This window comes from Burkholderia sp. 3C, from assembly GCF_054589155.1.
Genome location: NZ_BAAILN010000039.1, coordinates 1 through 43,160, shown reverse-complemented (window position 1 = coordinate 43,160; position 43,160 = coordinate 1). Strand labels below are relative to the sequence as shown.

The following is a 43,160-nucleotide window of genomic DNA, read 5'->3' as shown; positions in this document are numbered from 1 at the left end:
GTGTCTCGGCCCGACTGCCGGCGCGTCTGACGCGGCGCCGGCAGCGCGGGCCGGCCGCGCGGCAGGCCCGCGTGGCGCTTCAGCCCAAGCGTCGACGGTTGCGTGCCCATGAGCCTACTGTCTCCGACCGTAATACCGATGCCCGATGCGCTGCCGAACCCCCGCGGCGGCGCGGTGCTGCTTGCCGAGGCCACGCTGGCGGAGGCCAGCACGGCCTCGGGCGAGGCGCTGCTGCGTGCACTGCGCACCGTGGCGGCCGCCTTGCGCGATGCTGGCTGGCTGGCGGCGGCGCGCTATGCCGATGCGCTGGTCGCGGCTGCGCCCGTTGCGACGCCGCCCGCTGGCGGGCTGCCGAACGACGGGTTCCGGTCAGCCTTGCGCGATTTCCGCTGGGCCATCGCCCGCCGTAACCTGCGCGAGCTGGCCTGTTCGCCGGCGCTCCACGCACATCACGATGCCTTGCGGCGGCTGGCCGGCGTCGAAGGCGCGGCGCCGGTTGCGGCCGCGCCGGTCGACTGGCTCGCGCTGGCCGGCCGGCCGGTGCCGCCCGCGCGGCTGGCGGCGATCCCGGCCGACCGTCTCGCGCATCTGCGCGCCGGCTACGAAGCCGCCTTGCTGGTGGTGTTGCGCGAACCCGACGCACCGCCGGCTGCGGCGCTCGATACGCTCGATAGCTGTTTCGCGGCGCTGTCCGGCGCTGATGCCTACGACTATTGGCGGCTCGCCGGTGCCTGCCTGCGCGCCTTGCGCGGTGCGCCGGGGCCGGTGCTGCGGCGCTGGCTGGCGCGCGGCAACCTGCTGCTGCGCGAGCAGATGAATGGGGCGGAGGTCGCCGGCCCGGCGCAGGTGCGCGAAACGCTGGCGCTCGTCTGGCGCGATTTCGCGCTGTACGGCGCGGCCGCCGAGGATGCCGCCGAGGTCGAGTTGCTCAACGATTACGGGCTGACGGTCGACTGGCATGTGGCCGGCTCACAGGCATCGGAGATGCTCTGGGAAGTCGATGCGGCGCGCGCCGAGGCCGATGCCCTGCGTGACGCGGCGGCGGTTCGCCAACTCGGCCTGGTCACGGTCAACGGACACGCCTACGAGGATTTCCTGCAGACGGCCGACGCGTCGATGGCCGACCTGACCGTCACGCCGGCCACGGCCGACGCCTCGCAGGCCTGGCGGGCAGCCGCCGCCGCCTTTCGCGTCGGCGCGGCCGCCGCGGCGCTCGGCCTGGGCCAGACGGCGCTGATGGCCGATGCGCTCGCGCTTGGCTGGCGCCGTATCATGCACGGCCACACCCCGGCCGATGGCGGCGCGGCCTTGTCGGCCGGCTCGGACGGTTTGCGCGCCGCGCTCTACAAGATCGCCGCCGGGGTTGCGCCGCCCGACCTGTTCGCGGCGCGCGAGGCGCTGGCCGCCGCGCTCGAATCGGCCTGAGCGTGCGTGCCGGGCAGGGCGTTTTCGATCGTTCCCCATCTGCGGTATCGGGTGAGTGCGCGGTTGCGAGCGTGGGGGAAACGCAGCGGCAACGCCGGCCCCATTGCCCGATTCGCCGCACAGCGCCGCGCGCCGGCACGCCGTCGCCGCCGTTTGTTGGCCCATCGCGAACGATCGCCCGATGCGCCTGCATCGCGCCACGCCACGCCCGCCGGTCCGCCTCGCGCGCGTGATAGAGTGCGACGTGATCTGTCATATCGATTCTTGCGGCGCCCGTTGCGCGGCAAGGTCTTTGCTAAAATTCAAACCATGCCAAAGAGTTCCGATCGCATCAATCTCACCAACCAGTTCCTGATCGCGATGCCGAGCATGTCCGATCCGACGTTCTCTGGCACGGTGGTCTATCTTTGCGATCACAGCGAGCGCGGCGCGCTCGGCCTGGTCATCAATCGTCCGACCGACATCGATCTCGAGGCGCTGTTCAAACGCATCGACCTCAAGCTGGAAATCGAACCGCTGCTGCATATCCCCGTCTATTTCGGTGGCCCGGTGCAGACCGAGCGCGGCTTCGTGCTGCACGAGCCGGTGGAAGGCAGCAGCTACAGTTCGTCCATGTCGGTCGAGGGCGGGCTGGAAATGACCACCTCGAAGGACGTGCTCGAAGCCGTGGCCTCGGGCCAGGGCCCGAAGCGTTTCCTGCTCACGCTCGGCCATGCCGGCTGGGGCGCGGGCCAGCTCGAGGACGAAATCTCGAAGAACGGCTGGCTGACCGTGGACGCCGATCCGCGCATCGTGTTCGATACGCCCGCCGAGGAGCGCTTCGAGGCCGCGCTCGGCCTGCTCGGCGTGTCGTCGACGATGCTCTCGGGCGAGGCGGGCCACGCATGAGCGGTGCGTCCGCGCGCGAAGCCACGCTGCTCGCGTTCGATTACGGCGAAAAGCGCATCGGCGTGGCCGTCGGCAATACGCTGACGCGCACGGCGCGTGCGCTTGTCATCGTTCCCAACCTGAATCGCGAGTATCGTTTCCAGGCCGTCGGCGAGCTGCTCGCCGAATGGCGGCCGGACGCGCTCGTGGTTGGCCTGCCGCTGCACCCGGACGGCACGCCCCACGAGATGACGCAGCAGGCGAAGCGCTTCGGCAATCAGCTGAACGGCCGCTTCAACCTGCCCGTGAGCTGGATCGACGAGCGTTATTCGTCGGTCGAGGCCCGTGCGAGCCTGCGCGCGCGCGGCGCGAAGGCCGACGCCATCGACGCCGAAGCCGCGCGCGTGATCCTTCAACACTACCTCGACCAGTTGCCCGATCATCATGAGTTCCATTGACGCCGAAGCGCTCTATCTCACGCTGCTCGACCAGATCCGCGGTGCCTACGGCGAGGCCGCGTTCGCGGCGGCCGACGGCCCCGTGCTCGCCGGCATCCACAGCGGCGGCGCGTGGCTGGCCGAACGTCTCGCGCGCGATCTGAAGGCGCCGGGCTTCGGCGTGATCAATGTCGCGCTGCACCGCGACGATTACGCGAAAAAGGGCCTGCACAGCCAGGCCAGCCCGACCTCGCTGCCGTTCGACGTGGACGGCCGCCGGATCCTGCTGGTCGACGACGTGCTGTCCACGGGCCGCACCGTGCGCGCCGCGCTGAACGAGCTGTACGATTACGGCCGCCCGGCCGCCGTCGAACTGGCCGTGCTGGCCGACCGCGGCGGCCGCGAGCTGCCGGTGGCGGCGCGCTTCCTGGGCGGCACGCTGGACGTGGCGCCCGACGCCACGCTGGTGCTCACGCACGACGACGCCCTGCAGTTCACTTTCGATCTCGAGGCGCGCACGCACTGAGCGAGCCTCACCCGGCGCCCGCGCCCCAGAGCGCGCGGGCGCTGCCCGCAACACGTTGGAATCACGCACATCATGACGAGCGACACTTCCGGCCGCACCGGCGCACCCGCCGCGGCCGCACCTGCCGAACGCTTTCGCCACGGCTTCCTGAAGGGCAACCCGCAGCTCACGAAAAACGGCGAGCTCAAGCATCTGCTGTCGATCGAGGGCTTGCCCACCTCGATCGTCACGCACATCCTCGACACGGCCGAGCGGTTCGTCAGCGTGACCGATCGCGAAGTGAAGAAGGTGCCGCTGCTGCGCGGCAAATCGGTGTTCAACCTGTTCTTCGAGAACTCGACGCGCACCCGCACCACCTTCGAGATCGCCGCGACGCGCCTGTCGGCCGACGTGCTGAACCTGAACATCAACGCCTCCTCCACCAGCAAGGGCGAATCGCTGCTCGACACGATCAACAACCTGTCGGCGATGCATGCCGACCTGTTCGTCGTGCGTCACGCATCGAGCGGCGCGCCCTACCTGATCGCCGAGCACTGCGCGCCGCACGTGCACGTGATCAATGCCGGTGACGGCCGCCATGCGCACCCGACGCAGGGCCTGCTGGACATGTACACGATCCGCCACTACAAGCGCGATTTCACGAACCTGCGCGTGGCGATCGTCGGCGACATCCTGCACTCGCGCGTGGCGCGCTCCGACATCCATGCGCTGACCACGCTCGGGGTGCCCGAGATCCGCGCGATCGGCCCGCGCACGCTGTTGCCGGGCGGGCTCGAGCAGATGGGCGTGAAGGTCTATCACAACCTCGACGAAGGCCTGAAGGGGGTGGACGTGATCATCATGCTGCGCCTGCAGAACGAGCGCATGAGCGGCGCGCTGCTGCCGTCCGCGCAGGAATACTTCAAGAGCTGGGGCCTCACGCCCGAGCGTCTCGCGCTGGCCGCGCCCGACGCCATCGTGATGCACCCGGGGCCGATGAATCGCGGCGTCGAAATCGACTCCCAGGTGGCCGACGGCCCCCAATCGGTGATTCTCAATCAGGTGACGTTCGGCATCGCGGTCCGGATGGCCGTGATGGGCATCGTCGCGGGCAACAGCGACTGACGCGGCCCGGCCGGCGGCGCCGCGCCATCGCGGCGCCGCGATGGCCGGCCTTCGCACTCAACGCATCCAACGCATTCACAGGCAGCGCATGAAGATTCATATCAAGGGCGGCACGCTGATCGATCCGGTCGCCGGCACCGAACAACAGGCCGACGTGTACGTCGCGGCCGGCAAGGTGGTCGCGATCGGCGCGGCGCCGGCCGATTTCCACGCGGCGAAGACCATCGACGCGAGCGGCAAGCTGGTCGCGCCGGGCTTCGTCGATTTGTCCGCGCGACTGCGCGAACCGGGCTACGAACACAAGGCCACGCTCGAATCGGAGATGGCCGCGGCCGTCGCCGGCGGCGTGACGAGCCTGGTCTGCCCGCCCGACACCGATCCGGTGCTCGACGAGCCGGGCCTCGTCGAGATGCTGAAGTTCCGCGCGAGCAAGCTGCATCAGGCGCATGTCTATCCGCTGGGCGCGCTGACCGTCGGCCTGAAGGGCGAGGTCATCACCGAGATGGTCGAGTTGACCGAATCGGGCTGCATCGGCTTCACGCAGGCCGATTCGCCGATTCGCGACACGCAGGTGCTGTTGCGTGCGCTGCAGTATGCGAAAACCTACGATTTCACGGTGTGGCTGCGCCCGGTCGACGCGTTCCTCGCCAAGGGCGGCGTGGCGGCCAGCGGGCCGGTCGCGTCGCGGCTCGGGCTGTCGGGCGTGCCGGTGTCGGCCGAGACGATCGCGTTGCACACGCTGTTCGAGCTGGTGCGCGTGACCGGCGCGCGCGTGCACGTCGCGCGCCTGTCGTCGGCGGCCGGCATCGAATTGATGCGCGGGGCCAAGGCCGAAGGGCTGCCGATCACCTGCGACGTCAGCGCCAATCACCTGCATCTGATCGACATCGACATCGGCTATTTCGACGCGCAGTTCCGCCTCGATCCGCCGCTGCGCGCCGAGCGCGATCGCGCGGCGATCCGCGCCGGCGTGGCCGACGGCACGATCGACGCGATCTGCTCCGATCACACCCCGGTGGACGACGACGAAAAGCTGCTGCCGTTCGCGGAAGCCACGCCCGGTTCGACCGGCCTGGAGCTGTTGCTGTCGCTCACCGTGAAGTGGGCCAACGAGGCGAAGCTGCCGCTCGCGCTCGCGCTGAACCGCATCACGGCCGGCGCGGCCGACGTGTTGCAATTGCCGGCCGGCCGCATCGCGGTGGGCGGCGTGGCCGACATCGTGGTGTTCGATCCGGCCGCGCACTGGCAGGTCGAGCCGCGCGTGCTCAAGAGCCAGGGCCACAACACGCCGTTCCTCGGCTACGAACTGCCGGCCCGCGTGCTGGCCACGATCGTGGCCGGCCAGGTGGCGTTCGAGCGTCGCTGACCGGAGCCTGCCCATGAAAGCGTTGCGCAAAGCGCGCCTGATCCTGCATCTGCTGCGCGGCATGGCGACCATCGCCTTGCTGTTCGGACGCGTGAGCCCGGCCCGCAAGCAGGCGCTCACGCGCGACTGGACCGTGAAGATGCTGGGCTTGTGCGGCTTGCGGCTGGTGGTGCATCACGACGAGGCGCGGCTCGATTCGCGCGCGCTGGTGATCGGCAACCACGTGTCGTGGCTCGACATCTACGTGATCAACGCGTGGCGGCCGACGCCGTTCGTCTCGAAGGCCGAGGTGCGGCAATGGCCGGTGGTGGGCTGGCTCGCCGAGAAGCTCGGCACCGTGTTCCTCAAGCGCGAGAAGCGCAGCGAGGCGCTGCGGATCATGCAGGAGCTGGCGCAGCGGCTGAATGGCGGCGAACTGATGTGCGTGTTTCCCGAAGGCACCACCTCGAACGGGCTCGACCTGCTGCCGTTCCACGCGAACCTGCTTCAGGCCGCGGTCGAGGCCGGGTGCCCGGTGCAGCCGGTGTGCATCATGTACGAGGACGGGCAGGGGCGGCAGTCGCTGGCACCGGCCTACACCGGCAAGATGTCGCTCGGGCGCTCGCTCGACCGGGTTCTGAGCGATCGGCCGCTGGTGGCGCATCTGTACGTGGGCCAGCCGATCGAGGCCGGCCCCGACCGGCGCGAGCTGTCGGCGCTCGCGCGGGCGTCCGTGATGGCGGCGCTGACCGAAATGCAGGCCGCTTCCGGCAAGCCGACAGCCGAGGCGCTCGCCTTGCTGGCGCAGGACGAACTGCCGCCGGAAGGCAGCGATGCCGCCGCTGACGCGCAGGCCGCAACCGTGGTGGCCGCCGCGCCCGACGCCGAGACGGCCACGCGACGCGACGCCTGATCGTTGCTTCGATCGGATCGATCACGGACAACAGGCCGCGCCGGATACCGGCGCGGCCTGTGTCGTTTCCGCGGGGCGCAATCCTGCACCCGTTCAAGCGCCGTTCAGCGTTTGCCGACCTGGCAATGCGCGCAACTGACCTGCGTGACGCGCCGCGCGGCCGGATCGTCGGCCAGCTCGACGGCCGATAGCTGATTGCCCCACACGCAGCCCGAGTCGAGCGCGACCAGCCGCTCGCGCAGCATCAGCCCGTTCGCGGCCCAGTGACCGAACACGACGGTCGTGTCGGCGGTGCGCCGGCCCGGCACGTCGAACCACGGCAGATACCCGTCCGGTGCCGATTCCGGGCCGCCGTTGCCGCGAAACTCCATCGCGCCGTCGGGTGTGCAGAAGCGGATTCGCGTGAACGCGTTGAATGCCACGCGCAGCCGCTCTGTCTTGGTCAGCCCGTCCTTCCAGCGATTCGGCTCGTTGCCGTAGAACGTGCGCAGCGTGTCCTGCCAGTCCGGCGCACGCAGCGCGCGCTGCAATTCGTCGGCCAGTTCGAGCGCCAGCGTCACGTCCCATTGCGGCAGCACGCCCGCATGCACCATCAGCTTGCCGCTGTCGTAATGCGCGAACGGCAGGTGGCGAACCCAATCGAGCAGTTCGCCGGCATCGGGCGCATCGAGGATCTCGGCGAGCGTGTCGCCCGACTTGAGTTGGCGGATACCGGCCGCGGCGGCCAACAGGTGCAGATCGTGATTGCCGAGCACGGCCACCCGCCGTTCGCCGAGCGCGATCACGGCGCGCAGCGTGGCGAGCGACGCCGGACCGCGGTTGACGAGATCGCCGGCGAACCAGAGCGGGGTATCGGCGGCGGGCGACAGGCGGGACAGCAATTCGAGAAAGGGGGCGTGGCAGCCCTGGAGGTCGCCGAACGCGATGGGTGCGGCTGGACCGGACACGTAGGTCATTGCTTGGAAACGAGGTGACGGTTTGACGATTCTTGACTGACTTGCGACAGACGGTATCACAAGTCGGTCGACCCCTCGACAGGCCGGGGTCGCGAGCGGAATTTGCGCAGATTCGACTTATTTTGAGATGATTCTACGAGAAAAATGCGCTCGTTTCGACATTTGTCAAGCTGTTGCAAGTTGTTAGGGGCGTGTTTTTTGGCATGACACAGGCCTTATAATTGCTGCCCTATGCGGTATGTGGCCTACAGCACGGCCATGAGCCAGAGAACTACAGATACTCGCGATTCACGGCGCGCATTCCGAGGGGTCGAATGCGGACTTTCCGCATTTTCGGCCAATCCAGACTCCGTTTTCGACAAGGGATTCCCATGATATTGGTGACGGGCGGTGCCGGTTTTATCGGCGCCAATTTCGTGCTCGATTGGTTCGCGCAATCGGGCGAGCCGGTGGTGAATGTCGACAAGCTGACCTACGCCGGCAACCTCGGCACCCTGAAGTCGCTGCAGGACAATCCGAACCATATCTTCGCCCGCGTCGACATTTGCGACCGCGAGGCGATCGACGCGCTGCTGGCCGAGCATCGTCCGCGCGCGGTGCTGCACTTCGCGGCCGAAAGCCACGTCGACCGCTCGATCCACGGCCCGGCCGATTTCGTGCAGACCAACGTGGTCGGCACCTTCACGATGCTCGAGGCGACGCGCCAGTACTGGAACACGCTCGATGCCGAGGCGAAGGCCGCGTTCCGCTTCCTGCACGTCTCGACGGACGAGGTGTTCGGTTCGCTGTCGGCCACCGATCCGCAGTTTTCCGAAACCACGCCGTACACGCCGAACAGCCCGTACTCGGCCACCAAGGCCGGCTCCGATCACCTGGTGCGCGCCTATTTCCACACGTACGGGCTGCCGGTGCTGACCACCAACTGCTCGAACAACTACGGCCCGTATCAATTCCCCGAAAAGCTGATCCCGCTGATCATCGCCAACGCGCTGGCCGGCAAGCCGCTGCCGGTGTACGGCGACGGCCAGAACGTGCGCGACTGGCTGTACGTCGGCGATCACTGTTCGGCGATCCGCGAAGTGCTCGCGCGCGGCCTGCCCGGCGAGACATACAACGTCGGCGGCTGGAACGAGAAGAAGAACCTCGATGTCGTGCATGTGCTGTGCGATTTGCTCGACGAGCAGAAGCCGAAGGCGAGCGGCTCGTACCGCGAGCAGATCACGTTCGTGACCGATCGCCCCGGCCACGACCGCCGCTACGCGATCGACGCGCGCAAGCTCGAACGCGAACTCGGCTGGAAGCCCGCCGAAACCTTCGAAACCGGCATGGCGAAGACGGTGCGCTGGTATCTCGACAATCAGGCGTGGGCCGCCGAAGTGGCTTCGGGCGAGTACCGCAAGTGGGTCGAGATGAACTACGCGCAACGCGCTTGACGAGGAGCGAAGCGATGGCACGCAAGGGCATCATTCTGGCCGGCGGTTCCGGCACGCGGCTGTATCCGATCACGCACGCGGTGTCGAAGCAACTGCTGCCCGTGTACGACAAGCCGATGATCTATTACCCGCTGTCGACGTTGATGATCGCTGGCATCCGCGAGGTGCTGATCATCTCCACGCCGCAGGACACGCCGCGTTTCGAGGCGATGCTCGGCGACGGCTCGCAGTGGGGCATGAACCTCCGGTACGCGGTGCAGCCATCGCCCGATGGTCTCGCGCAGGCGTTCGTCATCGGCAAGGAGTTCGTCGGCAACGATCCGTCGGCGTTGATCCTCGGCGACAACATTTTCTACGGGCACGATCTGGCGAAGCAGCTCGAAGGCGCCAATACACGGCAAGCCGGCGCCACGGTGTTTGCCTACCACGTGCACGATCCGGAGCGCTACGGCGTGGTGGAATTCGACAAGTCGTTCCGCGCGCTGTCGATCGAGGAAAAGCCGGTGAAGCCGCGCTCGAACTACGCCGTGACGGGCCTGTATTTCTACGACAACCGGGTGTGCGACATCGCGGCCGATATCAAGCCGTCGCCGCGAGGCGAGCTGGAAATCACCGATGTGAATTCGCGCTACCTTGAAGATGGCGCATTGAACGTCGAGATCATGGGCCGCGGCTATGCCTGGCTCGATACCGGTACGCACGATTCGCTGATCGAGGCAGCCAGCTTCATCGCGACGCTGCAGAAGCGTCAGGGGCTCGTGGTGGCTTGCCCGGAAGAGATCGCGTATCGCCGACAGTGGATCGATGCCGAGCAATTGATGAAGCTCGCTCAGCCGCTGGCCAAGAACGGCTACGGTCAGTACCTCAAAAACCTTCTTACGGATCATGTGGCATGGCCATCCAGGTAACAGCAACGGCGCTTCCCGAAGTCAAGATCATTGAGCCGAAAGTGTTCGGCGACGCACGTGGCTACTTTTACGAAAGCTTCACGGCGCGTGAATTCGATGCGCAGGTCGAGGCGGGCGTCCAGTTCGTGCAGGACAATCATTCGCGTTCGGCGAAAGGCGTACTGCGTGGCCTGCATTATCAGATCGAGCATGCTCAAGGCAAACTCGTGCGCGTGGTCGAGGGCTCCGTATTCGACGTGGCCGTCGATATCCGCAAGCAATCGCCGAATTTCGGGAAGTGGGTGGGCGTCGTGCTGTCGGACGAGAACCATCGGCAACTGTGGGTGCCGCCCGGTTTCGCACACGGTTTCGTCGTGCTGTCGGACGCCGCGCAGTTCCTCTACAAGACAACCGACTACTGGTTCCCCGAGTTCGAGCGCAGCATCATCTGGAACGATCCGGAGATCGGCATCGAATGGCCGATCGATGGCGAACCGCAACTGGCCGCCAAGGATATCGCCGGCAAGCGTTTGAGCGAAGCCGAGGTCTACGCATGAAGATCGTTGTCACCGGTGCAAGCGGGCAGGTCGGCTGGGAGTTGTCTCGCAGCCTGTCGGTGCTCGGGCAGGTGGTTGCGCTCGGCCGCGATGGCGCGGATTTGACGCGTCCTGACAGCCTCGTGCGCATGGTCGACGACCAGCGGCCGGACGTGCTGATCAATGCTGCGGCCTATACCGCCGTCGATGCCGCCGAAGCCGATATGGCAGGCGCGAACACGGTCAATTCGGAAGCGGTCGGCGTGATGGCCGAAGCGATGAAACGCGTAGGTGGCCTGTTCGTGCACTATTCGACCGATTATGTGTTCGATGGCACCAAGACCGCGCCGTACGTCGAGTCGGATCCGACTTGTCCGGTTAACGTCTACGGATCGAGCAAGCTCGACGGCGAGCGCGCGATTGCTGAAGCAGGCGGCGATTGGCTCACGTTCCGCACGACCTGGGTGTTCGCTGCGCGCGGCAAGAATTTCTTGCGGACGATGTTGCGGCTGGGCGCGCAGCGCGAGGAGTTGAGCGTGGTGGCCGATCAATTCGGCGCCCCGACCTGGGCGCGCTCGATCGCGGACGGTACCGCCCAGGCAGTTGCAGTGGCGATGCACGAGCGCCAAGCTGGCACATTCGAATCGGCGCTCTATCACATGACGTCGTCGGGCCGGACGTCCTGGCACGGCTTTGCCGAGGCCGTATTTGATGCATGGCGCAGCGCGCCGGGCGCAACGTCTCTGGCCATCAAGACGGTTCTGCCGATCCCGGCCAGCGCGTATCCGGTGCCGGCGCAGCGCCCTGCCAATTCGTCGCTTTCGAACCTTGCGCTGAAGACCCGTTTTGGCGTCGAACTGCCCGACTGGCGATATGCTGTCGAGCTGTGTGTCAAAGATTTGTTGCCTCAATGAAACCAGGAAAGAAGCGAGACAGCTTCCAACAATGCCGATAATCAGAGCATTTCTCACCACGCCCCACAGCCTCTTCGGCTCGATCGCACGTAACGCCCCGCTCATCTGGCAAATGACGAAGCGCGAAGTCGTCGGCCGCTATCGCGGCTCGATGTTCGGCCTGGCATGGTCGTTCTTCAATCCGCTGTTGATGCTCGCGGTCTATTCGTTCGTCTTCTCGTTCGTCTTCAAGTCGCGATGGGGGGCGGGCGGGGTCGATCAGGATCGCGCGCAGTTCGCCATGATGCTGTTCGTCGGCATGACGATCCACGGATTGTTCGCGGAATGCGTCAACCGTGCGCCTACGTTGATTCTGAATAATCCGAGCTATGTGAAGAAGATCGTATTTCCGCTGGAAATACTTCCGATCGTCGCGTTGCTGTCGGCGTTCTTCCACACGCTCGTGAGCCTCGTGGTGTTGTTGGCCGGTTTCGCGATTTTCCGGCATTTCATTTTCGCGACGGCGCTGTATCTGCCGCTCGTATTGCTGCCGCTGATGCTGCTGTCTTTAGGGGTTGCCTGGTTCCTGGCGGCAACCGGTGTTTTCGTACGAGACGTTGGGCAGATTACCGGCTTGTTCACCATGGTGCTGATGTTCCTGTCGCCGGTTTTTTATCCGGCGTCGGCTTTGCCGGAAAAGTATCGCTTCTGGCTTGAACTGAATCCGTTGACGCTGTTCATCGAGCAATCGCGGGCCGTCTTGCTGGCCGGTCAGGCGCCGGATTTTGCCTCGCTGGGCGTGGCGGTGCTGGGCGGTGCGGTGGTTGCCTGCGCCGGCTTCAAGTATTTCCAACTGATGCGCAAGGGGTTTGCCGATGTTCTCTGAATCGTCGGCGATCGCTGTCGAGCGCGTCAGCAAACATTTTCGCGTATTCGCCCGGCCGGCCGACCGGCTCAAGGCTGCGTTGCGCCATCGTCTGGGCGGCATGGCGAAGCTGTTGCCGGCGCGGCTGCTCGGCAGCGAAGGGCCGAGCGAATTTCACGCCTTGCAGAACGTGTCGTTTCGGGTGCAAAAGGGCGAGACGATCGGCATCATCGGGCGCAACGGCTCGGGAAAGTCGACGCTGCTGCAGATCATCTGCGGAACCTTGACGCCGTCGGAAGGGCAGGTCGTGATACAGGGGCGGGTTGCCGCACTGCTCGAACTCGGCGCCGGCTTCAACCCCGAGTTCACCGGGCGCGAAAACGTGTTCATGAATGCCGCCCTGCTTGGGTTGTCGAAGGCGCAAATCGAAGAGCGGCTCGACGACATCCTCGCGTTCGCCGATATCGGCAATTTCGTCGATCAGCCCGTCAAGACCTATTCGAGCGGTATGTATGTGCGGCTCGCTTTCGCGGTCATCGCGCACGTCGACGCCGATGTGCTGGTGATCGACGAAGCCCTGGCGGTCGGCGACGCGTTTTTCACGCAGAAGTGCATGCGCTTCCTGCGCGCGTTCATGGAGCGCGGGACGATCCTGTTCGTCAGTCACGATACGAACGCCGTGGTCAATCTGTGCACGCGTGTTGTCTGGCTCGACAAGGGGCAGGTGCGTGCGGTCGGCCCCTCGAAGGACGTATGCGATGCCTATCTCGAGGCGTTCTACGACGAACAGCACCAGACATCGGGCCGAGCCGGGCGGTCGACCGAGCGCAGCCAGGTCGTGCGTACGATCTCCGAAGGCGATGTGCGCGATCAGCGCGCGGAGCTCGTCAATGCCTCGGCCTTGCGCAATGACATCGAACTGTTTCAGTTCAACCATGACGCCAAGCATTTCGGATTGGGCGGCGCGGCGATCGAGTACGCGCGCGTGGAGGATTCGACGGGCGGGCCGCTGAACTGGGTCGTCGGCGGTGAGTTGGTGTGCATCTGCGTCGGTGTCAGGGCGTTGCAGGATCTCTCTCGTGCGATTGTCGGGTTTATCGTCCGCGATCGGCTCGGGCAGAATCTATTTGGTGACAACACCTACCTCACGACGCTGCAGGAGCCGTTCTCCGTGGCGGCGGGCGAGCACTTCACCGTACGCTTCCTGTTCCGGATGCCGGTGTTGCCGGTCGGCGATTACGCGGTGAGCATCGCGATTGCCGATGGCTCGCAAGCAGAGCATGTGGTTCACCAATGGCTACATGATGCGGTGTTGCTCAAATCGCATTCGACCAGTGTCAGCACGGGATTGATCGGCATTCCGATGCATGAAATCACACTCGAGCGCGATGCGTCGGAAGAATCAAAAGACTCCAAAGATTCAGAGGCAAAGGCATGACATTCGAAGCTCCGTTCACGGCCTCGCAGCGCCTGTCGAGTCATGACAATGCGTTCGGCCTGCTGCGCCTTATCTTCGCCACCCTGGTGCTCTGGGACCACGCGTTCCCACTGGGCGGTTTCGGATCGGACCCGATGTGGCGCTTGACGCAGGGCCAGGATTCGATGGGGGGCATTTGCGTATCGGGTTTTTTCGCAATCAGCGGTTTCCTCATTGCAAAGAGCGGCATGCAGGCAGACCTGATGCAGTTCGCGTGGCGGCGGTGTGTGCGGATTTTTCCGGCGTATTGGGCGGTGTTGATCGTCACGGCGCTGGGCGTGGGGCCCGTCATTCACTATATCGAGATGGGGACGCTGCAGGGCTACTGGACTCACGGTGTGGGCGGCGCGTTCGGATATCTCACGAACAACTGGCGACTGTCGATCGGCCAGTACGGCATCAACAACCTGCTGCGCGATACCACGCCGTATGGTCAGTCGATTTCCGAGAGCGTCTTCAACGGATCGATCTGGACCTTGGTCTACGAAGCGAAGTGTTACGTGATGATCGGCGTGTTTGCGGTGTTTGGACTCCTGACCGAGCATCGCCGGGTCCTGCTGGCTGCCACACTGGTTTCCTGGCTCGTGCTGGCGGTGCAGACGATTGATCCGGCGATGTCGGCGAAACTCGTGCATTGGGCCGGCGATCCCCACCTCGTGCAATACGGTACGATTTTTCTGATCGGTTCGAGTGCAGCGGTATGTTCGAAAGCCTTGCCGATTTCCGACAAGCTCGGTGCGTTTGCGCTGGCTGTCTATCTGTTGTCGCTGTTCAAGGGGGGCTATCTGCTGCTCGGGTATCCTGCCATGGTGTACACGATTCTGTGGCTCGCTTGCCGGTTGCCGCAGTGGGCGCGACGGATCGGCTCGAAGAACGATTATTCGTATGGCATCTACGTGTTCGGATTTTTGGTGCAGCAGTTGCTGGCGTACGTAGGCGCCTATCGGCATGGGTTTGTATTCTTCCTGGCGGCATCTGTCGTCCTGACCTATGTGTGCGCATGGTTCAGTTGGCATCTGGTCGAGAAGCGCGCGCTTGAGTTGAAAAATTGGGGGCCGGGCCAGGGATGGAAGTTATTTCGGGCCAGATTTGGTATGAAAAAAGAGGGAGTGTGATGAGCGACGTAAACGTAAGCCGGGTGGACGGTAAGAAGATCCTCGTGACGGGTGGTGCGGGTTTTATCGGTTGTGCGATTTCCAAACGTCTCGCGCCGCTCGCGTCGCGCTATGTGGTCATGGACAACCTGCATCCACAGATTCACGCGCAGGCGGTGCGTCCGGCTGCACTCGATGTCAATGCGGAACTTGTCGTGGCCGACGTGACGGATGCACAGGCATGGGATGTGTTGCTGGCGGATTTTCATCCCGACATCGTTATCCATCTCGCTGCCGAAACCGGTACGGGCCAGTCGCTGACCGAAGCGAGCCGGCATGCGCTCGTCAACGTGGTCGGCACGACGCGCCTCACCGATGCGCTGGTCCGACACGGCGTCAGTGTTGAGCACATCCTGCTGACCAGCAGCCGCGCGATCTACGGCGAAGGCGCCTGGCAGAAAGAAGACGGCACGGTGGTCTATCCGGGGCAACGCGGGCGTGCACAGCTGGAGGCTGCGCAGTGGGATTTCCCGGGCTTGACGATGCAGCCGTCGCGCGCCGATCGGACCGAGCCGCGCCCCACCAGTGTTTATGGCGCGACCAAACTGACCCAGGAGCACGCGCTGTCGGCCTGGACGCTGGCGACCAAGACGCCGTTGACGGTTTTGCGCTTGCAGAACGTCTATGGCCCTGGCCAGTCGCTGACCAATTCCTACACCGGCATCGTTGCGCTTTTCTCGCGGCTGGCGCGTGAAAAGAAGGTCATCCCGCTCTACGAGGACGGCCATGTGACGCGCGATTTCGTCAGCATCGACGATGTGGCGGATGCCATTGTGGCCGGGTTGGCGCGTGAACCGGCTCCGCTGTCCGTGTTCGACATCGGCTCCGGTGAGGCCACGAGCATCCTGGAGATGGCGCGCGTGGTGGCCGCGCATTACGGTGCGCCCGAACCGCAGGTCAATGGTGCATTCCGCGACGGCGACGTACGACATGCGGCTTGCGATCTGAGTGAATCGCTGACGCATCTCGCCTGGGAGCCGCAGTGGTCGTTGAAACGCGGCATCGATGCATTACAGAGCTGGATCGCAGAAGAACTCAATCGAAAGAACTAATCCCCATCACAGAGGTGAACGGTGCCATTGCACGACACGATTATTACCGGCCCTGCTTCGCTGCGGATTCAGTCGGTTCTGTATAACAACGCGCAAGCGCACATTGATTCGGCGCTTGAGAGCATTGCGCGTGCGGCCGACCTGGCGGTTGCCGCGGGCGTGCTGTCCTCGGTCGAGGTCGCATTGGGTGATTGCTCGCCGGAGCCTGTGTTCACACCCGAACAAATCGAGGAACGGGCTGCCAAATTCCTTCCGCAAGGTGTCGCCCGGATTCAATACACGTTCTTCAACGCGAATCTCGGTTCGGCGGCCGGACAGAACCGGTTGCTGGAGGATCTGCAAACGGAGCTCGTGCTGATCCTGAATCCCGACACGCTGGTGGCGCCGAACATCTTCGTCGAACTGGTTCGTCCGATGCACAAGCCGGACGTGGGTATTGTCGAAGCGCGGCAAGTGCCGATCGAACATGCCAAGGATTACGACGCGGTGACGGGTGAGACGAGCTGGGCCACCACGGCCTGTGCGCTGGTCTCGGCCGCCGTTGCAAAAGAGGTGAACGGATTCGATCCGGAATCGTTCTTCTTGTACTGCGATGACGTGGATTTTTCGTGGCGGGTTCGTCTGGCAGGCTACAAGGTCGTGTTTCAACCTTCGGCAGCCTTGTTTCACGACAAGCGCCTGTCGACGGCGGGCAAGTGGATCGTCGGTGGCGCGGAAGAGTATTACTCGGCCGAAGCCGCGATGATCCTCGCGCACAAGTTCTCGAACGGCGCGCTGGCGGATCGTATCGAGCGCCAGTTGCTGGCAGCGGGCAGTGAGCTCGAGCAGAAGGCGGCAAAAAAATATCGTGAACTCAAGACTGCGGGCCAATTGCCGGCCCAGATCGACCGAGACCACCGCGTGGCCCAGTTTGTCGGCGGCTATTACGCGAAACACCGCTTCTAAATCATGAATGCAACTTATCAGTTCCACTACCACCAGAATTCGGTGTATGCCAACGTCGTTGACCTGGTTCAGGAGTTCGGCGCGAATAGCGGCGTGCACCTGGATATCGGTTGCGGATATGGCGCCATTGCCGAGCCGGTGCGCGATCTCGGCCTCACCTACATCGGGTTCGACGCGGATCAGAATTCGCTGCTGAATTTGAAGGAGCGCGGTTTCGACGGGCGTCAGATCAACCTGCATGATCCTGACGCGGTGTTTGCGGCAATCGACGACGTCGTTGCCGGGCGCGAGGTCGTGTCGATCTCGATGATCGACATTCTCGAACATGTGACGAACGGGCCGCTGCTGCTCGATCGTTTGCATGATTATGCCGCGCAGCGCGCGATTCTCCTCGTGATTGCCGTGCCGAACGTCGGCCACCGGGATCTGGGCGCGAAGCTGCTGGCCGGGCGTTGGGACTACACCGAAGTCGGCTTGCTCGATCATACGCATGTGATCCATCACACTGACAGCCTGCTGGCGGCGATGGCCAAGCGCGCCGGCTGGCATCAGGTGGGCGCGCATGACTATCACCTCGAGGTGAGCGATCAGTCGTTTCCGCAAGCGCACCCGCTGTTGACCGGCAAAACGGCGGTATCGCGGTATCTGCGGCAACTGCGCAGCGCGGCGGATCCGTTCGGCACGATCAACGAGCTGGTTCGTGCCTATTTACCGGGCGCGCGTCAGGATGTGCCGATGCTGCTCGACTCCAAGGCACAAAGCACCTTCCTGTCGGTCGTGACCCGTACCCAGGGCAAGCGCCTCGGCAATCTGCGCGATGCCTTGTTGTGCCTGACGGCCCAGACCTGTCAGGATTTCGAGGTGATCATAGTCGCGCACAAGGTTGAAGCCGAACCTTATGCTGCGGTGGCGCGGATCGTGGAGGATCTGCCCGAATCCATGCGCAATCGCGTTCGCCTGCTTCGCTGTGATCATGGCGGGCGCACCGCGCCGCTGAATGCCGGTTTCGCGGCAGCACGAGGGCAGTACGTGTCGATTCTCGACGACGACGAACTGGTGTTCGCTCACTGGGTCGAGACGTTCAAGCAACTGGCCGAACGTGCCGCAGGATGCGTGCTGCGTACCACGGCGGCGGAGCAGGACATCACGTCCACGGGCGTGCGGCCCGACGGTGCGCTCGGATACCGGACCACTTCCTCGATCACGACGCCTTATCCGGCGCATTTCGATTTCTTCAACCACCTGTCGCAGAACTATTCTCCGCCGGTCTCGCTGTCGTTTCCGCGCGCGGCCTTTCAGAATCTGGGCATTCGATTCGACGAGGAACTCGATACGGCTGAGGACTGGGATTTCGAGATGCGGACGGCGTTCGTTTGCGGTGTCGAAAGCAGCCCGGAAATCACCGGGATCTATCGCAAATGGCGTTCTGGCGAATCGTCGTTCTCGATTCATTCGCCGGAGGAATGGCAGCGCGATTACGACAGAATCATCGCGAAGCACAACGAGCAATATCACATCTTCCCGCCGGGTACGATCAAGCTGATTGTTGATCAGCGCAACCTGATCCGCAAGCTCGGTTACGACGTCGCGACATTGCAGCAGACAGCGCAACTCGATATCTTGCGGCGGTTTTTCATTCGTCATCCGAGGCTGTACCGGATTGCTCGCAAGGGCTATGACAACCTGAAGATCGTTGCTCGCCGGATCGTCCGCCGGTTGGGCTGACGCGCAAGCAGGAAGAAACATGCGCTTTGATATTTCCATCGTGGTGTACCGGCAGGCGGAGGCCGTAGTCGCCGACCTGCTGGACAGCCTGGCTGCGCAAACGTGCGGTGAGGATCTCGAAGTACGTGTCCTGCTTCGCAATAACGATCCCGCCGACAGTGAGCGTTGGGATCGATTCGTGCAGACCAGCGCAGGCTATCCGTTCGGCCTGTGGTTGGTTCATTCAACAGGGAATCTGGGGTTCGGCGTCGGACACAACGCCACGTTCGAATCGTCGGATGCCCCGTTCTTCTTTGTCTTGAATCCCGACACGCGCCTATGGCCCGATGCTTTGGCGGAGCTGCGCGCGTCGATCGATGCGTCATCTGCCGATGTCGGTGCCTGGGAATTGCGCCAGGTGCCGTACGAGCACCCCAAGTTCTACGATCCTGTCACGCTGCGTACCGATTGGGTGACGGGTGCTGCCGTCGTGTTCCGACGCGCGGCGTTCGCTCAGGTTTGCGGGTTCGAGCCGCGCATCTTCATGTACGGGGAGGATGTCGACATGTCATGGCGGCAGAGGGCCGAGGGCTGGGCGCTTTGCTACGTGCCGCGTGCCGTGGCCGTACACCTGACCTATTCGACGGCCGCCGAGGTCAAGCCATTGCAGATCACGCAGGGCGTTCTGGCATCGTTGCAACTGCGCACCCGTTTCGGCTCGTGGGGCGATGTGCTGCGAGGTTTCGTGTGCTGGCTGGCTGAATTCGCGAGGCGGCCACGATTCCCCGGGGCACGACGTGAGCTGATTGCCGTACTGGCTCGCTATCTCGAAAGTGCGGCCTATTTCCGACGGACCGGAGTGTCTTATCGCGCACGCGGCTTTCGTCCCGAATTTCGCTTCTGGGGTTACGGCGACCGACGTGACGGTGCTTTCTTCGCCTTGGCAACCGACCCGGTGGACAGGCGGTCGGCACCGCTGGTATCGATCGTCGTACGTACCCATCGCCGTCCGGCTTTGCTGCGCGAGGCGCTGAAGTCGCTGCAGAACCAGACCTATCCCCAACTCGAAGTCATCGTGGTGGAGGATGGCCCGGATCACAGCCGGGAGATGGTGGAGCGGGAATTCGTCGGACATCTGAACGTGCGTTACGTCGCGACGGAGGCGCATGTCGGCCGCAGCGCGGCCGGCAATCTCGGCTTGTCCCTGGCGAAGGGACAATGGCTCGGCTTTCTCGACGACGACGATCAGTTCTACGCCGATCACGTCGAGACATTGATGCGAACTGCCGGGCAGGGCACGAATCGGCTCGTCTACAGCGCATCGCATGAAGTGCCGACCGAATTCCTGCAATCGACGGCCGAATCGGTCAGTTATCGGGAAGGCCCGGTTTCGCTCAGGTACCGCCCGTATTCGCGGCGGGTGCTCTGGCAGGAAAATCTGGTGCCGATTCAGGCCGTGTTGTTTCATCGCAGCCTCCATGAAGCGTTCGGCGGTTTCGATGAAGATCTCGATCAGCTCGAGGACTGGGTGCTGTGGGTTCGTTACTCCTGCGCGACCGATTTCACGTCGGTTCTGCGCGTCACGTCCCGTTATCGTGTGCCAATGTCGAGCAAGGTCGCGCTGGGCCGTCAGGCCAGGTTGCAGGAGGCCTATGGCGTCGCATTGGAGCGGCAGCGGGCGATGCACGTGACGTTCAGCCCTGCCGAATCCGAATCGGACACGGCGCCATCCTGGCGGCAGGGTTTGACGTTGACGGTTCGCCGCATGGTGCGCAAGGCGCTGGTCCGTGCGCCGTTTTTGCGTCCTTTACTGTCGACCGAGGCAAGCTGGTGGCGAGCCATTCGAATCCTGCGCCGCCGTCTGTCGCCGCGCGCTTGAGGGCTTGCGGCCAGGCAGGGGCATGTGTTGCCCCGGCGCTGTCGAACCCCATTTTTAGCGGAAAAACTCCTGGTGCATATCGTCCCCACGAATCTCCTGACCGTATCGATCGTCGTCTACCGGATGGGTCCGGCGCAGTTGACGCAGACGCTATCGAGCCTGCTGGTTGCGCTCGGGCAACTCGATGCCGCGCGACCTGGTCAGCGGTCGGAACTGTGGCTGATCGATAACGGCGATTCGCCGGCATCGTTACCCGTGTTGGACGCTTTTCGCGCGCACGGGATCGATTGCATCGTGATGGCCGGTCACGGCAATGTCGGCTATGGACGCGGTCACAATCTCGCGATCGAGCGGGTGTCGAGCGGTTATCACCTCGTGCTGAATCCCGATATCGATCTCGATGCCGATGCGCTGGTCGCCGCACTCGATTTTCTCGATGCGCATCCCGACGTCGGCCTGCTGTCGCCGCGCGTCGAGGATGCGGACGGTCATCTGCAATTTCTCTGCCGACGTTACCCAGCGTTGCTGGACCTGTTTGTAAGAGGTTTTCTGCCGCGCTCGCTCAGGCAGCACTTCGAGGCGCGGCTCGTCCGCTACGAAATGCGAGACCGCATGACCGGTGCGGAAGTGTTCCGCGATCCGCCGATCGTCAGCGGCTGCTTCATGCTGTTTCGCACCAACACGCTCAAGCAATTGAACGGCTTCGATTCGCGCTATTTCCTCTATTTCGAGGATTACGATTTGAGCCTTCGTGCGGGCAAGGTCGCGCGTCTCGCGTATGTGCCGGCCGTGCGCGTCGTCCATCACGGCGGCGGGGCGGCACGCAAGGGCTTCGCCCATATCCGCATGTTCGCGGCATCGGCCTTCAAGTTCTATCGTCGCTTCGGCTGGAGGTGCTGGTGAGTCGTCTGCTAGTGACTGGCGCGAACGGGTTTGTTGGTCGCGCGTTTTGCCGCCGTGCGCTGGAGGCGGGGCATACCGTCTGGGGGCTGGTGCGGCGTCCGGGTGGGTGTGTCGATGGTGTTCATGAATGGGTGCACGATACCGCCGATTTCGATGGCCTGGAGGGCGCCTGGCCTGCCGGGCTGGCCGTGGATTCCGTGATCCATCTCGCGGCGCGCGTGCATGTGATGCACGATGAGGCACCCGATCCCGATGCCGCGTTCGATGACACCAATGTCATGGGTACGCTGCGCGTCGCCGGAGCGTCGCGGGCACGCGGCGTCCGCCGCATGGTGTTCGCGAGCAGCATCAAGGCGATGGCGGAGGTGGATCGCGGCGTGCCCGTTGCCGAGGACGCCGAAGCCGATCCTCAGGATGCCTACGGCCGTTCGAAATGGCGCGCCGAACGCGAGCTTGCCCGCTATGCAGGCACGAGCGGCCTCGAGTTCGTGATCGTGCGTCCGCCTCTGGTCTACGGCCCCTGCGTGCGGGCCAATTTTCTTCAAATGATGGATGCCGTTGCAAACGGCGTTCCATTGCCGCTGGCGGCGATCCAAACGCGGCGCAGTGTCGTCTATGTCGACAACCTCGCTGATGCCCTGCTGCATTGCGCTCTCGACGCGCGTGCCGTCGGCGAGTGCTTCCATGTTGCCGACGACGACGCGCCGACCGTGCCGGGTTTGTTGCGCATGGTGGGCGACGCGTTGGGCCGGCGCGCTCGGCTGTTTCCGGTGCCGGTGGCCGCGTTGACGACGCTGGGCAAATTGACCGGGCGAAGCGCGACAATCTCCCGGCTGACCGAGAGTTTGCGGCTCGATTGCAGCCGGATCGGCCGTGTGTTGGATTGGCGTGCCCCTTATACAACACAGCAGGGCCTGGACGCGACGGCCGCATGGTATCGTTCGCGCGACAACCAAAAATAGATAACATGCTCTTCGCGATTTCCGCGTGGCTCGTCGTGGCGGGGGTTGCCTTGATCGCAGCCTTTGTCTCGACGACAATACTCCGCATCCTGCTGGCCACCGGATGGGCGTGGCGCTTGGCCACCGATATCCCGAACGCCCGCTCGATGCACACCCGCCCGACGCCTCGCGTCGGTGGATGGGGGATACTGCCTGTCTGCGTACTGGCTTCGCTGATATTGGCCCCACGGCTTTGGCTGATTGCGGCGGCGGCCGCCGCGCTGGCGGCGATATCGCAGATCGACGACCGTCGCGGCCTGCCGGCCCGGGTTCGCTTCCTGGCTCACCTTGCGGCCATCGCCGCGCTGCTGTCGGCGTATCCGGTAGCCGGCGTGCCATGGTGGTTGCTCGCGGCGCTCGGCTTCGCGATGATCTGGCTGATCAACCTGTACAACTTCATGGACGGCGCGGACGGCCTGGCTGGCGGCATGGCCTGTTTCGGCTTCGGCGCCTATTCGCTCGCGGCGCTGTACGGAAACCATCCCTCCCTCGATCTCGCCATGTCGGGCGCGGCGGTTGCAGGAGCCGCGCTGGGCTTCCTGCTGCTGAATTTCCACCCCGCTCGGCTGTTTTTAGGCGATGCGGGGTCGATTCCGCTCGGTTTTCTGGCCGGTGCGCTCGGCTATTGGGGATGGCGCGACGACGTCTGGCCGATCTGGTTCCCGGCGATGGTGTTCTCGCCCTTTATTGCCGACGCAACTGTAACACTTCTGAAACGACTATCGCGGGGTGAAAAGTTCTGGCAGGCCCATCGCGAGCATTACTATCAGCGGATGATTCGAGCCGGGGTGGGTCACGGGCATACGGCGATCTGCTGGTACCTTGTAATGTTCGTCGGCATAATTGTCGCCCAGTGGGCGAAGGGCCGCCCGGAGATGCAGCAATGGGTGGCGTTGCTCGCATGGTATGGCGTTCTGGCCGGATTCGGGTTGGCAATCGATATGCGTTGGCGCCGGTTCCAGGCGCGTACTGATAATAATTCCTGAGGTCTCCCGACGATGTTGCGACGCAAGTCATCTTGGCTGTCGTTGAGCGCGTTTCTATTCGACCTGCTTGCTGTGCTGGTCGGATGGCTGTTTGCGTATCTGGTTCGCTTCAACGGGAGCGTGCCTATCGAATTCGCTCACGGTGCATTGCTGGCGCTGATCTGGGTCCTCCCTATCTACGCCTTGCTGTTCCGCGCCCTCGGCCTCTACCGCGGCCTCTGGGTGTTCGCGAGCCTGCCCGACCTGCTGCGCATCTCCAAGGCCGTGGTGGCGGGCGGTGGCATCGTGATGGCCTGCGCTGTCATGTTTCAGCCGATGCCGTTGATTCCCCGTTCGGTGTTGCTGCTCTCGCCCATGTTGCTGTTCCTGTTCATGGGCGGCGCGCGTGCGCTCTACCGCGCGACCAAGGAGTTCTACCGCTACGGCGGCCTGGTCGGGCAAGGCAAGCCGGTGCTGGTGCTCGGCGCCGGCGGCGCGGGCGCGAGCCTCGCGCGCGAGCTGTCGCGTTCCGGCGAATGGCGGCTGGTGGGCCTGCTCGACGATGAAGCGGCCAAACGCGGCCGCGAAGTGTACGGCTACAAGGTGCTCGGGCCGATTTCCGAGCTGGAGCACTGGGCGGACATCACCAAGGCCGAGCACGTGATCATCGCGATGCCCTCCGCCTCGGTCGAGGTGCAGCGCCGTGTCGCGACCTTGTGCGTGCGCGCCGGCGTGAACGCGATGGTGCTGCCGTCGCTGACCACCATGCCGGGGCAGGGCATGCTGTCCCAGATCCGCCAGATCGACCTCGAAGATCTGCTCGGCCGCGACGAAATCACCATCGACACCCCCCACGTCAACGCCTTGCTGCGCGACCGCGTGGTGATGGTGACGGGCGCCGGCGGCTCGATCGGCTCCGAGCTGTGCCGCCAGATCCTTAAGTTCGCACCGGCGCAACTGATCGCGTTCGACTTGTCCGAGTACGCGATCTACCGCCTGACCGAAGACCTCTGCGAGCGCTTCCCCGACAGCCGCGTGGTGCCGCTCATCGGCGATGCGAAGGATTCCTTGCTGCTCGATCACGTGATGTCGGCCCACACGCCGCACATCGTGTTCCACGCGGCGGCCTACAAGCACGTGCCGCTGATGGAAGAACTGAACGCGTGGCAGGCGCTGCGCAATAACGTGCTCGGCACCTACCGCGTCGCGCGCGCGGCGATCCGTCATGGCGTGCGCCACTTCGTGCTGATTTCGACCGACAAGGCCGTCAATCCGACCAACGTGATGGGCGCGAGCAAGCGGCTCGCCGAGATGGCCTGCCAGGCCCTGCAGCAATCGAGCCCGAACACGCAGTTCGAAACCGTGCGCTTCGGCAACGTGCTCGGCAGCGCCGGCAGCGTGATCCCGAAGTTCCAGCAGCAGATCGCCAAGGGCGGCCCGGTGACGGTCACGCACCCCGAAATCACGCGCTTCTTCATGACGATCCCCGAAGCGTCGCAGCTCGTGCTGCAGGCGTCGAGCATGGGGCAGGGCGGCGAGATCTTCATCCTCGACATGGGCGAGCCGGTGCGCATCGTCGATCTCGCGCGCGACCTGATCCGCCTGTACGGCTTCGACGAGGATCAGATCCGCATCGAATTCTCCGGCCTGCGGCCTGGCGAGAAGCTGTATGAAGAACTGCTCGCCGACGACGAAACCACCACGCGCACGCCGCATCCGAAGCTGCGTACCGCGAAGGCGCGCGAAGTGCCCGAAAATCTTCTCGACGAACTGTTGCCGTGGCTCATGCAGCATCGCGTGCTGGCCGACGACGAAGTGCGCCGCGACCTGCGCCGCTGGGTGCCCGAATATGCGCCGGCGTGCGGGCCGACCTTGCAGAGCGTGCCGACGCGCGCACAGGCCTGAGCCGGCCGGCGTTGCGGAGAGTCCAACAAAAAAGCGCCCCAAGGGCGCTTTTTTCACATCCGCGATCGGGCTTACTGATGATGCTGCGCGCGCGTCTTGCGCACCACCATCCAGCGCGGCACGCGGAACCGCACGATGCTGACGTACAGCCACACGTACGCGAACATGAACACCAGCACGAACGCGAACAAATGCACGGTGTGCCGCCAGAACAGCGTGGCCGGGATCACGGCGATCAGGCACAGCAGCCACAGATAGGGTGACGTCAGCGAATTGCGGCGCGTCAGCTCGTGCGCGGCGCGCGTGCCCACGGCCCAGCGCATCAGCCGCTTGTAGACGAGCATGTGCAGGTGCACGCCGTCGGGAATGCCGGGCGAGATGCCGCGAATGAACTTCTTCCGGTAGATCGAGAAGCACGTCTCGAAGATCGGGTACATGAACAGCAGCACCGGATACCAGGCCGACACCTCGCGATGCCGCATCACGAGCAGGATCGACAACTCGCCGAGCATGAAGCCGATGAAGTACGCGCCGCCGTCGCCGAGGAAGATCAGGCCGGCCGGGAAGTTCCAGATGAAGAAGCCCATGATCGCGCCCATCATCAGCAGCGACGCCGACAGCACGACCGGCTCGGACACCTGGAACGACACGTAGGCGAGCGAGGCGAACATCATGAACGCGACCATCGAGGCCAGGCCGTTGAAGCCGTCGATGATATTGACGGCATTGGCGAGCGCGGCCACGGCCAGCACGGTGACGACGGCCGAAATCGCCGTGTAGCCGAGCAGGAAGTCGAGCGGCGGCACGCTGATGCGCGTGATCGCGACCCCCACCAGCGCGAACGCGATCGCGGCGGCGGCCATGGTGCAGAGCAGCCGCGCGCGCGGCGACACTTTCTTGGTCAGATCCTCGATCAGCCCCGAGCCGAACGCCGGAATGCCGCAGGCGGCGAGGCCGGCGATGCTGCCGGCGACGGTCGGGTAGCGCAGCGCAAGCGGCACGCAGCCGATCAGCAGGCCGGCGACGATGCCGAGACCGCCGACGCGCGGCACCGGATGCGCATGGAATTTCTGCACGCCGGCGAGATCGTGGTCGATCGAGAATTTCTCGTGCAGATGCGCATAGCGGATGATGAGCAGCGTGACGAGCAGGGAGGCGAGGAACGCGACGGCGAAGCTGAGCATGGACGGGCCGGGAAACGAGGCAGGGGCGAACCGGGGCGGGCCGGAATTCGAGCCAGCGGATTATACCGGAGCGATGCGCGCGGCCGTTAGCCTGTCGGCGTTCGCGTTTTCCTTATTCGACAAGGACTTGCGTGCGTTGGCCAGGGCCGGTGCAGCGGGGCGTTCGGGCGTGTTCCGCCCAGTAAAAAGCCCCGCCGGAGCGGGGCTTTCAGCAGGCGGTTCAATCGGGGTGGAATCGCCACCCCGTCGCTCAGGCGAACCCGCGCGGGTTCCGTTCCTGCCAGCGCCAGTGGTCGGCGCACATCCGCTCGATGCCGTACTCGGCCTGCCAGCCGATCAGCTCGGCGGCGCGCGCCGGGTTCGCGTAGCACTCGCCGACGTCGCCGGGGCGGCGCGCGACGATTTCGTAGGGCACCTTGCGGCCGCTCGCGGCCTCGAACGCGCGAATGATGTCGAGCACGCTGTAGCCGTGGCCGGTGCCGAGATTGACGACGAAGCTTGCATCGCGCTGGCGCAAGGCATCGAGCGCCTTCAAGTGGCCGCGCGCGAGATCGACCACGTGGATGTAGTCGCGCACGCCGGTGCCGTCGGGCGTCGGATAGTCGTTGCCGAACACGCGCAGTTGGTCGAGCTTGCCGACGGCGACCTGCGCGACGTACGGCATCAGGTTGTTCGGCAGGCCGGCCGGATCCTCGCCGATCAGGCCGCTTTCGTGCGCGCCGACCGGGTTGAAGTAGCGCAGCGTGGCGATGCGCCACGACGGGTCGGAAATCTCGACGTCGCGCAGGATCTGCTCGGCGATCAGCTTGGTCTGGCCGTACGGGTTGGTGGCCGACAGCGGGAACGATTCGTCGATCGGCGAGCGCTCGGGCACGCCGTACACGGTGGCCGACGAGCTGAACACGAAGTGCTTGACGTTGCGCGCGCGCATGACGTTGAGCACGGCCAGCAGGCTGTCGAGGTTGTTGCGGTAATACTCGACCGGCTTCGCGACCGATTCGCCCACCGCCTTCAGCGCGGCGAAGTGGATCGCGGCCGTGATCGGATGCGCGTCGAACACCTTGCCGAGCGCGGCTTCGTCGCAGGCGTCGATCTGGTGGAACGCGGGCGCGCGCCCGGCGATCTTCGCGATCCGTTCGACGGCTTCGCGCTTGCTGTTGACCAGGTTGTCGACGATCACGACGTCGTAGCCGTTGCCGAGCAGTTCGACGACCGTATGCGAGCCGATAAAGCCCGCACCGCCCGTCACGAGGATCGTGCCCTTGTTGCTCATTGCGTTGCCCTCCCTCAGAGTGCCGTGCCGGTCAGGGCACGAATGGTTTCCCGATAACGATCGACGACGTTCGCTTCGTCGAATTCCTTCAAGACTTTTTCGCGGCCGCGCTCGCCCATCGCGCGGCGCGCCTCGGCCGGCAGATCGAGCATGGCCGCCATTTTTTCGGCCAGGCTCGTGCTGTCGCGCGCCGTGCAGAGCAGGCCGGTTTCGCCGTCGGCCACCACGTCGCGGCAGCCCGGCACGTCGGTGGCGACGATCGGCCGGCACATCGCCGAGGCCTCCATCAGCGTGCGCGGCACGCCCTCGCGATACGAGGGCAGCACCACGCAGTCGGCGGCCTCGATATGCGGACGCACGTCGTGCGCCTCGCCAAGATACTCGATCGCGCCGTCGCGCACCCAGTCATCGAGATAGGTTTGCGACACGGCGCTCGGGTTGTCCACGCCCACCGGCCCGAGCAGCGCGAAGCGCGCATGCGGATAGCGCGGCTTCAGCGCGCGCGCGGCGTCGACATATTCGCGCACGCCCTTGTCCCACAGCAATCGGCCGATCAGCACGAACGTGTAAGTGTCGCGCTCGGGCAGCGGGGCCGGCGCGAATTGCGCGATGTCCACGCCTTCGCCGTGCAGCAGCCGCGCGCGCGCGGGATGCGCGAGCAGGCGCTGCGATTCGAAGGTGGCGAGGTCGTCGCGGTTCAGGAACCACACCTCGCGCGGGAAGCGGAACGCAAACCGGTACAGCAGCTTGGCGACGCTCGCCGCGCGGCTCTCGCGAATGAACACGTAGCCGAGGCCGGTGGTGACCGCCACCGACGGCGTGTGCGCGAGCCACGCCGCGATCGAGCCGTAGATGTTCGGCTTGATCGTGTAATGGAACACGAGGTGCGGGCGGATCGCGCGGTAGTGGCGGCGCATCGCGGCCAGCATGCGCAGGTCTTCCACCGGATCGGTGCCCTTCGAGGCGACCGGCAGTTCGATATAGCGGCAGCCCATCTGTTCGAGCGGCTCGACGGTGCGGTCGCGCGGCGCGAGCACGGTCACCTCGGCGCCGCTCGCCACGAGCATGCGGATCAGGCCGTGACGATAGGTATGGATCGCCCAGGCGGTATTGCAGACGAGAACGATGCGCAGCGCGGAAACGGAACTCATGTCGAGGCGATGAAAGGGGAACGGGGGGCGCGCATCAGGCGGCGCGGCGCGAGGCGAACGAGCGGCGCTTGAGCTTGTGCAGCAGCGAATACGGCGTGACGAGATGCAGCAGGTATTTCGCCAGGCCGCACCAGTCGTAGGGGTTGCGCACGTCGAAATACCGGATCACGAGGGCCAGCGTCGACTGGATCTGCCGACGCCGTTTGGTGGCGCTGATGCCGCCTTCGTTCAGCTCGTAATATAGGCCGAGTTCGGGCAGGTTCGCGCAATCGTAGCGTTCCATTAAGCGCAAAAAAATGTCGAGATCCTCGGCGGCCCGATATTTGACGCGATAGTTGCCGACCTCCAGTACCCGCGGGATATCGAGCATCACCGACGGATGAACCAGCGGCGAGCGCGCGAAACGCGTGCGGCGCAGCCGGGCCGGATCGGCGGGCGGCGTCAGCATGAACAGCGGGCGGCCGTCGCGCGCGATCACCTGGGTCCAGGTGCCGACGCAGGCCACGCGCGGGTTGGCGGCCAGGAACGCGCGCTGCTTGACGAGCCGCCGCGGCGCGGCCAGGTCGCCCGCGTCGATGCGGGCCGCGTAGCGGAAGCCGCGTGCGGCCAGCGCTTCCATGCCGGCGGCCAGCGCGCGCTCGATGCCGCCGTTTTGCGGCATGCGCAGCACCTCGATGCGCAGGCCCGCGTGCTCGCCCGGCGCGACGGGCGGCGTGCTGCCGTCGTCCACCACCAGCACGTGCACGGGCGCAGGCTCGTCGAACGAGGCGAGCGTGCGTTCGAGATCCTCGTGGCCGTTGTAGGCGGGAATCAGCACCGCGACGTCGTCGAGGGCGCCGGCGGGCGTGGAGGAGGGCGTCATGAGCGCAGTTTTTGGCGGATGTAATAAAAATTGACCGAGGCGGCGGCGAGATAGCCGGCAGCCAGCCCGACCAACGCGCCGTACAGGCCCAGCGCGGGAATCGCCATGGCGTTGGTCACGGCCGCGACGGCCAGCGCCAGCACCCATTTCGCGAGCAGCACGAATTTCGCCTGATATTTGAGCACGACCAGATTGCCGATCGCCTCGACGCCGGCCGGCACCGACAGCCACACGGCCCAGCGGAAGATCGACACCGATTGCTCGAAACCCGGCCCGAACACGCGGCCGATGATCAGCGGCGCGAGCAGGTCGAGCACGGCCGCGCCACCGATCATCAGCGCGCTGGTCATGCCGATCAGGCGCCACACGTTGCGGCGCAGTCGCGGCACCTCGGTCACGCGGTAGATAAAGGCCGGCGCGATGGTCTGCGCGAGCAGCAGCGCCAGCGTGATCCAGTTCTCGTTCAATTGTTGAGCCGCCGCATAACGGCCCAGCTCGGCGAACGATACATGCTGCTGCAGCATCAGCCGGTCGAGCTTCAGGAACAGATACATGCAGACCAGGCCGATCCAGAACACCGTGCCGGCCGAGGCGAAATGGCGGAACAGCGGGGCTTCGATGCGCCAGCCGAGCCGGCCGCCGTGGCGGCGCCGGTAATAGAGCATCAGCGCCACCGCGATCGCGCCGGCTTCCAGCGCCCAGAGCCAGCCGTAGCTGGCCGGTGCGGCGGCGGCGCGCACCAGCAGCCAGACCAGCAGCGCCTTGCCGAGCGCGGCGAACATGCTGGCGATCAGTTGCGGCTTGCTGTACGTCATGCTCTGCAGCCAGGCGTTGACCACCCCGACGAACGGCTCGCGCAGCACCATCGTCACGGCCAGCCCGGCCAGCATCGCGCCCACCTGCGGGTCGACGAAGCCGGCGGCGATGCCGCCCCAGGTCAGACCGAGCGCCACCACCGATACCGAAAAGCGCAGCGCGAACGCACTGCCGAGCACCGCGCCGAGCTGGTCGGGCGGGCGCTGGACGATGGTGGGCACGAGAATTTCCGCGCCGCACACCCAGGTGAGCGGCGCGAGCACCAGCAGCAGCGTGTTCGCGTACTGCCATTTGCCGAACGCGTCGGGGCCGAGCGCGCGCGCCAGCAGGCCGCTGATCACGATCGCGACGCCGATCTGGGTCAGGCGTTCGAGGCCGAGCCAGACGAGATTCCGGGCGGCCCGGGCGACATCGGGGTTCGCGATGCGCGAAAGCTTCAGCATGAAAAAATTCGAATGAAAATAGGGCCGACGCCGGTTCGGCCCGGCACGCCGATTTTCTAATTTGCGGCGCTGAAACATCCACGCATTAGAATGGGCGGCTTGCGGACGAAGCCCGGGCCGCGCTTAAGCGGCCTGCCGCGCTGAGCGGCCGGGTCGAAACCGGCGATTATAAGTGGTCCGGGTTCCAACCCGACATTCACGGGGAGCGTGCCGCCGCCCGCTGGGGCGCAGGCGACGCGCCGGCCAGGCCGGCGGGCGATGCGGAGCCAATTTTTCCAAGCACGACAGAGAGTGAATCGATGATTTCCCAATCCATTTTCAAGGCGTACGACATTCGCGGTGTGATCGGCAAGACGCTCGACGCGGCCACCGCCCGCTCCATCGGTCAGGCATTCGGCAGCGAAGTGCGCGCCCAGGGTGGCGACGCCGTGGTGGTGGCCCGTGACGGCCGCCTGTCCGGCCCGGAACTGATCGGCGCACTGGCGGACGGGCTGCGCGCGGCCGGCGTGGATGTGGTCGATGTCGGCATGGTGCCGACGCCGGTCGGTTACTTCGCGGCCAGCGTGCCGCTGCCGCTGGCCGGCGGCGAACGCCGCGTCGATTCGTGCATCGTGGTGACCGGCAGCCACAACCCGCCCGACTACAACGGCTTCAAGATGGTGCTGCGCGGCGCGGCGATCTACGGCGAGCAGATCCAGGCGCTGTACCGTCGCATCGTCGAGGGCAACTTCTCCGAAGGCAGCGGCAGCTACGAGCAGCACGACGTGGCGGATGCCTACCTGCAGCGCATCGTCGGCGACATCAAGCTCGCGCGTCCGCTGAAGATCGTCGTCGATGCCGGCAACGGCGTGGCCGGCGAGCTGGCGCCGCGCCTGTTCAAGGCGCTCGGCTGCGAGCTGGTCGAACTGTTCACCGAGATCGACGGCACGTTCCCGAACCACCACCCGGACCCGGCGCACCCGGAAAACCTCCAGGACGTGATCCGTGCGCTGAAGGAAACCGATGCCGAGATCGGCTTCGCGTTCGACGGCGACGGCGACCGCCTCGGCGTGGTCACGAAGGACGGCCAGATCATCTACCCGGATCGCCAGATGATGCTGTTCGCCGAGGACGTGCTGTCGCGCAACCCGGGCGCGCAGATCATCTATGACGTGAAGTGCACGCGCAATCTGGCGCTGTGGATTCGCGAGAAGGGCGGCGAGCCGCTGATGTGGAAGACGGGCCACTCGCTCGTGAAGGCCAAGCTGCGCGAAACCGGCGCACCGCTGGCCGGCGAGATGAGCGGCCACGTTTTCTTCAAGGATCGCTGGTACGGCTTCGACGACGGCCTCTATACCGGCGCGCGCCTGCTCGAAATCCTGTCGCGCGAGACGGACCCGAGCGCGCTGCTCAACGGCCTGCCGAACGCCGAATCGACGCCCGAGCTGCAACTGAAGCTCGAGGAAGGCGAGAACGTCGAGCTGATCGAGAAGCTGCGCGCGAACGCCAAGTTCGACGGCGCCGACGAGATCGTCACGATCGACGGCCTGCGCGTCGAGTATCCGGACGGCTTCGGCCTGGCCCGGTCGTCGAACACCACGCCGGTGGTGGTGCTGCGCTTCGAGGCGAACACCGCCGAAGGGCTGGCGCGAATCCAGGACGATTTCCGCCGCGCACTGACGGCGGCGAAGCCGGACGCAAAGCTGCCGTTCTAAACGGATGGGGCAACGGAGCGGCTTGCCGTGCGGCCGCTCCGGCTGCTTGCCTCGTTCCGTGTCCTCCCGAATCCCTCCGCCATTCCCCGTTTACGAGATAAACCCGCCGACGCGATAAAATCGCGTCTTTGGGTCCGTACCGGCCTGTCCCGGTTTTTTCAGCGTGCAAAAAATTCTGATCGTGCGTGTGTCGTCGCTGGGCGACGTCGTGCACAACATGCCGGTGATCGCCGACATCCACCGGCACCACCCGGACGCGCAGATCGACTGGCTCGTCGAGGAAAGTTTCGTCGAGCTCGTGAAGCTCGTGCGCGGCGTGCGCCGCGTGCTGCCGTTCTCGCTGCGGCGCTGGCGCAAGTCGCTCGGCAGCGCGAAGACCTGGCGCGAGATCCGCGCGTTCCGCCGCCAGATCGCAGGCGAACACTACGACCTCGTGATCGACTGCCAGGGCCTGATCAAGAGCGCCTGGGTGGCGAGCTGGGCGCGCGGCCCGCTGGTCGGGCTCGGCAATCGAACCGACGGCGCCGGCTACGAATGGCCGGCGCGCTTCTTCTATAAGCGCCACGTGCCGATCGCGCCGCGCACTCATGTGGTCGAGCGCACGCGCCAACTGGCGGCCGCCGCGCTCGGCGATCCGGCGCCGACGCCCGAGGGCGAACTCGAGTTCGGCATTGACACGCATCAGGCCGCGCGGGCGCTCGCCGCGACCGATCTGAATCTTCCGGTACCCTACGTCGTTTTCGTCCACGCGACGTCCCGCGCCGACAAGCAATGGCCCGATGCCGCCTGGATCGAACTCGGCCAGACGCTGGTGCGGCGCGGTGCATCGCTGGTGTTGCCGTGGGGCAGCGAAGCCGAGCGCGCAACCAGCGAGCGGCTGGCGAAGGAGTTCGGCGCGGCCGCGATCGTGCCGCCGAAGCTGTCGTTGCCGGCGGTGGTCGGGCTGATCGACGGCGCGGCGGCCACGGTCGGCGTCGATACGGGCCTCGTGCATATCGCCGCGGCGCTCAAGCGGCCTACCGTCGAACTGTACAATTTCGCGACCGCGTGGCGCACGGGCGGCTACTGGTCGCCGAACGTCGTCAATCTCGGCTCGGCCGGCGCGCCGCCCACCCTGTCTCAGGTGAAGGGCGCGCTCGCGTCGTTCGGCCTTCTGTAACGGTGCGATCATGACCGAACCCCTGTCGGGCGCGCAGCCCGGGTCTCAAATCCTCGATATCGAGTCGGCCGACTGGCACGGCCAGCAGTTGTCGGTGCCGCGCGAGCAATTGCTCGCGGCGGTCGAAACCGGCAAGGTGCTGTATTTCCCGAACCTGCGGTTCGCCATCGAAGGCGGCGAGGAAGCGCTGCTCGATCCGGCGCTGGCCGATCCGCAGCGCAAGAACATCAGCCTCGCGCCGAACGGCGGCGCGGTGGCCGGCGTGCTCGGCGATGCGGTCACGCAATCGGCCGTGCGCGCGCTGGTGGCGCGTTATCAGCAGCAGGCGGCCTCGCTCGTCGATGGCCTGTTCCCCGAATATCGCGGCAAGATGCGCGTCGCGCCCACCAGCCTGCGGCTGCGTCAGGTCGAGACGCGCGAAACCTCGTGGCGCAAGGACGACAGCCGGCTGCACGTCGACGCGTTCCCGTCGCGGCCCAACTACGGCGAGCGCATCCTGCGCGTGTTCACGAACGTGAACCCGAACGGCGCACCGCGCGTGTGGCGCGTCGGCGAGCCGTTCGAGGATGTCGCCAAGCGCTTCCTGCCGTCGATCCGCCCGCAACTGCCCGGCGCGGCGTGGCTGCTGAATTTGCTGCACGTCACGAAATCGAAGCGCAGCGCCTACGACCATCTGATGCTGCATCTGCACGATGCGATGAAGGCCGATCTCGGCTATCAGCAGGATTGCCCGCAGCAGACCATGCCGTTCCCGCCGGGCAGCGTCTGGATCTGCTTCTCGGACCAGACCTCGCACGCGGTGATGTCGGGGCAGTTCATGATGGAACAAACCTTCTTCCTGCCGGTCGGCGCGATGGCGCGGCCGGAATGCGCACCGCTCGGCATTCTCGAACGGCTGCAACGGCGCGCGCTCGTCTGAGCGGCCGCGCCAACGCACGGAATCAATCACGGTGGTGTCATGTTGAGAGCGGTGTATCGCGCGCTTTGGTGGATCGTGGCGCCCGCCGCGGTGCTGCGTTTGTTTTGGCGTTCGCGCCGGGAGCGCGGCTATCGCGAGCATATCGGCGAGCGCTTCGGGCATATCGCGCCGGCCATGCGCGCGTTGCGCGGCCCGGACGATCCGGCGCCGCTGATCTGGGTGCACGCGGTGTCGGTCGGCGAGACGCGCGCGGCGCAGCCGCTGATCGACGCGCTGCTGGCGGCGCGGCCCGACGCGAAGCTGCTGATCACGCACATGACGCCGAGCGGCCGCGCCACCGGCGAGCAGTTGTTCGGTGCGCGCGTGCTGCGTTGTTATCTGCCCTACGACATGCCGCATCTGGTGCGCCGCTTCCTGCGCGCCTGGCGGCCCACGCTGGGCCTCGTGATGGAAACCGAGGTGTGGCCCACGCTGATCGACGAATGCCGGCGCGCCGACGTGCCGCTGGTGCTGACCAACGGCCGCATGTCGGCGCGTTCGTTCCGGCGCGCCTCGCGTTTCGGCTCGGCCGTGCGCGAGGTGTTCGGCGGGTTCTCGCGCGTGCTCGCGCAAAGCCCGGCCGATGCGGAACGGCTCGGCGCGCTCGGCGCGCGCAACCTGGCCGTGCTCGGCAATCTCAAGTTCGACATGACCACGCCGCCCGAGCTGGCCGCGCGCGGCCATGCGTGGCGCGCGGCGATCGGCGCGCGTCCGGTGTGGGTGGCGGCCAGCACGCGCGAGGGTGAGGAGGTGCTGGTGCTGCGCGCGTTCGCGGCGCTGAAGACGCCCGGCGCGCTGCTGATGCTGGTGCCGCGTCACCCGCAGCGCTTCGACGAAGTGGCCGCGCTGGCCGAGCGCGAAGGGCATGCGGTGGCGCGTCGTTCGGTGTTGTGGTCGCCCGGTGCGGCGGCAGCCGCCAGCGGCGCGAGCGCGCCGGTGCCGGGCGAGGTCACGGTGCTGCTCGGCGATTCGATGGGCGAATTGGGCGCGTATTACGCGGCGGCCGACGCGGCGTTCATCGGCGGCAGCCTGCTGCCGCTCGGCGGCCAGAACCTGATCGAGGCGTGCGCTGTGGGCGTGCCGGTGCTGATCGGGCCGCACGTCTTCAATTTCACGCAGGCGACGGCCGACGCGGTGGCCACGGGCGCGGCCGAACAGGTTCAGGACCCCGAAGCATTGGCGGCGGCACTCGACGTGCTGTTCGCCGATCCGGCGCGGCGCATCGCGATGGGCGCGGCCGGGGCCGCGTTTGCCGCACGCCATCGTGGCGCGACGGCACGCACGGTGGACGTGCTCACTGCGCTGCTGCCGGCGGCGCGCGACGAGGGCGAGCCGGCCTGAGGCCCTTCGGCGGGCGGCGGCGTGTCGTCCGCCGCGTGCCGCGTGCCGCTACCGCGTCACGCCGTCAGCAATCCCTTCTTCTCGATGAACGCGATGACCTCGGCTACCCCCTCGAGCGCCTTCAGGTTCGTCATCACGTACGGGCGCTCGCCGCGCATCTTCTTCGTGTCCGACGCCATCACGTCGAGATTCGCGCCCACCAGCGGCGCGAGATCGGTCTTGTTGATCACGAGCAGATCCGACTTGGTGATGCCGGGGCCGCCCTTGCGCGGGATCTTCTCGCCGCCGGCCACGTCGATCACGTAGATCGTCAGGTCCGACAGTTCCGGGCTGAACGTGGCCGCGAGGTTGTCGCCGCCCGATTCGATGAAGACGATGTCGGCGTCGGGGAAGCGGCCCAGCATGCGGTCGACGGCTTCCAGGTTGATCGAGGCATCCTCGCGGATCGCCGTGTGCGGGCAACCGCCCGTCTCCACGCCCATGATCCGTTCCTCGGGCAGCGCGCCGGCCACCGTCAGCAGGCGCTGGTCTTCCTTCGTGTAGATGTCGTTGGTGATCGCGACCAGGTCGTAGCGTTCGCGCATGGCCTTGCACAGCATTTCGAGCAGGGTCGTCTTGCCGGAGCCGACGGGGCCGCCGATGCCGACGCGCAGCGGTGGCAGTTTCTTGGTGCGGCGGGAGGAAGCGGAGGGCGTGTTCATGGTCGGGCGTTCAGGAGCGGAACAGTCGGGAGTACTGGGTTTCGTGCCGCGCCGACAGGATGCCGAGCAGCGGGGCGAACGTGTTGATGGCCTCGGGCGGCGTGGCGAGCGCGCGGCGCACGGCGTCGGCGATCGTGCCGCGCAGCGCGACGAGAATCTTCTGGCCGGCGAGCTGGCCGAGCGGCACCGCCTTCAGCGCGGCCGCGGCCTGGTTTTCGACCCAGCCGAACGCGTAGGCGGTCAGCACCGCGTCGGGCGTGGCGTCGTGCGCGGCGGCCGCGAATGCGTAGGCGGTGGGCAGCGCGACCGGCCTGATCGCCGCGAGCGTGGCGCGCCGTGCCGCGTCGCCCCATTCGAGCGAGGCGCACAACTGCGCGAGCGACCAGCCCATCTGCTCGGTTTCGCGGCGCAGTTCGGCCGATTCGCGGCTGGCGATGAATTCGGCGTTGGCCTCGGCGAGCGCGGCCGCGTCGTGCGTGCGCCAGCGTTCGAGCTGATGCGCGAGGAACGGCAGCTCGCAGGCGGCGAGCACGTCGGCCAGGCCGCTGGCGATCCATTCGCGCGCGCTGTCGGCGTCGTGGATCAGGTTCGCGTCGAGCGCGGCCTCGAAGCCCTGCGAATAGCTGAAGCCGCCGATCGGCAGCGCCGGCGAGGCGAGGTGCAGCAGCGCGACGAGTTCAGCCGTGTCCATGCTCGCGCTTGCGGAACGTGATGGCGACGGGCTTGGGGTCGTGCGAATGGTCGTGCTTGCAGGCGTCGGTGTGGACGTGGCCGGGCTGGCCGTGATCGTGCGAGTGCGCGGCGGCGTCGCCGTGCGCATGATCGTGACCGCAGGCTGCCGTGTGAACGTGGCCGCCGTGGGAATGATCGTGGCCGTGATCGTGCGAATGCGCGGCGTCGCCATGCGCGTGATCGTGACCGCAGGCTGCCGTATGCACGTGGCCGCCGTGTGAATGATCGTGCCCGTGATCGTGCGAATGCGCGGCGTCGCCATGCGCATGATCGTGACCGCAGGCTGCCGTGTGAACGTGGCCGCCGTGGGAATGATCGTGGCCGTGATCGTGCGAGTGCGCGGCGTCGCCATGCGCGTGATCGTGACCGCAGGCTGCCGTATGCACATGGCCGTGGTGCGAATGATCGTGCCCATGGTCATGCGAATGCGCATGACCATGATGCTCGCCGTACACCTGCTGCGCGAGCGCGTAATCCTCGGCGAACGTCGCGTCGTGGCCGTGCTTGTGGCCGCCGCCGTATGCGCCGGCTTCGGGCTGGAACGGCGCGTCCACGCGCTCCACCTTCGCGCCGAGCCGCGTCAGCATGTCGGCCAGCACCGGATCGTATTCGAGCACCAGCGTGTCCGCGCCGATCTGCACCGGCGTGTGGCGATTGCCGAGGTGATAGGCGGCGCGCGTGAACGTCAGCGCATTCGGCGCGCGCACGCGCATCACGGCTTCGGACGCCGCGACGATGCGCACCAGCTTGCCGTCGTCGGCCACCAGCACGTCGCCGTCGGCCAGCACGGTGCCGCGCGGCAGCACCACGCCCACCTCCTCGCCGTTGTCGAGCGTCGCGGCGAAGCGGCTCTTGCAGCGGGCGTCGTAGGCCAGCGTGAGGGTGGGCGCGCGCGCGACCAGCGAGGCCGCGAGCTTGACGTTGGGGGCGATGCGTTTGTCGAGAGTGCGCATGAATCAGAACAGGAAGTAGCGCTGCGCCATCGGCAGCACGGTGGCGGGTTCGCAGGTCAGCAACAGGCCGTTCGCCACCACGTCGTAGGTTTCCGGGTCGACGGTGATGTTGGGCCGCCACGCATTGTGGACCATGTCGGCCTTGGTGACGGTGCGGCAGCCGCGCACCGGCACCACGCGCTTGGCCAGGCCGTAGCGCGCCGCGACGCCGTTGTCCAGCGCGAGCTGCGAGACGAAGGTCAGCGAGGTGCGGCCGAGCGCGCCGCCGCGGGTGGCGAACATCTCGCGGAAATGCACCGGCTGCGGCGTCGGGATCGATGCGTTCGGGTCGCCCATCTGCGCGACCGCGATCATGCCGCCCTTGAGGATCATGGCCGGCTTCACGCCGAAGAACGCCGGTTCCCACAGCACCAGATCGGCCCACTTGCCCGGCTCGATCGAGCCGACTTCGTGCGCGATGCCGTGCGTGAGCGCCGGGTTGATGGTGTACTTCGCGACGTAGCGCTTGGCGCGGAAGTTGTCGTTGCGCTCGCCGTCCTCGGGCAGCTTGCCGCGCTGCACCTTCATCTTGTGCGCGGTCTGCCAGGCGCGGATGATCACCTCGCCCACCCGGCCCATCGCCTGCGAATCCGACGACATCATCGACAGCGCGCCGAGGTCGTGCAGGATGTCCTCGGCGGCGATCGTCTCGCGGCGGATTCGCGATTCGGCGAACGCCAGATCCTCGGCGATCGACGGATCGAGGTGATGGCACACCATCAGCATGTCGAGGTGTTCGTCGAGCGTGTTGATCGTGTAGGGCCGCGTCGGGTTGGTCGACGAGGGCAGCACGTTCAGCTCCGAGCACACCTTGAGGATGTCGGGCGCATGGCCGCCGCCCGCGCCTTCGGTGTGATACGTGTGGATCGTGCGGCCCTTGAACGCGGCCACCGTCGATTCGACGAAACCGCCTTCGTTCAGCGTGTCGGTGTGGATCGCCACCTGCGTATCGGTTGCGTCCGCAACGGTGAGGCAGTTGTCGATCGCGGCGGGCGTCGAGCCCCAATCCTCGTGCAGCTTCAGGCCGATCGCGCCGGCCGCGATCTGTTCCTCGGCGGGCTGCGGCAGGCTCACGTTGCCCTTGCCGAGAAAGCCGATGTTGATCGGCCAGCCGTCGGCGGCCTGCAGCATCCGTTCGATGTGCCACGGGCCGGGGGTGCAGGTGGTGGCGTTGGTGCCGGCCGCCGGGCCGGTGCCGCCGCCGATCATGGTGGTGACGCCCGAGGCCAGCGCCTCGTCGATCTGCTGCGGGCTGATGAAGTGGATGTGGGTGTCGATGCCGCCCGCCGTCACGATCATGCCTTCGCCCGCGATCACTTCGGTGGCCGCGCCGATCGCGATCGTCACGCCGGGCTGGATGTCGGGGTTGCCGGCCTTGCCGATCGACTGGATGCGGCCGTCCTTGAGGGCGATGTCCGCCTTCACGATGCCCCAGTGATCGAGGATCACGGCATTGGTGATGACGGTGTCGGCCACCTCGGTGGCAACGCGCTGCGACTGGCCCATGCCGTCGCGAATCACCTTGCCGCCGCCGAATTTCACTTCCTCGCCATAGATCGTGCAGTCGCGCTCGACCTCGATCAGCAGCTCGGTATCGGCCAGGCGGATGCGGTCGCCGGTGGTCGGGCCGAACATTTCCGCGTAGGCGCGGCGGCTCAAGCGTAGTGTCATGGTGTCGAATCCTTGGAGCGCCCGGCGATGCGCCGGGCAGCGAACAACTGAACAACGGTTACGGGCTGCGAACCCACGGCGCGGGCGCTCAGAGCTTGCCCATCACCTTGCCCTGGAAGCCGTAGACGATGCGGTCGCCGGCCAGTTCGACCAGCTCGACGGTGCGCGTCTGGCCCGGCTCGAAGCGCACGGCCGTGCCCGACGCGATGTTGAGCCGGAAGCCGCGCGCGGCGGCGCGGTCGAACGACAGCGCATCGTTGACTTCGTGGAAGTGGTAATGCGAGCCGACCTGCACCGGCCGGTCGCCGGTATTGGCGACGGCCAGCGTGATGGTCGGGCGGCCGACGTTCAGCTCGTGATCGCCGTCGTCGGTGAGGATTTCGCCGGGAATCATCGTGGGCCTCAGGGAATCGGGTGGTGGACGGTGACCAGCTTGGTGCCGTCGGGGAAGGTGGCCTCGACCTGGATGTCGGGGATCATCTCCGCGATGCCGTCCATCACGTCGTCGCGCGTGAGCAGCGTGGTGCCGTAGTGCATGACCTCGGCCACCGTCTTGCCGTCGCGCGCCGCTTCCATCAGCGCGGCGGTGATGAACGCGATCGTCTCCGGATAGTTGAGCTTCAAGCCGCGGGCGCGGCGGCGCTCGGCGAGCAGCGCGGCGGTGAAGATCAGCAGTTTGTCTTTCTCTCGTGGAGTCAGCTTCATGAAAGCCCGATGTTTAGCTAGACGTAATAATTCGACCGCGCGTTGCATGCACGGCAACCGGCCGATCGTAGCATCGTGTGCCGTGCGCGGCACGGCGGCAGTTCATGAACGCAAGCCGTGTGCCATGCGGTAGTGCGTCGTGTGTCGGATTTGCGTGCGTGCGTTCACCGCCTCGGTGCGACGCGGCCGGCGCGATGCCTCGCGGTGGTGCAGGGGAAAGGGGCGATCAGGTTTGCCAGAGCCGCAGCGCTCGCGCTTCGACGCCGTGCACCAGCGGACGCAGCCGCGTCCATTGCTCGACGAACAGGTTCTGCAGCGCCTCGACCGAGCCGGCCAGCGCGCGGATCAGCATCACGCGCGGCGCGACGCAGGTGACGCCGGCGCGCAGCGTGTCGCCGAACGGCAGCGCGGGGGCCAGCGATTCGGCCAGTGCATCGGTGCAGGCGTCGCCGATCGCCCACAGCGTGCCGTAGACGGGAAAGCCCGCCAGCCCCTGCGGCGTGACGCGCAGCGGTTCGGTCGCGCCGAGATGTGCGCGCTCGATCCAGAGCGGTGCGCCGTCGGCGCCCGCGATGCGCGCCGACGAGGCGATCCGGCCGACCGACCAGGTTTCGCCGGCCGCCTGCCGGCCCAGTTGCGAGACGTCCCAGCCGATCACGCTGGCGCGCTCGCCCACCGTCAGCGAGAACTCCAGCGAGGCCTGAGTGGCGTCGAAGAACAGGTTGTTTTGCGGCAGCCAGTCGAGCTTCGCGTCGTCGGCCACCGCGATGGCGATCCGTTGCCGCGCGTCGAGGCCGTTCGACTTGTACCACTTGGTGGCGCCCGGCGTGGTGATCACCGCGTGCGAACCGCTGCCGATCTGCACGGCGATGTCGAGCCGGTCGCCGCCCGCGACGCCGCCGGGCGGATGCACGATCACCGCGTGGCAGATCGCGTCGCCTTCGGGGTAGAGCGGGCGCTGGATGCGCAGCGGGCCGTCGTGACGGCGATGCACGAGCGCCGAGCGCCCCGTGCGCTGCCGCTCGAAGCCGAGTTCGAGCATCGCGCGCCAGGCTTTCTTGGTGGCGGCGACCGGGGCGGCGGGCAGGTCGGTGGCGGCTGCGGTGCGATGGTCGGGCGAATCGGTAGCGGACATCGGGGGACTGGCATCGGAGAAAGGGGCGCAACGTATTCGGGCGCCGTGGCGCGCCGCCATGCTACACCACGGTGGGGGCGCGAGCGGGCGGCGGCGAGCCTGCCGCCTCGCACGGTACACTGCCGGTTCCGTTCCGGCGTGCCGGCAGGCCGCCGGATGCATCGTTCGATCAGGAGGAACCGCGCATGTATATCGCAATGAATCGTTTCAAGGTGGCCCTGGGTTCGGAGGCCGCCTTCGAGCAGGTCTGGCTCGATCGCGACACGCAACTGAAAACGGTCCCGGGGTTCGTGGAGTTCCATCTGCTGCGCGGCCCCACGCGCGAGGACCACGTGCTCTACGCGAGCCACACCGTCTGGGCGAACCATGCGGCGTTCGTCGACTGGACGCAATCGGAGGCATTTCGCGCGGCTCATCGCAATGCGGGCGGCGCGAACCGCCCGCTTTACCTCGGCCATCCGGAGTTCGAGGGCTTCGAGGTCATCCAGACCGTGGCCTGAGCGGTGGCCCGGCGCGGCGCGCCGGCCAGCTATACGCTCACACGGCGATCAGTTCTCGAACCCCGTTCGCTTCCATCTCGCTGCCGGCGCCGCCCGTGACGATCTCGCCGCGGCTCATCACCCAATACTGATCGGCGATCGAGCGTGCGAAATCGTAGTACTGCTCGACCAGCAGCACCGTCATGTTGGTTTCGTCAACGAGCTGGCGCAGCGTGCGGCCGATGTCCTGGATGATCGACGGCTGGATGCCTTCGGTCGGCTCGTCGAGGATCAGCAATTGCGGCTCGCTCATCAGCGCACGGCCGATCGCAAGCTGCTGTTGCTGCCCGCCCGACAGGTCGCCGCCACGCCGCGCGCGCATGTCCTTCAACACCGGAAACAGCTCGTAGATGCGGTCCGGCACCTTCGACGGCGCCTTGCGGCTCGCCGCGCCCACCAGCAGGTTTTCCTCCACCGTCAGGCGCGGAAAGATGTCGCGGCCCTGCGGCACGTAGGCCAGCCCGGCGGCCACCCGCGCATGCGGTGCCAATGCGTCGAGCGGCTTGCCGCGCCACGCCACGCTGCCGTTCTTCGCGGCCACCACGCCCATCAGGCAGCGCAGCAGCGTGGTCTTGCCCACGCCGTTGCGCCCGAGCAGCACGGTCAGCTTGCCGTCCTCGGCGGTGAGATTG

The 43,160-nt window shown here is 66.1% G+C and carries 39 protein-coding genes and 2 pseudogenes; 27 read left to right on the top strand and 14 right to left on the bottom strand.

The window, feature by feature from the left end; translation table 11 throughout:
* Positions 1–108: 108 nt before the first annotated feature.
* The 7 genes from ACYP33_RS06010 (at position 109) to ACYP33_RS05980 (ending at position 6,617) form a co-directional block, all read left to right on the top strand.
* Entirely contained in the window at positions 109–1,425 is a 1,317-nt protein-coding gene (locus ACYP33_RS06010) for a hypothetical protein (RefSeq protein WP_459620376.1), read from the top strand.
* A gap of 309 nt (positions 1,426–1,734) precedes the next feature.
* Entirely contained in the window at positions 1,735–2,313 is a 579-nt protein-coding gene (locus tag ACYP33_RS06005) for a YqgE/AlgH family protein (protein WP_414444077.1), read from the top strand.
* Positions 2,310–2,750, top strand: coding sequence for a Holliday junction resolvase RuvX (gene ruvX, locus ACYP33_RS06000; protein WP_414444078.1), 441 nt, complete (start codon positions 2,310–2,312; stop codon positions 2,748–2,750). Before ACYP33_RS06005 ends, ruvX begins: the two co-directional genes overlap by 4 nt.
* A complete protein-coding gene (gene pyrR, locus ACYP33_RS05995) occupies positions 2,737–3,255 on the top strand; it encodes a bifunctional pyr operon transcriptional regulator/uracil phosphoribosyltransferase PyrR (protein WP_459620374.1) in 519 nt (172 codons plus the stop codon). Before ruvX ends, pyrR begins: the two co-directional genes overlap by 14 nt.
* A 72-nt stretch (positions 3,256–3,327) precedes the next feature.
* Positions 3,328–4,359 (top strand): aspartate carbamoyltransferase catalytic subunit, encoded by a 1,032-nt coding sequence (locus ACYP33_RS05990; protein ID WP_414444080.1) that lies wholly within the window; start codon positions 3,328–3,330, stop codon positions 4,357–4,359.
* Between the two features lie 88 nt (positions 4,360–4,447).
* Positions 4,448–5,725, top strand: coding sequence for a dihydroorotase (locus ACYP33_RS05985; RefSeq protein WP_414444081.1), 1,278 nt, complete (start codon positions 4,448–4,450; stop codon positions 5,723–5,725).
* Positions 5,726–5,738: 13 nt separating this feature from the next.
* Complete coding sequence (locus ACYP33_RS05980; RefSeq protein ID WP_459620373.1) at positions 5,739–6,617, top strand: lysophospholipid acyltransferase family protein; 879 nt, start codon at positions 5,739–5,741, stop codon at positions 6,615–6,617.
* A gap of 104 nt (positions 6,618–6,721) precedes the next feature.
* Here the strand turns inward: ACYP33_RS05980 and ACYP33_RS05975 are convergent, their stop codons facing one another.
* Positions 6,722–7,573 carry a symmetrical bis(5'-nucleosyl)-tetraphosphatase gene (locus ACYP33_RS05975; RefSeq protein ID WP_459620372.1) on the bottom strand — a complete coding sequence of 284 codons (852 nt, stop codon included), beginning with the start codon at positions 7,571–7,573 and terminating at the stop codon, positions 6,722–6,724.
* 371 nt (positions 7,574–7,944) lie between these two features.
* Between ACYP33_RS05975 and rfbB the strand changes: the two genes are divergently transcribed.
* From rfbB to ACYP33_RS05900, 15 genes are all read left to right on the top strand, one after another.
* Positions 7,945–9,006, top strand: a complete 1,062-nt coding sequence (rfbB, locus tag ACYP33_RS05970) for a dTDP-glucose 4,6-dehydratase (RefSeq protein WP_414450240.1) — start codon at positions 7,945–7,947, stop codon at positions 9,004–9,006.
* 14 nt (positions 9,007–9,020) lie between these two features.
* Positions 9,021–9,914 (top strand): glucose-1-phosphate thymidylyltransferase RfbA, encoded by an 894-nt coding sequence (rfbA, locus tag ACYP33_RS05965; protein ID WP_414450239.1) that lies wholly within the window; start codon positions 9,021–9,023, stop codon positions 9,912–9,914.
* Positions 9,899–10,450 (top strand): dTDP-4-dehydrorhamnose 3,5-epimerase, encoded by a 552-nt coding sequence (gene rfbC / locus ACYP33_RS05960; RefSeq protein WP_459620370.1) that lies wholly within the window; start codon positions 9,899–9,901, stop codon positions 10,448–10,450. Before rfbA ends, rfbC begins: the two co-directional genes overlap by 16 nt.
* A complete protein-coding gene (gene rfbD / locus ACYP33_RS05955) occupies positions 10,447–11,343 on the top strand; it encodes a dTDP-4-dehydrorhamnose reductase (RefSeq protein ID WP_459620369.1) in 897 nt (298 codons plus the stop codon). The genes rfbC and rfbD overlap by 4 nt, the downstream gene beginning before the upstream one ends.
* 31 nt (positions 11,344–11,374) lie before the next feature.
* On the top strand, positions 11,375–12,208 hold the full coding sequence (locus ACYP33_RS05950) for an ABC transporter permease (protein ID WP_414450236.1): 834 nt from the start codon (positions 11,375–11,377) through the stop codon (positions 12,206–12,208).
* Positions 12,198–13,625 (top strand): ABC transporter ATP-binding protein, encoded by a 1,428-nt coding sequence (locus tag ACYP33_RS05945; protein ID WP_459620367.1) that lies wholly within the window; start codon positions 12,198–12,200, stop codon positions 13,623–13,625. Before ACYP33_RS05950 ends, ACYP33_RS05945 begins: the two co-directional genes overlap by 11 nt.
* A complete protein-coding gene (locus tag ACYP33_RS05940) occupies positions 13,622–14,779 on the top strand; it encodes an acyltransferase family protein (protein WP_459620365.1) in 1,158 nt (385 codons plus the stop codon). Before ACYP33_RS05945 ends, ACYP33_RS05940 begins: the two co-directional genes overlap by 4 nt.
* Positions 14,779–15,870 carry a dTDP-L-rhamnose 4-epimerase gene (gene wbiB, locus ACYP33_RS05935; RefSeq protein ID WP_414450233.1) on the top strand — a complete coding sequence of 364 codons (1,092 nt, stop codon included), beginning with the start codon at positions 14,779–14,781 and terminating at the stop codon, positions 15,868–15,870. The genes ACYP33_RS05940 and wbiB overlap by 1 nt, the downstream gene beginning before the upstream one ends.
* A gap of 21 nt (positions 15,871–15,891) precedes the next feature.
* Positions 15,892–16,815: a glycosyltransferase family protein gene (locus ACYP33_RS05930; protein WP_414450232.1), complete on the top strand. Its 924-nt coding sequence runs from the start codon at positions 15,892–15,894 to the stop codon at positions 16,813–16,815.
* A complete protein-coding gene (locus tag ACYP33_RS05925) occupies positions 16,816–18,540 on the top strand; it encodes a glycosyltransferase (RefSeq protein ID WP_414451993.1) in 1,725 nt (574 codons plus the stop codon).
* Between the two features lie 19 nt (positions 18,541–18,559).
* On the top strand, positions 18,560–20,398 hold the full coding sequence (locus ACYP33_RS05920; RefSeq protein ID WP_459620362.1) for a glycosyltransferase family 2 protein: 1,839 nt from the start codon (positions 18,560–18,562) through the stop codon (positions 20,396–20,398).
* Positions 20,399–20,470: 72 nt separating this feature from the next.
* Positions 20,471–21,301: a glycosyltransferase family 2 protein gene (locus ACYP33_RS05915; RefSeq protein ID WP_459620360.1), complete on the top strand. Its 831-nt coding sequence runs from the start codon at positions 20,471–20,473 to the stop codon at positions 21,299–21,301.
* Positions 21,298–22,263, top strand: a complete 966-nt coding sequence (locus tag ACYP33_RS05910) for an NAD-dependent epimerase/dehydratase family protein (protein ID WP_414450229.1) — start codon at positions 21,298–21,300, stop codon at positions 22,261–22,263. Before ACYP33_RS05915 ends, ACYP33_RS05910 begins: the two co-directional genes overlap by 4 nt.
* A gap of 5 nt (positions 22,264–22,268) precedes the next feature.
* Positions 22,269–23,288, top strand: a complete 1,020-nt coding sequence (locus ACYP33_RS05905) for an MraY family glycosyltransferase (protein ID WP_414450228.1) — start codon at positions 22,269–22,271, stop codon at positions 23,286–23,288.
* Positions 23,289–23,300: 12 nt separating this feature from the next.
* Complete coding sequence (locus tag ACYP33_RS05900) at positions 23,301–25,172, top strand: polysaccharide biosynthesis protein (RefSeq protein WP_414450227.1); 1,872 nt, start codon at positions 23,301–23,303, stop codon at positions 25,170–25,172.
* 71 nt (positions 25,173–25,243) lie between these two features.
* Here ACYP33_RS05900 and ACYP33_RS05895 read toward each other — a convergent pair whose 3' ends face one another.
* The 5 genes from ACYP33_RS05895 to ACYP33_RS05875 all read right to left on the bottom strand — a co-directional run bounded on the left by ACYP33_RS05895 (position 25,244) and on the right by ACYP33_RS05875 (position 30,901).
* Complete coding sequence (locus ACYP33_RS05895) at positions 25,244–26,356, bottom strand: MraY family glycosyltransferase (protein ID WP_414444095.1); 1,113 nt, start codon at positions 26,354–26,356, stop codon at positions 25,244–25,246.
* Positions 26,357–26,606: 250 nt separating this feature from the next.
* Entirely contained in the window at positions 26,607–27,629 is a 1,023-nt protein-coding gene (gene galE, locus ACYP33_RS05890) for a UDP-glucose 4-epimerase GalE (protein ID WP_414450225.1), read from the bottom strand.
* A gap of 14 nt (positions 27,630–27,643) precedes the next feature.
* Complete coding sequence (locus ACYP33_RS05885) at positions 27,644–28,780, bottom strand: glycosyltransferase family 4 protein (RefSeq protein ID WP_459620356.1); 1,137 nt, start codon at positions 28,778–28,780, stop codon at positions 27,644–27,646.
* A gap of 34 nt (positions 28,781–28,814) precedes the next feature.
* Positions 28,815–29,642: a glycosyltransferase gene (locus ACYP33_RS05880; RefSeq protein WP_414450223.1), complete on the bottom strand. Its 828-nt coding sequence runs from the start codon at positions 29,640–29,642 to the stop codon at positions 28,815–28,817.
* Positions 29,639–30,901: a lipopolysaccharide biosynthesis protein gene (locus ACYP33_RS05875; protein ID WP_459620353.1), complete on the bottom strand. Its 1,263-nt coding sequence runs from the start codon at positions 30,899–30,901 to the stop codon at positions 29,639–29,641. Before ACYP33_RS05875 ends, ACYP33_RS05880 begins: the two co-directional genes overlap by 4 nt.
* A gap of 299 nt (positions 30,902–31,200) precedes the next feature.
* Here ACYP33_RS05875 and ACYP33_RS05870 point away from each other — a divergent pair, with 299 nt between their 5' ends.
* The 4 genes and pseudogenes from ACYP33_RS05870 to waaA all read left to right on the top strand — a co-directional run bounded on the left by ACYP33_RS05870 (position 31,201) and on the right by waaA (position 36,053).
* Positions 31,201–32,595: a phosphomannomutase/phosphoglucomutase gene (locus ACYP33_RS05870; RefSeq protein WP_414450221.1), complete on the top strand. Its 1,395-nt coding sequence runs from the start codon at positions 31,201–31,203 to the stop codon at positions 32,593–32,595.
* Between the two features lie 119 nt (positions 32,596–32,714).
* Positions 32,715–33,754, top strand: a pseudogene (gene waaC / locus ACYP33_RS05865) (lipopolysaccharide heptosyltransferase I).
* A 10-nt stretch (positions 33,755–33,764) separates the two neighbouring features.
* Positions 33,765–34,673, top strand: a complete 909-nt coding sequence (locus tag ACYP33_RS05860) for a Kdo hydroxylase family protein (RefSeq protein ID WP_414450220.1) — start codon at positions 33,765–33,767, stop codon at positions 34,671–34,673.
* Between the two features lie 39 nt (positions 34,674–34,712).
* The gene (gene waaA, locus ACYP33_RS05855) at positions 34,713–36,053 is read left to right on the top strand and encodes a lipid IV(A) 3-deoxy-D-manno-octulosonic acid transferase (protein ID WP_414450219.1); all 1,341 of its coding nucleotides are present in this window, start codon (positions 34,713–34,715) and stop codon (positions 36,051–36,053) included.
* Positions 36,054–36,109: 56 nt separating this feature from the next.
* On the opposite strand, the gene ureG is transcribed toward waaA, so the two are convergent.
* The 7 genes and pseudogenes from ureG to ACYP33_RS05820 all read right to left on the bottom strand — a co-directional run bounded on the left by ureG (position 36,110) and on the right by ACYP33_RS05820 (position 41,896).
* Positions 36,110–36,754, bottom strand: a complete 645-nt coding sequence (ureG, locus tag ACYP33_RS05850) for an urease accessory protein UreG (protein ID WP_414444103.1) — start codon at positions 36,752–36,754, stop codon at positions 36,110–36,112.
* Positions 36,755–36,764: 10 nt separating this feature from the next.
* Positions 36,765–37,445, bottom strand: coding sequence for an urease accessory protein UreF (locus ACYP33_RS05845; RefSeq protein ID WP_459620348.1), 681 nt, complete (start codon positions 37,443–37,445; stop codon positions 36,765–36,767).
* 298 nt (positions 37,446–37,743) lie between these two features.
* Positions 37,744–38,439: pseudogene (ureE, locus tag ACYP33_RS05840) on the bottom strand (urease accessory protein UreE); the annotation flags it as partial.
* Between the two features lie 3 nt (positions 38,440–38,442).
* Positions 38,443–40,149 (bottom strand): urease subunit alpha, encoded by a 1,707-nt coding sequence (ureC, locus tag ACYP33_RS05835; protein WP_459620346.1) that lies wholly within the window; start codon positions 40,147–40,149, stop codon positions 38,443–38,445.
* Between the two features lie 88 nt (positions 40,150–40,237).
* Positions 40,238–40,543, bottom strand: a complete 306-nt coding sequence (locus tag ACYP33_RS05830) for an urease subunit beta (RefSeq protein ID WP_414450216.1) — start codon at positions 40,541–40,543, stop codon at positions 40,238–40,240.
* A gap of 8 nt (positions 40,544–40,551) precedes the next feature.
* Complete coding sequence (gene ureA / locus ACYP33_RS05825) at positions 40,552–40,854, bottom strand: urease subunit gamma (RefSeq protein WP_414444107.1); 303 nt, start codon at positions 40,852–40,854, stop codon at positions 40,552–40,554.
* A 226-nt stretch (positions 40,855–41,080) separates the two neighbouring features.
* Positions 41,081–41,896 carry an urease accessory protein UreD gene (locus ACYP33_RS05820; RefSeq protein ID WP_459620381.1) on the bottom strand — a complete coding sequence of 272 codons (816 nt, stop codon included), beginning with the start codon at positions 41,894–41,896 and terminating at the stop codon, positions 41,081–41,083.
* A 278-nt stretch (positions 41,897–42,174) separates the two neighbouring features.
* Between ACYP33_RS05820 and ACYP33_RS05815 the strand changes: the two genes are divergently transcribed.
* A complete protein-coding gene (locus tag ACYP33_RS05815; RefSeq protein ID WP_414450215.1) occupies positions 42,175–42,489 on the top strand; it encodes an antibiotic biosynthesis monooxygenase family protein in 315 nt (104 codons plus the stop codon).
* 37 nt (positions 42,490–42,526) lie between these two features.
* Here ACYP33_RS05815 and urtE read toward each other — a convergent pair.
* A partial coding sequence (urtE, locus tag ACYP33_RS05810) for an urea ABC transporter ATP-binding subunit UrtE (RefSeq protein ID WP_459620343.1) occupies positions 42,527–43,160 on the bottom strand: 634 nt, incomplete at its 5' end.

Bases quoted from the DNA above. Each gene is read 5' to 3' on its own strand.
- ACYP33_RS05900 (WP_414450227.1), top strand. From the start codon at position 23,301: ATGTTGCGACGCAAGTCATCTTGGCTGTCGTTGAGCGCGTTTCTATTC.
- wbiB (WP_414450233.1), top strand. From the start codon at position 14,779: ATGAGCGACGTAAACGTAAGCCGGGTGGACGGTAAGAAGATCCTCGTG.
- ACYP33_RS05815 (WP_414450215.1), top strand. From the start codon at position 42,175: ATGTATATCGCAATGAATCGTTTCAAGGTGGCCCTGGGTTCGGAGGCC.
- rfbA (WP_414450239.1), top strand. From the start codon at position 9,021: ATGGCACGCAAGGGCATCATTCTGGCCGGCGGTTCCGGCACGCGGCTG.
- ACYP33_RS06005 (WP_414444077.1), top strand. From the start codon at position 1,735: ATGCCAAAGAGTTCCGATCGCATCAATCTCACCAACCAGTTCCTGATC.
- ACYP33_RS05920 (WP_459620362.1), top strand. From the start codon at position 18,560: ATGCGCTTTGATATTTCCATCGTGGTGTACCGGCAGGCGGAGGCCGTA.
- ACYP33_RS05845 (WP_459620348.1), bottom strand. From the start codon at position 37,445: ATGGACACGGCTGAACTCGTCGCGCTGCTGCACCTCGCCTCGCCGGCG.
- ACYP33_RS05945 (WP_459620367.1), top strand. From the start codon at position 12,198: ATGTTCTCTGAATCGTCGGCGATCGCTGTCGAGCGCGTCAGCAAACAT.
- ACYP33_RS05820 (WP_459620381.1), bottom strand. From the start codon at position 41,896: ATGCTCGAACTCGGCTTCGAGCGGCAGCGCACGGGGCGCTCGGCGCTC.
- ACYP33_RS06010 (WP_459620376.1), top strand. From the start codon at position 109: ATGAGCCTACTGTCTCCGACCGTAATACCGATGCCCGATGCGCTGCCG.
- ACYP33_RS05830 (WP_414450216.1), bottom strand. From the start codon at position 40,543: ATGATTCCCGGCGAAATCCTCACCGACGACGGCGATCACGAGCTGAAC.
- ACYP33_RS05980 (WP_459620373.1), top strand. From the start codon at position 5,739: ATGAAAGCGTTGCGCAAAGCGCGCCTGATCCTGCATCTGCTGCGCGGC.
- ACYP33_RS05860 (WP_414450220.1), top strand. From the start codon at position 33,765: ATGACCGAACCCCTGTCGGGCGCGCAGCCCGGGTCTCAAATCCTCGAT.
- ureC (WP_459620346.1), bottom strand. From the start codon at position 40,149: ATGACACTACGCTTGAGCCGCCGCGCCTACGCGGAAATGTTCGGCCCG.
- ACYP33_RS05940 (WP_459620365.1), top strand. From the start codon at position 13,622: ATGACATTCGAAGCTCCGTTCACGGCCTCGCAGCGCCTGTCGAGTCAT.
- rfbD (WP_459620369.1), top strand. From the start codon at position 10,447: ATGAAGATCGTTGTCACCGGTGCAAGCGGGCAGGTCGGCTGGGAGTTG.
- ACYP33_RS05895 (WP_414444095.1), bottom strand. From the start codon at position 26,356: ATGCTCAGCTTCGCCGTCGCGTTCCTCGCCTCCCTGCTCGTCACGCTG.
- ACYP33_RS05905 (WP_414450228.1), top strand. From the start codon at position 22,269: ATGCTCTTCGCGATTTCCGCGTGGCTCGTCGTGGCGGGGGTTGCCTTG.
- ACYP33_RS05875 (WP_459620353.1), bottom strand. From the start codon at position 30,901: ATGCTGAAGCTTTCGCGCATCGCGAACCCCGATGTCGCCCGGGCCGCC.
- ACYP33_RS05950 (WP_414450236.1), top strand. From the start codon at position 11,375: ATGCCGATAATCAGAGCATTTCTCACCACGCCCCACAGCCTCTTCGGC.
- ACYP33_RS05990 (WP_414444080.1), top strand. From the start codon at position 3,328: ATGACGAGCGACACTTCCGGCCGCACCGGCGCACCCGCCGCGGCCGCA.
- ACYP33_RS05985 (WP_414444081.1), top strand. From the start codon at position 4,448: ATGAAGATTCATATCAAGGGCGGCACGCTGATCGATCCGGTCGCCGGC.
- ruvX (WP_414444078.1), top strand. From the start codon at position 2,310: ATGAGCGGTGCGTCCGCGCGCGAAGCCACGCTGCTCGCGTTCGATTAC.
- ureG (WP_414444103.1), bottom strand. From the start codon at position 36,754: ATGAACACGCCCTCCGCTTCCTCCCGCCGCACCAAGAAACTGCCACCG.
- ACYP33_RS05880 (WP_414450223.1), bottom strand. From the start codon at position 29,642: ATGACGCCCTCCTCCACGCCCGCCGGCGCCCTCGACGACGTCGCGGTG.
- ACYP33_RS05885 (WP_459620356.1), bottom strand. From the start codon at position 28,780: ATGAGTTCCGTTTCCGCGCTGCGCATCGTTCTCGTCTGCAATACCGCC.
- ACYP33_RS05975 (WP_459620372.1), bottom strand. From the start codon at position 7,573: ATGACCTACGTGTCCGGTCCAGCCGCACCCATCGCGTTCGGCGACCTC.
- waaA (WP_414450219.1), top strand. From the start codon at position 34,713: ATGTTGAGAGCGGTGTATCGCGCGCTTTGGTGGATCGTGGCGCCCGCC.
- ureA (WP_414444107.1), bottom strand. From the start codon at position 40,854: ATGAAGCTGACTCCACGAGAGAAAGACAAACTGCTGATCTTCACCGCC.
- rfbC (WP_459620370.1), top strand. From the start codon at position 9,899: ATGGCCATCCAGGTAACAGCAACGGCGCTTCCCGAAGTCAAGATCATT.
- rfbB (WP_414450240.1), top strand. From the start codon at position 7,945: ATGATATTGGTGACGGGCGGTGCCGGTTTTATCGGCGCCAATTTCGTG.
- ACYP33_RS05870 (WP_414450221.1), top strand. From the start codon at position 31,201: ATGATTTCCCAATCCATTTTCAAGGCGTACGACATTCGCGGTGTGATC.
- galE (WP_414450225.1), bottom strand. From the start codon at position 27,629: ATGAGCAACAAGGGCACGATCCTCGTGACGGGCGGTGCGGGCTTTATC.
- pyrR (WP_459620374.1), top strand. From the start codon at position 2,737: ATGAGTTCCATTGACGCCGAAGCGCTCTATCTCACGCTGCTCGACCAG.